We start from the raw sequence: 55,280 nt of genomic DNA on the forward strand, positions 1-55,280 counted from the left end.
ACCGCGATCACGCGTCCGCCGCGGTCCCGCACGTGCCCGACCAGCGCGGCCGTGGCCTCGGGCACCTCGTAGCGCTCGGGGTAGGGAGGCTCGTGCGCCTCGGGCGAGGCGACGCCGGTGTGCAGCGTGACGGGCGTGACCAGCACTCCCCGGGACACCAGCCGCGTGACCAGCTCGGGCGTGAACGGCCGTCCCGCGCTCGGCATCTCGGCGCCGCCGGTGGACCGGTCGGACGCGAACACCGTCTGGTACGCCGCGGTCGGCCAGTCCCGCCGCACGTACCCGTACCGGATGGGAACGCCGTGCCGCCGCAGGTACGGGACGACGTCGGTGCTCAGCCGCGCCCGCCACAGCCGTCCGGTGTGCCGGGCGGCCAGCGTCAGCGTCGCCCCGCCCGGCATCGGGATCCACTCGCCGGGGGAACCGCCCCGGTAGGGCTCGCTGCCCTTGCCGGCCCGCCGCCGCAGCTCCACCAGCCAGGTCCGGTCGTCGCCGCCGGGCAGCGGGGTGGAGAAGTGGACGGCGATCCGGTCGAGGCGGACCGCGGCGGGCAGCGTCGCGGAGGTGTTCACCACGAGCAGGTCACCGGGCGACAGCAGGTCCGGCAGGTCACCGAACCCGTGGTGGCTCACCTGCCCGTCCGCCCGGCGGCCGACCAGCAGCCGCACGCCGTCGCGGGCGCGGCCCCGGGCCTCGGGAGGCTCGCGGGCCTCCAGGGAGGCGGGCAGTTCGAAGTCGAGGAGCACGTTCATGACATCGGGTCTCCTGTCAGGGGCGGGTCTCCAGGCGGAGGGCCGCGACGATTCCGAGTGCGGCGATGGCCGCGAACAGGGCTCCGGCGACGACCAGGCCGAGTTCCAGCCGGTCGGTGCCCAGCCCGGTGACCAGGGCTCCGGCGACGCCGACGACCAGGGACGAGCCGAGGGTGTCGCTGATCTGCAGGGCGGAGGAGTTGGCGCCCTGCTCCTCCTCGGCGGACTGGCCGAGCGTCAGCACCGAGAGGCTGGAGATGGCGAAGCCCATGCCCGCGCCGCCGAGGGTCCAGGCGGGCGCGGCGGCCCAGCCGTTCACCTGGAGCGCGAGCGTCACGCCGACGATCCCGGCGGTGACCAGCACCGCGCCGAGCCGCACGAAGAACGCGCGGGAGCGCCGGGACCGGCCCTGGATCTGCGAGGCGACCGACCAGCCGAGCGCGCCGACGGTCAGCGTGACCCCCGCCTGGGTGGGGGAGAAGTGGTGCAGCTTGGTCAGGGCGAGCGGGATGAACACGTCCATGCCGAAGAACGCGCCCGACAGCATCCCGCGCGTCGCGACGATGCTGGGCAGGCCGCGGCCCAGCCGCGCCGTTCCGGCGGGCAGCAGCCGGGTCAGCCCGAACGCCAGGCCCGCCACGGCGACGGCCGCGACCGGGACCAGCACCCAGGTGGGGTGGTCCAGCACGTACAGCAGCGCGCCCGCGCCGGCGGCCAGCATGACGGCCGCCAGGTAGCGCACCGGGCTCGTCGGGGCGGCCCGTCCGGCGGGCCGCAGGTCGCGCATGGCCGGGACCAGCAGCGCCGCCGCCGGGACGACCAGCGGGATCAGCCCGAGGAACACCCAGCGCCAGCCCGCGTGCTCGGCGATGGCGCCGCCGACCGCCGGGCCGATCAGCGACGGCAGCACCCACGCCGCCGACAGCGCCGCGAACACGCGGGGCCGCAGCGTCTCGGGGTACACCCGCGCGATCACCACGTAGAGCGCGACCATCGACAGGCCGCTGCCGACGCCCTGCACGGCCCGGCCCGCCACGAACAGCCACATCGTCGGGGCCAGGCCCGAGGCCAGCAGTCCCGCCACGAACGTCACCAGGCCCGCCAGCAGGGGCCGGGCCGGTCCGGAACGGTCCACCCAGCCGCCCGACAGCACGATGGCGAGCAGGCTGGCGATTAGCGTCGCGGAGAAGCCCCAGGCGTACAGCGCCAGGCCGTTCAGGTCGCGGGCGACGACCGGCATGGCGGTGCCGACCGCCATGGCCTCGAACGCCAGCAGCGTCACCAGCATCACGATGCCGATCGTGGGCGCGCGGAACCTTCCCGCCAGCACTCCGCCCCGGGGAGGCTCGGGGGCGGCCGCGGCGGAGTCGGGGGGTCCGAGGGTGGTGGTCATCGCGCACCTGCCAGGTCGGCGGCCCGGTAGCGGCCGCTGGGGGGACGGTCGGTGATCAGGCGGCGCAGGGCCGCGGCCGATTCCTCGGGGGGCGGCGCGGCGTCGGCGTCCTCCCCGGCGGCCCGCAGCATGTCGGTGCGCATCTCGCCGGGGTCGACCCACCAGACCCGCAGGCCGGGTTCCTCGGCGGCCAGCACGTTCGACAGCTGCTCCAGCGCCGCCTTGGTCATCCCGTAGCCGCCCCAGGTCCGGTAGCCCTCCACGGCGGCGTCGGAGGAGATGTTGAGGATCGCGCCGCGGCGTTCCCGCAGGTCGGGCAGGAGCGCCTGGACCAGCGCGAGCGGGGCGAGCACGTTGACGCCGAACGCGGCCGCGAGGTCGTCCAGCGGCTGGTCGGCGAGCCGGGGCAGCGGCGTGGTGCCGAGCGTCCCGGCATTGTTGACCAGCAGGTCCGGTCCGCCCCGCTCCCGGACGGCCCGGACGAGCGCGGCCCGGTGGCCGGGGTCGGTGACGTCCCCGGCCACCGGGGTCGCGTGGCCGAGCTCTCCGGCGACGGCGGCCAGGGCGTCCGGGTCGCGCGCGTTGATGATCAGGTTCCAGCCGTCCCGGGCCAGCTCGCGGGCCAACGCCCGGCCGAGCCCCCGGGAGGCTCCGGTGATGAGTGCCGTCCTTCGCTCCGCCATGCCTCGAACCTAGGGAACGCGGCGTTCGCGGGGATCGGCCGCGCGGGTCCGCCGGGGTCGTCCGATGGACCTAGGCCCTCCGGCCCCCGGGAGCCGCCCTGACATAGCGTCACGGGATTGCCAGAAAATGTGGCGCATCGACCGGAAAAGAGAGATCCTGGTCGCGCAAGCGATCGATGGTCCGCGCCGATGAGCTGCGTGTCCTCCGAAGTCGATCTTTGGGCAGGGTGGTCACGCGCCGTGTCGGTCGAGGGAGGGCGCGCCGGTGTCAGAAGCCGGAAAATCGCTCACCTACCCCACTGGATCTCATGACCGTTCCAAAGCCCCCATCCAGGCGGTAACACCCCAGGGCGAGATGGCCGGATACGGCCCCCGGCCCCACGGGTGACGCCGCGCCGGGAAAGCTAAACGGGCGGGCTGATTCGTGCGGGGACGGCCAGAGAGTACGGTCTTCACAGGTGAGTGCCGGATGCGCTCGCCGGTGGGACGAAAGGCCGGATGGACCGGGATGGGCACGGAGCGAGTGACCTGCGGGGATCCGCCCAGGGTGGCGGAGCCCGTGGTGGCCGACGGCGCGAACGCGGCGCTGCACGCCGTCTCCTCCGCCGTGCTCGCGGTGACGCGGCACCTGTCGGTGCACGAGGTCCTCCAGGTGATCGTCCGCGCCGCCGCCCGGCTGCTCGACGCGCGGTACGCGGCGCTCGGGGTCCCCGACGAGCAGGGCTCGTTCGCCGAGTTCGTCGTGGAGGGCGTCTCGGACGCCGAGTGGGAGGCGATCGGGCCGATGCCGCGCCAGCACGGGATGCTCGCGGCGATGCTGCGCGACGGGCGGCCCATGCGCCTGGCCGACATCCGCCGCGAGCCCGAGTTCGAGGGCTGGCCGCAGGCGCACCCGGTGCTGAAGGACTTCCTCGGCGTCCCGATCCGCGACGGGGAGAACGTCCTCGGCATCCTGTTCCTCGCCAACCGGAACCCCCGCGGCTTCACCGAGGCCGACCAGGAACTGCTGACCCTGTTCGCCGCGCACGCCGCCATCGCCATCACCAACGCCCGCCTCTACGAGCGCAACCGCGAGCTCACCGTCGTCGCCGAACGCGGCCGCCTCGCCCGCGAGCTCCACGACGCCGTCGCCCAGAAGCTGTTCTCCCTGCGCCTCACCGCCCAGGCCGCCGCCGCCCTGGCCCCCCGCGACCCCGCGCGCACCGTCGCCGAGCTGGCCCAGGTGGAACGGCTCGCCGCCGAGGCCCTCGCCGAGCTGCGCGCCGTCATCTTCGAGCTGCGCCCCGCCGACCTGGCCGACGGCCTGACCGCATCGCTGCGCAAGCACGTGGAGGTGCTGGACCGCGCCTACGACACCCGTGTCCGCTTCGTCTGCGCCGAGCCGGTCGACCTGGCGGAGGACGCGGAGGCGGTGGCGTTCCGCGTCGCGCAGGAGGCGCTGTTCAACGCGCTGCGACACGCCGGGGCGCGGACCGTCGACGTCCATCTGGGCGTCGTGGACGGCAGGGCCGTGCTGGAGGTCTCCGACGACGGCACCGGCTTCTCCCGGGGCGACCAGCAGAACGGGCTCGGCCTGGCCTCGATGCGCGAGCGCGCGCGTTCCGTCGGCGGCGTCCTCACCATCGACTCCGCCCCGGCGGCGGGCACGACCGTCCGGCTGGAGGTGCCCCGATGAGCGAGCCGATCAGGGTGCTGATCGCCGACGACCATCCGGTGGTGCGGCAGGGGCTGCGGACGTTCCTCGGCGTGCAGGACGACATCGAGGTGGTCGGCGAGGCGGAGGACGGCGTGTCGGCCGTGACGCTGGCCGAGTCGCTGCGGCCCGATATCGTGCTGATGGATCTCAAGATGCCGGGCGCCGACGGTGTCGCCGCGCTGGCGGAGCTGCGGGCACGCGGGGTCCCGGCACGGGTGCTGGTCCTGACGAGCGTCACGGAACGGCGGCACGTGCTGCCTGCTGTACGGGCGGGTGCCGCTGGGTATCTCTACAAGGATGTCGATCCGCGGGCGCTCGTTCAGGCGATCAAGGCGGTCCATGACGGGCACGTCCTGTTCGCACCCGACGCCGCCGAGGCGATGATGCGTGCCGGGACGGCCGGCGCGGCGGCCGACGCGCGCGAACGGGACGACGACCGCGGCCCGGCCGCGCTGACCGAACGGGAACGGGAGGTGCTCGTGCACATCGCACGGGGCAGGTCCAACCGGGAGATCGCCCGGACGCTCGTGGTCTCCGAGAAGACGGTCAAGACGCACGTCAGTAATCTGCTCATGAAACTCGGAGTACAGGATCGGACGCAGGCGGCGCTGTACGCCGTCCGCCACGGACTCGCCGGCGACTGAGACATCAACTCCTCTGACAGGATCGTCATCGAAATCGGTATGAACGTAGCAATCAGGTACGCAGCAGGCAGCGACATCGGATGCAGCCGAGAGAACAACGAGGACTCGGGCTACGCCGGTGCACGGTTGATCGCGGTCGCCGACGGGATGGGCGGGTACGCGGGCGGCGAGGTCGCCTCCTCCACCGTCATCGGCTCGCTGCGCTCGCTGGACACCGACGCCCCCATTGACGATCTTGTCGGGGCGCTCGGCCGCGCGGTGGCCGAGGCCAACGAGAAGTTGCGCATCGTCCGGGAGGAGCGGCCCGACCTCAGCCGGATGGGCACCACCCTGACCGCGATGCTGTGGGACGGGCGTTCGGTGGCGCTGGCGCACATCGGCGACTCGCGCGGCTACCTGCTGCGCGACGGCGAGCTGTTCCAGATCACCCAGGACCACACGATGGACGAGCTGCTGAAGGCCGAGGCCGAGCAGCAGGGCGGCACCACCGATCCGGCCGAGACCTCGCGGCTGTCGCACGTGCTGTACCGGGTGCTGGACGGCCGCGAGGACCGCGAGCCGGACCTGCGGCTGCGCGAGGCGCGGCTCGGCGACCGGTATCTGCTGTGCTCCGACGGGCTGAGCGGCCCGGTGGACCCGCAGACCATCTACGAGACGCTGACGGCGGAGGCGGACCCGGCCCGCGCGGCGCAGCGGCTGATCCAGCTCGCCCGCGACAAGGGCGGCCCGGACAACATCACCGCCGTCATCGCCGACGTCGTCGAGGCCGAGCACCTCACCGAGCCCGAGGTCCCGCTGGTCGTGGGCGCCGCCGCGCAGCAGTCCTGACGCCGCGCGGCGGCCGGCCCCGCCGGCCGGGCGTTCCGTTCCCGCGCCTCCCGGTCCGGTCCCGATCGCTACGTTCTCCCGGGACGGCAAGGGGCGAATATCACAGTCCGGCGAACTCTGGGCAAAACGACATGCCCCAGTGGTCGGTATGTCCTACCGTGGCCCATGAGGTGGGCCAGGTCATACGGTGGGTAACGGTCGCGTTGCGGCTTGTTGGTCGGACTTGACCCGCCTTGGAGTGCACCCGGTATACGGGTCACTCGGACGCAAGTCAGGAGGCGGAGGATTCTTTTGGGGGGCACACCTGCGACCACGGTCGCCGGTGCACCGAAGGGTGCGATCGGCGTCGCGGCCGACAGGGTTCTCACCCTCATGCGGCACGGCCCCATGGGGGTGGTGCTGCGTGTCACGACGATGGCCGTCGCGGCCGTCGGCGTGGCCTGGATCCACCGTGCGCACGACCCCGGCGTGCTCTGCCCCCTCCGGGCGGTCACCGGGATCCCCTGCCCCCTCTGCGGAGGTACCACCGTGTTCATCGAGCTGGGCTCGGGCCGTCCGGTCCACGCCCTGCTGGCGAACCCGGTGGCCCTCGTCGGCGCGGTCGGCATCGCCGTGGCGCCGCTGGCGAGGGACCGGTGGTGGGCGCTGTCGCCGAGGACCCGCGCCTGGGTGCTCGGCCTCGCCCTCGTGGGGTCGGAGCTGTGGCAGCTCGCCCGGCTGGGCCTCCTGCGCATCTGAGCCGCCGTCCGTCGTCGGCCAGACTTTCGCGGAGCCTTCCGGGTCCGGCGGGCGTCACAGGAACCAAAGGGTCAACACCAATAAGGAGCAAGTGTGGGTAACCCCTACGACCCCTACGGCCAGCAGCCGGGCTACGGACAGCAGCCCGCGCAGCCGGGCTACGGTCAGCCCCCGGCCCAGCCGGGCTACGGCCAGCCCCCGGCGCAGCCGGGTTACGGTCAGCCGCCCGCCCAGCCCGGGTACGGCGCGCAGCCCGGTTACGGCCAGCCTCCGGCGCAGCCCGGCTACAACCAGACCCCTCCGCCGCCCCCGGCGCAGCCGGGTTACGGTCAGCCGCCCGCCCAGCCCGGGTACGGCGCGCAGCCCGGTTACGGCCAGCCCGCCGTCGAGGTGCACCACCACCACTACGGCTCGGGCGGCCAGCTCGCCGAGTGGGGCTCGCGCGCCGGCGGCTACATCATCGACTACCTGATCTTCGCGGGTCCGGTCTTCCTGCTCTACATCCTGTCCCTGATGCTGATCGGCACCGGCGACGGCGGCGGCGCCGGCCTCGGCCTGCTGCTCATCATGGTCGGCGGCCTGATCTCCACCGCGGGCGGTCTGTGGATCTGCTACCAGGAGGGCACCACCGGCCAGTCCATCGGCAAGCGCCAGATGGGCATCCGCCTGGTCAGCGCCCAGACCGGTCAGCCGATCGGGTTCGGCATGGCGTTCCTGCGCAAGCTCGCGCACTTCGCCGACGGCGCCGTCTGCTACATCGGCTACTTCTGGCCGCTGTGGGACGAGCGCAAGCAGACCTTCGCCGACAAGATCTGCAACACCATCGTCGTCCGCGCCTGAGGCACGACGCCGTCCAGGGCGCTCCCGCATCGCGCGGGGGCGCCCTGCGCCTTTTCCGGGGCCCTGCTAGGGGACGGGGTCGAACGCGCTGTTGCAGGCCGCCACCAGCGCCCGGCGCACCGCCGCGTCCAGCGACCGCAACGCCTCGTCGCGCCGCCGCACCTGCCCGGCGTCCAGCCCGCGCGCGTCCATCCGCCGCGCCAGGTCCACCACCACCGCCAGCCGCCCGGCCAGCGCCGCCACGCGGTGCGCGCGCTGGGGGTAGCCGGGCGCGAGCGGGTGGTCGTCCCGGTTCGGGTCGCGCAGGTCGATCAGCTCGTCGGCGATCTCCGGCGGGATGCCCGCCACGTCGTCGACCGCCAGCAGCGCCTCGGTCGCGTCGCGCATGGCGAGCGCCAGCGACCGGTCGGCCTCGGCCAGCGTCGGGACGTCCGGCTGGGCCGCCGAGGCGTCGTGCATCACCCACCGCACGCCCGTGTAGGACGAGCCGCGCCGGTCCTCCACCGGCACCAGCCCGATCGCGCGGGTCGGCAGCGCCAGCACCACCGCCGCGCCCGCCTCCAGCGCCGCCCGGTTGAACTCCGGAGGCCCGGTCAGCCCGAGCGGGTCGCCCGGCACCGGCAGCGCCAGCCGGAACGCCGACAGCCCGCCGATCCGCAGGTCGCCGAGGCCCCGCCGGAGGGTCACCTCGGCCGGGTCACCGCCCAGCACCTGCGGCCCGGACCCCTCCTCCAGGAAGTCCACCGCCGCGTCGAGTCCGGCGTTGCCGGTGAGCCAGGCGTTGCCCCAGGCGACCAGCGCGGTCGCCGCGTCGCGCGCGTCGTCCATGCAGACCACCATAAGTCTTCGGAATCGCATAGGTTCTTATCCGGAGACGGATCACCCGGGAAACGTTGGATAAGGGGACAAAGGCGCGCGATGGCCGGCGAGGTACTGCAGCTCCGCGGGGTAGGGGTCAAGCGCGAGGGGGCCACCCTGCTGCGCGACGTCACGTGGACGGTGAACGAGGGCGAACGTTGGGTGATCGTCGGCCCGAACGGCGCGGGGAAGACGACGCTGCTGCAGGTCGCCGCGGCGATGCTGCACCCCAGCTCCGGCAGTGTCGAGATCCTGGAGGAGGAGCTCGGCCGCACCGACGTGTTCGAGCTGCGGCCCCGCATCGGGTTCGCCAGCTCCGCCGTCGCCGAGAAGGTCCCGGCCGGTGAGACGGTCATCGACCTGGTGCTGACCGGCTCGTACGCGATCCTCGGCCGCTGGCAGGAGGAGTACGACACCACCGACGTGTCCCGCGCGGTCGCGCTGCTGGAGGCCCTGGGCTGCTCCGACCTGATCCGCCGCTCGTTCTCCACCCTGTCGGAGGGCGAGCGCAAGCGCGTCCAGATCGCCCGCGCCCTGATGCCCGACCCCGAGCTGCTGCTGCTCGACGAGCCCGCCGCCGGGCTCGACCTCGGCGCCCGCGAGGACCTGGTGGACCGGCTGGGCCGGCTGGCGGCCGACCCGGCCGCGCCGACGATCGTCATGGTGACCCACCATGTCGAGGAGGTCCCCGAGGGCTTCACCCACGCGCTGCTGCTGCGCCGGGGCGAGCTGGTCGCGCAGGGCAAGGTGGACGAGGTCTTCACCACCGAGCACCTGACGGCCGCGTTCGGGGTGCCGCTGGGCGTGGACCGGCAGAACGGCCGCTGGTACGCCCGCACCGTCCGGTAGGGGCCGCCGGGGGAAGGGACCCTGTTCGGGAGGGGAAGGGCGACTTACCATCCAGGGGTGACCTCCCCCCTGGTCGTGTCGCTCCTGCTGGTCGCGGTGGCCGGGTTCGCGCTCTACCGGTCGGTGCGCATCGTCCCGCAGGCCACCGCCGACATCGTCGAGCGCCTGGGGCGCTACCACCGCACCCTGAACGCCGGGCTGGCGGTCACGGTGCCGTTCGTCGACCGCGTCCGCAGCCGCGTGGACCTGCGCGAGCAGGTGGTGCCGTTCCCGCCGCAGCCGGTCATCACCGCCGAGAACCTGGTGGTCGGCATCGACACGGTGATCTACTACCAGGTCACCGACCCGAAGGCCGCCACCTACGAGGTCGCCGACTTCCTCACCGCGATCGAGCAGCTCACGGTGACGACGCTGCGCAACATCATCGGCGGCATGGACTTGGAGCGCACCCTCACCTCCCGCGAGGAGATCAACACCGAGCTGCGGGGCGTGCTGGACAACGAGACCGGCCGCTGGGGCGTGCGCGTCAACCGGGTGGAGCTGAAGGCGGTGGACCCGCCGGACTCCATCAAGGAGGCGATGGAGAAGCAGATGCGCGCCGACCGCGACAAGCGCGCGTCGATCCTGGCGGCCGAGGGCCAGAAGCAGTCGGCGATCCTCACCGCCGAGGGCGAGCGCACCTCGGCGGTCCTGAAGGCGCGCGGCCAGGCCGAGGCGGCGGTGCTGGCGGCCGAGGCCGACGCGAAGGCGCAGGCGTCCCGGGCCCGGGGCCAGGCGCAGGCGATCGCGACGGTCTTCAAGGCCATCCACGAGGGCAGGCCCGACCAGCGGCTGCTGGCCTACCAGTACCTCCAGACCCTCCCGGAGCTGGCGCGGGGCGAGTCCAACACGGTCTGGGTGGTGCCCAGCGAGATGAGCAGGGCGCTGGAGAGCCTGGGCGGCCTGTTCTCCGCGCCCGACCCGGTCCCGGCCGACCGTCCGGAACGCAGGCCGCCGCCCCGCCCGGCCGACGACGGCGGGTTCCCCCGCGAGGACGACGACTTCCGCCCCTACAACCCCTGACCGCCCACCCGGTTCCGGCCGCGCCCGGCCATCTCACGATTCGGGCAATTCGGACCCGCCTGTCGTGATGTTCCGGGACTTCCCTAACATCGGGGGGTCGCAGGGAACCTCAGGACTCTTGGGTGGGCGGGAACGTGGACTTGCTGGAAACGGCCGCGATCTTCGCGGCCGGGATCGCCGCGGGCGGCATCAACACCATCGTGGGCTCCGGCTCGCTGATCACGTTCCCGACGATGGTGGCACTCGGGTTCCCGCCGGTCGTCGCCAACGTCTCCAACAACATCGGGCTCGTCCCCGGCTCGGTGACCGGCGCGTACGGCTACCGCGCCGAGCTGAAGGGGCAGCGCGACCGGCTGCTGCGGCTCGGCACCGCCTCGCTGACCGGCGCGCTGGCCGGCGCGGCGCTGCTGCTGGGGCTGCCCGACCGGGCGTTCCAGTTCATCGTCCCGGCGCTGATCGTGATCGCGCTGGTCCTGGTCGTGGTGCAGCCGCGCGTGCAGAAGTGGGTGCTGGATCGCCGCGAGCACCACCGCCCGCACGGCGGGCCGTGGCTGTGGGCGGGCGTGCTCGCGGCGGGCGTGTACGGCGGGTACTTCGGCGCGGCGCAGGGGATCGTGCTGATCGCGCTGCTGGGCATCGCGCTGGACGACGACCTCCAGCGGATCAACGCCGCCAAGAACGTGCTGTCGGCGGTCGTCAACGGCTCGGCCGCCGTGCTGTTCATCGGCATGCAGATCTTCGCGGGCACCCGCATCGACTGGACGGCGGTGCTGCTGATCGCGGTCGGCTCCACCATCGGCGGGCTGCTGGGCGCGAAGGTCGGCCGCCGCATCCCGCCGCTGGCGCTGCGCGGCGTGATCGTGGTGGTGGGGCTGGTCGCGCTGGTCACGATGCTGACGTGAGCGCGGGCTCGCGCAGCCGCCGGGCCAGCAGCCAGGCCAGCGCGGGGAAGGCGGCCAGCGTGGCGACCGCCGCGTGCAGCGACGTCGCGTCGGCCAGCGCGCCCAGCGCGGGGGTGAAGACCCCGCCGACGCTCACCGCCAGCCCGAGCGTCACCCCGCCGGCGGTGCCGACCCGCCTCGGCAGGTAGTCCTGCCCGAGCGTGATGTGCAGCGAGAACGGAACGTACAGCGCGACCGCCGCCACGGCCACCACCCCGTACAGCGCCGGTCCCGGCACCAGCGCCACGCCGCCGAGCGCGGGCACCGCGACCGCGTAGGCCCGCCGCACCGTCGTGACCCGCCCCCAGCGCCGGGCCAGCCGCCCGCCGAGCACCGTGCCGACCGCGCCCCCGGCGAACAGCGCGAACAGCGCGACGCCCCCGGCCGTCTCGCCGGGCTGGACGCGTTGCTGCACGAACAGCCCGAGGAACGAGCCGAGCCCCACGTACGCGATCGACCGCAGCACGACGACCGCCGACAGCGTCCCGAACGCGGGCCAGTCGTCCCGCCCCCGGGCCTCGCCGCGCGCCGCGCCGCCCGCGCGCCGTCCCAGCAGCGGCACCGTGACCAGCGCGCCGACCAGCGCCGGGACGGCCAGCAGCGGCGCCGCCGCCAGCCCGCCCACCGCCAGCACCGGGGTCACCAGGAGCGGCGCGAGCGCGAACCCCACGTTCCCGCCCAGCGAGAACCAGCTCATCCCCACCGGATCGCCGCCGGTCACCACGCGCGCCAGCCGCGCCGCCTCCGGGTGGTAGGCCGCCACCCCGAACCCGGTCAGCGCGACCGCCGCCAGCGTCATCGGGTACGACCCGGCCACCCCGACCAGCGCGACGCCGCTCCCGGCCGCCAGCGTGCTCACCGGCACCAGCCACCGCATCGCCCACCGGTCGGTCAGCACCCCGAACAACGGCTGCACCACCGACGACAGCAGCGAGGCGGCCAGCACGACCCCGGACACGCCCAGATAGCCGTAGTGCCGCTCGGCGACCAGGAACGGCACCAGCACCGGCACGATCCCCTGGTACAGGTCGACGCACGCGTGCCCGGCGGAGAGCGCCCACCGCTCGTTCGTTCGCATGCACGCCAGCGTCGGTCTCCGGGCGGGCTGGCGGCTTCCGATAATCTGCCAATCGATGAAGGTTTCCCGCCACATGCCGCACGCGCCCACCGGCCTGCGCCTCCTGCCGCCCGGCGGGGAGATCGACGCCCACCACCACGACGACCACCAGATCGTCTACGCGGCGCGCGGCGTGGTCTCGGTGGCCACCGGGGAGGGGCGGTGGATCGCCCCGGCCACGCAGGCGATCTGGATCCCGGCGGGGACCGTGCACGAGCACCGCGCCTACGGCCGCACCGACCTGCGCCTGGTGGGCCTCCCGGTCACCGCCAACCCCCTGGGCCTGGACGCCCCGGCCGTGCTCGCTGTCGAGCCGCTGCTCCGCGAGCTGATCGTCGAGTACACGCGGGAGCGCGGCACCGGGGCCGAACGCGCCCGCCTGCTGGCCGTGCTGCTGGACCGCCTGCGCCGCTCGCCCCGGCGGCCGGTCCACCTGCCGGCCCCGCGCGACCCGAGGCTCGCCGCCGTCTGCGCCGCGCTGCACGAGAACCCCGCCGACCCCCGCGGCCTCGCGCGGCTGGGGGCGGAGGCCGGGGCGAGCGAGCGCACCCTGTCCCGGCTGTTCCGCGCCGAGCTGCACATGACGTTCCCGCAGTGGCGCACCCAGCTCCGGCTGCACCACGCCCTGATCCTGCTCGCCGAGGACGTCCCGGTCACCGCCGTCGCGCACCGGTGCGGGTGGGCGTCGGCGAGCGCGTTCATCGACGCGTTCCGCCGGGCGTTCGGGGACACACCCGGCCGCGCCAAACACGGTTGAGCAGGTCTTTTACTGGGTATAAGTCGAATATATGTTCGACTGTGGGGGTTGTGCCGATGAAGGGTGACAGGGTCGAGATCATGATCGACGCCGGGGGTGAGGGGACCCGGACGTACCAGGTCGCGGCCACCCGCGCCGGACGCCGGGTCGAGATCGCCAACCGCCGGGGCGTCGTGGAGGTGAGCGAGGTGACCCGCACCGGAACGCCGGTGCGGACCGCCCGCTTCATGTCCAGCAGGGTCCTCGCCCTGGTCGAGTACCCGTCGGCGGACCCGCGCTCCGCCGACGAGGACGAGGAGTAGCGCGGGCCGGGAGCGGGGCCGGACCTAGGGGACGGGACGGACCTGGACCGTTCCGCTCTCCAGGACCCGGGTCTCGAACGAGGGCTGCCGCCCCGTGGCGGGGCCGTGCACCACCGAGCCGTCCGCCACCCGGAACGTGCTGCCGTGCCACGGGCACACCACGCACAGCTCGGCCTCGTCGTCGGTGACGATCCGGCCCTGGTGCAGCGGCCCGGCCAGGTGGCTGCACCGGTCGGCGAGCACGTGGACGTCGTCGCCGCTGCGCAGCACGAACAGGCTGATGTAGCCGAGCCGCCGGTGGACCGGCCAGCCGTCGGGCAGCTCGTCGAACTGGCACAGGTCGTGCCAGCCGAGCGGCACCAGGTGCGCCACCTGGTCGGCGTGGCTGGCCCCTGCCGCCTGCCGGAACGCCAGGTGCCCGCCCAGGTAGCCGCCGGTCAGCAACGCCGACAGGCCCGCGAACCCCAATCCGCGCCCGAGACCGTCGCGGCCGCGCAGCCGCGCCACCAGCGACGCCCCGTACAGCAGCGTCGCGCTCACGGTGCCCATCGCGTGCACCAGGCCGACGCGCTGCTGCTCGCGGTGGAGCGCCGACCAGTCCGCCAGCCCCGTCAGCGCCGTCGGGACGGCCCCGGCGAGCCCGACGCCGATCAGCACCTGCGACGCGCGCCGCGTGCCGGGCAGCAGGTCGAGCACGGCCGCCGACATCCAGGCGCCCATCGGCAGGTCGGTCAGCGGCGGATGCGCGGGATGCCCGGTCGGCACGCCGTGCAGCGCGTCCTTGACCGGCCCCTTGGGCAGCGCGGCCCGGACGGCCCCGCTGATCGCGCGGGTCGCGCGGTCCAGCCCGTCGGCGTGCTCCAGCCCCTCGACCAGGTCGACCAGGCGCGACCCGGCCTGCGGCCGCCCGTTCCGCCGGAAGATCTTGCTCGCCCGTCGGTTCATGTCCCTCCTCAGGTGCGTGCCTCCGGTGCCCATGGACACTGCCGGTCGTTGCCTGACACCGTCTGCGACCCTAGTCCCCGCGATCAACCGACGGCCACCCGCGTGCGGAGTCCTACCGAACGGTAAGGCACCGTAAACCCGAAGGTTCCGACCAGCGGACAACGCCTTCTCCGGAGCCGCCCCGTCGCTTACAGTGAGGACGACCGTACGCGAGCAGGACGAGCCGAGGCTCATGGACGTTCCACCGCCGACCCGCGACCACCTGATCTCCGAGATCCAGGAACGATTCCCCGGCTGGGGCGTCTGGCACAGCGACGCCCACCGCTGGTGGGCGTTCCGCACCGCCTTCGCCCCGCTCACCATCGGCCAGCTGCGCGCGGGCTGCCGCCTGATCGTGCAGGCCGACACCCACACCGAGCTGTGCGCGGCGATCCGCGCCGAGATCGAGTACGCCCGCCGCGCGGCCTGACCACGCGGTCATCCCACTGGGGCCCCGGCGCGCGCGGCGACGTGCGGCGGCGTTCCCGAGCGGAGCTTCACCGACGCCTCCGCCAGGGAGAGCGCCAGCAGCGACGTGGCGGCCGGCTCCCCGCGGCTCGGCCGCCGCGCGCGGTCCCACTGCCCCGGCGCGCACTGCTCGCTCAGCAGCCGCAGCCCCGCCAGCTTCTCCCCGGGGTCGGTGACGGGCCGGGCCGTCCCGTAGATCATCGCGCTGCGGTGGTCGACGCCGTGCCCGGACACCGGCCGGGCGAGGACCGGGCCGTCCAGGTGCGTGACGGTGACGCGGACCTCCGCGCCGGACGCGGCGACCAGGCCGCGGCCGGCCGCCGACCCGTGCAGGTACAGGTGCCGCCCGTCGCTCCCGTAGACGGTCGGGACGACCGTCGGGCACCCGTCCACGACCACGCCGAGATGGCAGATGAACCCCGCCGCCAGGATCGCGTCGAGTTCGGCCCGCTCGGTGGCCGGGAGCCGGGGCGGCAGGCTGTCGTTCACGTCGGGTCTCCCACTGTTGACAGCAGTGCGACCCAGGCGAAACTACCGATTAAGTTGTTTAATTGCTAGATCGCCACTGAATCCATTGCCGAGAGGGTGACGGGGACGCCGTTGAAGACCGCGTTGCCCGACAGCGGGTCGACGCGCTGCTCGTCGGTGACGAGGTTGACGTTCACCCCGGCGTGCGCGTCCGCCACCCGCGTGCGCGTGCCGGGACGGCCGTGGCCCCAGCCGTGCGGGATGCTGACGACGCCGGGCATGATCGCGTCGGTGGGTTCGGCGACGGCCGTCAGGGCGCCCGCCCGCGACGCGACCCGCACCGGGTCGCCCGCGCCGACGCCCAGCCGCTCGGCGTCGGCGGGGTGGAGCTGGAGGGTGCAGGTGTTGGAGCCGCGCACCAGCTCGGGCACGTTGTGCAGCCAGCTGTTGTTGGACCGCAGATGGCGGCGGCCGATCAGCACGAAGCCGTCCGGGGCGGGCGCGTCCAGCCCGGCGCGCAGCCGCTCCACGTCCCGCGCGAACGCCGGCGGGCACAGCTCGATCCGCCCGGAGGCCGTGCACAGCACCTCGTCGAGCCGGGGCTTGAGCGGACCGAGATCGATGCCGTGCGGGTGCTCGTCGCGCAGCCGGGCCAGGGTGAGCCCGTCCGGGTCGGCCCCGAAGCCGTCGCCGTAGGGACCGAGGCGGATCATCATGTCGAGCCGCCGCTCCGTCGGGGTGGAGCCCTCGACGAGCTGGTGCAGCTCGTCCGGGTCGCGCCCGGCCACCGGCGACCCCTCCATCGCGACGGCCTTCTTCAGGGTGCCCGCGATGAGCATCTCGTCCAGCGCCGCCGGGTCGGCGTCCAGCCCGGAGGCGATCACCGCGAGCCGCGCCAGGATCTCCGCCTCGTTCGGCCGCCCCTCCGGCAGCGGCACGACCGGCGGCGAGTACCGCGCGTAGTCGCGCACCGCGAACCCGAGCAGCGCGACGTCGTAGTGCGGGGTCTGCGCGGGCCGGGGCGGCGGCAGGACCACGTCGGCGTGCCGGGTGGTCTCGTTCAGGTAGGGGTCCACGCTGACCATGAACTCCAGCCCCGCGAGCGCGGCGTCGAGCCGCCCGCCGTTCGGGGCCGACAGCACGGGGTTGCCGCCGATCGTGACCAGCGCCCGGATCCGCCCGTCGCCGGGCGTCTCGATCTCGTCGGCGAGGGTGGCGACGGGGAACTCGCCGTTGACCTCGGGCAGCCCGCGCACGCGGCTCTGCCAGCGCCCGGTCGTGAACGGGCGACGTTTGCGGTAGACCGGCACGTGCGCGGCGCGGGGGAACATCGCGCCGCCCGCGCGGTCCAGGTTGCCGGTGAGGACGTTCAGGACGTCGACCAGCCAGTTGCTGAGGGTGCCGAACTCCTGGGTGCAGGTGCCGATGCGGCCGTAGACGGCGGCGCGTCCGGCGGCGGCCAGCTCGCGGGCCGTGCGGCGGATGACCGGGGCGTCGATCCCGGTGACGGCCGCGACGCGTTCGGGGGTGAGGCCCGCGGCCAGGGAACGCACCTCGTCCAGGCCGTTGGTCCGCTCGGCCAGCTCCTGCGGGACGGCGGTCAGCCCCTCCTCGAACAGCACGTTCACCAGCGCGAACAGCAGGTACGCGTCGGTGCCCGGCCGGATGAAGACATGCTCGTCGGCCAGCTCCGCGGTGCGCGTCCGCCGCGGGTCGACCACCACGACCTTCCCGCCGCGCGCCCGGATCGCCTTGAGCCGCCCGGGGAAGTCGGGGGCGGAGGCGAGGCTGCCGTTGGACTCCAGCGGGTTGGCGCCGAGCATCAGCAGATGGTCGGTGCGGTCCAGGTCGGGCACCGGGACGGCCAGCGGATCGCCGAACAGGTGGCCGCTGCTGACGTGCTTGGGCATCTGGTCGGCGGTGCTGGCGGTGTAGACGTTCCGCGTGCCGAGCGCCTTGATGATCGCCCCGCCGTAGAGCGGACCGGCGACCGAGTGGGCGGTCGGGTTGCCGATGTAGACGGCGACGGCGTCCTCGCCGTACCGCTCCCGGACCTTCCCGAGCTCCCGGCGCACGGTCGCGAACGCGGTCTCCCAGTCGGTCTCGGCATGCCGGTCGCCGTCGCGCAGCAGCGGCCCGGCGAGCCGGTCGGGGTCCCCGTCGAGCCGGCCGAGCGTGGCCCCCTTGGGGCAGACGAACCCCTTGCTGAACGGGTCCCGCCGGTCCCCGCGCACCCCGGTGATCGCCCCGCCGTCGTCCAGGGTCAGTTCGAGCCCGCACAGCGCCTCGCAGAGCGGACAGGTGCGATAGGCGGTACGACTCCCCATCGGAACGCTCCTCAGGTCGGGATCGCCCCATCATGACGTGATCGTCCTCACGGCGCCATGACCCCACCCGTTATCGCGCCTCCGGCCCCCCGGATCCTGGCGCCCGATCGCCGGCCCTTCCTCGCCGTTCACGAGGTCACTCGCAGCCTCCCGACCGTGACGCTCCCCGGCCCAGACCAGGCGGCGCCATGACCCTGCTGATCGCCGCGCCTCCGCGCAGCGGGCCCTGGCGCTGGGACGCCAGGACCGGGGGAGTTGTGTAGCGAACGATAAAAAATACTGTTACGGTCTTTTTTGTAGTGTTCGTTAAAGAAAGAGGGCGTGTCATGGGAGAGCTGACGGGGAAGACCGCGCTGGTGACGGGGGCGAGCCGGGGCATCGGGCGGGCGGTGGCCGAACGCCTCGCCGCCGACGGCGCGCTGGTCGCGGTGAACTACGCCCGCGACGAGACGGCCGCGAAGGAGACGGTCGCGGCGATCGAGGCGGCGGGCGGGCGGGCCTTCGCCGTCCGCGCCGAACTGGGCGCGGACGGCGCGATCGGCGACCTCCTCGCCGGCCTCGACGCCCACGGCGTCACCACCCTGGACGTCCTCGTCAACAACGCGGGCATCGGCGCGCCCGTCCCGATCGAGGACGTGACCCCCGACCTGTACGACCGGGTGTTCGCCGTCAACACGCGCGCGCTGTTCTTCCTCACCCGGAGCCTGCTGCCGCGCATCCCCGACCACGGGCGGATCGTCAACATCACCACCGGCGCGACGCGCATCGCCTTCCCCGAGGGCATCGCCTACGCGATGAGCAAGGGCGCGGTGGACACCTTCACCCTGGCGCTGGCCAAGCACCTCGGCCCGCGCGGCATCACCGTCAACAACGTCGCCCCCGGCATCGTGGACACCGACGTGAACGCCGACTGGCTGCGCGGGAACGCCGAGGCCGAGGCGTACGCCGCGAGCCGTGCCGCGCTGGGCCGGGTGGGACGCCCCGACGACATCGCCGCCGCCGTCGCGTTCCTCGCCTCCGGCGACGGCCGCTGGGTCACCGGGACCACGGTCGACGCGACCGGCGGATCGGAGCTCTGAACACCGCCGGATCACGGGCATGGCCGGACGGCCCATGCGGGGTTACCTTGGGGAAAAGGACTCCGGCCGCCTCTGGGGGAAGTGATGGAGGCGTGGGTCGTCTGGCTGTTCGTGGCCGCGCTGCTCGGCGTGGCCGAGCTGCTCACCCTGACGCTGGTGCTCGGCCTGCTGGCCGTCGCCGCGCTGCTGGCCGGGCTGACCGGGGCCGTGGGGCTGCCGCTGGCGGCGCAGGCCGCCGTGTTCGCCATCGGATCGGTCGCGGGCCTGGCCGTGGTCCGCCCCGTCGCCCGCCGCCACATCACCCAGCCGCCCCTCCTGCGCTCGGGCGCGGACGCGCTGGTCGGCCGGGAGGCGGTCACCCTCACCCAGGTCACCCGCGACGGAGGCCGGGCCCGCATCGGCGGCGAGGAGTGGACCGTCCGCCCCTACGACCCGGACGCCGTCATCCCCGCCGGAACCGTCACCGACGTCCTGGCCATCGAGGGCGCCACCGCCCTGCTGTACGCGGCGCCCCACCACCGGGAGGCGCCATGACGCCCTCATCGCCGCGCCCCCGGCAAGCCGGATCCCCCCTCGTCGCTTGCAAGATCGCTCGCAGGCTCCCGATCTTCACGCTCCTCAGTCCAGACCAGGCGGCGCCATGACCGAACTCGCCCTCGCCCTGTTGATCGCACTGCTCGCCGGGCTCGCGGTCCTCGTGACCGCCGTGGCCCGCACCGTGTGGATCATCCCGCAGGCCCGCGCCCGCAACGTCGAGCGCCTCGGCCGCTACCACCGCACGCTCCAGCCCGGCATCAGCTTCGTGGTGCCGTTCGTGGACCGCGTGAAACCGCTGATCGACCTGCGCGAGCAGGTGGTGTCGTTCAAGGCGCAGCCGGTGATCACCGAGGACAACGTCGTCGTCCATATCGACACCGTGCTGTTCTTCCAGGTCACCGACCCGCGCGCCGCCGACTACGAGATCGTCGACTACATCAAGGCGATCGAGCAGCTCACCGCCACCACCCTGCGCAACGTGATCGGCACCCTGGACCTGGAGGCCACCCTCACCTCCCGCGACCGCATCAACACCGCGCTGCGCGGCGTCCTCGACGACGCCTCCGGCAAGTGGGGCATCCGCGTCACCCGCGTGGAGATCAAGGCGATCGAGCCGCCGCCGTCCATCAAGGACGCGATGGAGAAGCAGATGCGCGCCGAACGCGAGAAGCGCGCCGCGATCCTGCGCGCCGAGGGCGACCGGCAGTCGGCGATCCTCACCGCCGAGGGCGAGAAGCAGGCGGCGATCCTGCGCGCCGAGGGCGCCCGCCAGGCCACGATCCTGGAGGCCCAGGGCCAGGCCACCGCGATCGACCAGGTCTTCACCGCCGTCCACGAGGCCGACCCCGACCCCAAGCTCCTCGCCTACCAGTACCTCCAGACCCTCCCGAAGCTGGCGCAGGGCGAGGGCAACACGTTCTGGGTGATCCCGAGCGAGGTGACCTCGGCCCTGGAGTCGGTGACGAAGGCGTTCACGCGGGGCCTGGAGAAGACCACCGCGGTTCCGCGCCCCCGCCCCGGGTCGGCCGAGGCCGGAGAACGGGAGACCCCGCCCTACGAACTGGCCCCCGGGCAGCAGTGGCCCGCCGCCCTGGAGCGGGCCCGCACCCGCGCCGAGTGACGCCTCACGCCCCCGGAAGGGGGCGGTGGGCGATCTCGCGGGCGGACGCGTGGCTCAGGCCGAACATCCGCAGGACGTGTTCGGCGAGCTCGTCGCAGGCGGCCTCGTCGATGAGGTCGGGGCGCACCAGCCACAGGTGCAGCAGCCCCAGCAGCGCACCGGCCGCGCCCGCCAGGGCGACGTGGGGGTTGTCGATCCGGAAGCGCCCGGCGTCGACGGCGCGGCGGATGTCGCGCAGCGCGCGCGGCGCGAGGCCCTGGTCGGAGTCCAGGTAGGACAGCCCCAGGCGGGCGAGGACGCGGGCCACCTGCGGGTGGGTGTGGACGAGCCGCCCGGTCAGCCGCCATGACGCGGCGAACACCTCGGCGGGGTCGTCGAGGCCGGCGGTGAGCTCGTCCAGCAGCCGGCCGTGCTCCTCCAGCACGTCGGCGACCGCGGCCTGGAACAGCTCGTCCTTGCCGCCGAAGTGGTTGTAGAAGGAGCCGAAGCCGACGTCGGCGGCGTCGGTGATCTGCTGGATGCTGACCTCGGCCGTGCCGCGTTCGGCGAGGACGGCGCGGGCGGCGTCGATCAGGGCCTGCCGGGTGCGCGCCTTGCGGCGGTCCGTCCGGGACGGCCGTCCGGTGGACGGTTCGGGGTCTGTCGAGGTCATGGCCGGATCCTAGGCGACCCCGGCGCTGACGCCCCCTCACTTCCGGAGCCGGGACGGGTACCGGCCGCTCTTTATTTGTAGCGATTCCTCAAAACTGATGATCTAATCAGTTCTGATGGCGCGCGAGATCGCTCGCGCGGTCGTGTCCCCCGTTCCGACACCCGCCGCCCCGACTCCGAAGGGCCGTCCATGAACCAGAACTCCGCCGAACCCCCCGAATCCCCGCCGAACGCCGACCGGAAGCCCCGCCTCGGGCGCCGGCGGCTGCTGCGCACCGCCATGGGCGCGGCCGTCGCGGCGCCGCTCGTCGGCATGGCGGCGTCCTCCCGGGCCGCCGAGGATCTCGTCCCCGCCGGAGCGCCCCTGATCGGCCGGAACCGCGCCGAACTGGTCCTGATCGGCACCGCCGCCGGGCCGGTGCCGATGGCCGGGCGCGCCGGGATCTCCTCGGCGCTCGTCGTCAACGGGCGCGTCTACGTGGTCGATCTGGGGCACGGGGCGTTCGACGGGTTCGAGCGCGCCGGGTTGCGGATCGCCGACCTGGACGCCGTCTTCATCACCCACCTGCACTCGGACCACATCGCCGACCTGTACACGCTGCCGTTCCTGCGGTTCGGCGGGATCAAGCCGATGACCCACCCGCTCCACATCTACGGCCCCGGCCGCGCCGGGACCCTGCCGCGGACGGACCGGCCGCGCCCGGTGGTCAACCCGGCGAACCCCACCCCGGGCCTGACCGACCTGGTCAACGCGCAGATGGCCGGCACCGCCTACGACCTCAACCTGCGCATGCGCGACGAGGGCTGGCCCGACATCCGCGGCCTGGTCCGCACCCACGACATCGCCGTGCCGCCGGTCGGGGCGGGCCCCCACGGGCCGATGGCCCCGCCGATGCGGCCGTTCCCCGTGATGTCGGACGACAACGTGAAGGTCAGCGCGATCCTCGTCGAGCACCCGCCGGTGTTCCCGTCGTTCGCGTTCCGCTTCGACACCGAGCACGGGTCGGTGGTGTTCAGCGGCGACACCACCATCACCCCGAACGTCGTGACGCTGGCGCGGGGCGCCGACGTCCTGGTCCACGAGGTCATCGCGATGCGGCTGGTCCGGATCGCCGGGAACCTGAGCCCCGACCAGGTCAAGCACCACGAGAACAGCCATTCCGACGTCGCCCGGGTGGGCCGGGAGGTCGCGCAGAAGGCCGGGGTCGAGCGGCTGGTGCTGAGCCATCTGGCCCCGGGCGACCGGCGGATGGTCCCCGACGCCGTCTGGAAGGTCCAGGCGGGCCGGGGCTACGACGGCCGGGTGATCGTCGGCGACGACGGCATGCGCGTCCCGCTGTGACCGGTCCCCGTCCCGCGGCGGGTCAGCCGCGGAACGGCGGGGCGGCCTTGAAGTCGGGGTGGATCTCGATGGTCGGGGCCACCGCGTGCATGATGCGGCGGGCCCGGGACAGCGGATGGTCCGGGAAGTGGGGGTCCCAGCCCGGCTCCTCCGACCAGTTGCGGGGGAGACCGCCCTGGATCGTCGGGTCGTAGGGGTGCTGCGCCCACATCCGCATGACCTCCTCCAGCGGGCGGCCCTGGCCGTGCTCGGCCATGAAGCGGTTCATGACCACGCTGTCGCGCATGCCCGTGACCCCGCGTTCCATGCACTGCACCTTCAGCACGAGGCTGCGGTCGGCGCGGGGGACCGTGAACGAGCCCAGGTAGACCACGCCCGTCGGCTGGTCCGGGATCCGCATCTTGACGATCTGCGCGACGGCCGCCAGCCCGTCCAGCCCGATCACGTCCAGCTCGACCAGGCCGCCGCCGGACGCCGCGACGTGCGCGGCGATGGCACGGCGCAGCCGGTCCTGGTCCTCCAGCGGGGCGGGCAGGTCCGGCGGAAGGTCGAACCCGTACAGGCCGAGGCCGTCCCCGTCGTCGTTGTGGAACGTGCCGGGCGCCACCTCGCGCCAGCCCGCCGTGTCGAATCGCAACATGACGCCGCACCGTAACGACCGGACGGGGCGCTCCGCCAGATGCGGAACGCCCCGTCCGGACGGGTTCAGGCGTCGGTGACGCCGAGGCCCTGGGCGACGCGGTCGCCGAGGTCCTTGTGGATGTTGCGCCAGTACCCGACGACGCGCTTCTTCATGTCGTCGGTCACCTCGGGTGCGCTCGCGTGGCCGACGACGTTGTCGACCAGGTGGGCGCGGTCGGTGTCGGACAGGACCCGCTCCCACAGCGCGCGCGGCTGGGAGAAGTCGTCGTCCTCGCGGTGCGGGTGGTAGGCGCTGCGGACGATCTCGCCCGCGAGCTCGTACTCCTCGCCCCTCCACACGTCCGGGCCGGCCGCGACCGGGCCGCCGACCGTGTTCGGCGCGTACACCGGGCCGGCCGGGTTCCGGTAGGTCATCGGGCCGTCGAAGTTGTAGGAGTGGACCGGCGCCTTCGGCTGGTTGACCGGGAGCTGGAGGTAGTTCGGGCCGATCCGGTAGCGGTGGGCGTCGGGGTAGGAGAACAGCCGGCCCTGGAGCATCTTGTCGGGGGACGGGCCGATGCCCGGCACGAAGCTGGACGGCTCGAACGACGCCTGCTCGATCTCGGCGAAGTAGTTCTCCGGGTTGCGGTTGAGGGTCCACCGCCCGATCGTGATCTCGGGGTAGTCGGCGTGCGGCCACACCTTGGTCAGGTCGAAGGGGTTGAACCGGTAGTCCGCGGCCTCCTCGAACGGCATGATCTGCACGTTCACCGTCCAGGACGGGTCGTCCCCCCGCCGGATGGCCTCGTACAGGTCGCGGATGTGCAGGTCCGGGTCGGCGACCTGGGCCGCCGCGGCCTCGGCGGCGGTGAAGTTGCGGATGCCCTGGTCGGTCTTGAAGTGGTACTTCACCCAGAACCTCTCGCCGGCGGCGTTGTACCAGAGGAACGTGTGCGAGCCGAAGCCGTGCATGTGCCGCCACGAGGCGGGGGTGCCGCGGTCGGTCATCAGGAACGTCACCTGGTGCGCCGACTCCGGCGACAGGGTCCAGAAGTCCCACTGCATGTTGTGGTCGCGCAGGTGGTTGTCGGGACGGCGCTTCTGGGAGTGGATGAAGTCGGAGAACTTCTGCGGGTCCCGGATGAAGAAGATCGGCGTGTTGTTGCCGACGATGTCGTAGTTGCCGTCCTCGGTGTAGAACTTCACCGCGAACCCGCGGGGGTCGCGCGCGGTGTCGGCGCTGCCGAGCTCGCCCGCGACGGTGGAGAAGCGCACCAGCGACTCGGTGCGCGCGCCCTTCTGGAACAGCTTGGCCTTGGTGAACTGGCTGACGTCCTCGGTGATCTCCAGGACGCCGTAGGCGCCGCCGCCCTTGGCGTGCACGACCCGTTCGGGCACGCGCTCGCGGTTGAAGTGCGCCATCTTCTGGATGAGGTAGTGGTCCTGGAGCAGCAGCGGGCCGTTGGGGCCCACCGACTGCGAGTGCTCCAGGCTGGGGGCCGGGCTGCCGGCGTCGGTGGTGGCGATGGGGCGTTCGGACATGGTCGCGGTCTCTCCTTTGGTGGGCGGGGAGCGGGTCACCCGGATGCGGACGTGTCCGCGCGGCACGCGGGGCACAGGCCCCAGAAGGTGACGTCGGCCTCGTCGACCCGGAACCCGGCGTCGTCGGCGGGGTCCAGGCAGGGGGCCCGGCCCCGGACGCAGTCGACGTCCTCGATGGCTCCGCACCGGCGGCACACCAGGTGGTGGTGGTTGTCGCCGACGCGGCCCTCGAACCGGGCGGGGCCGCCCGCGGGCTCGACGCGGCGGACCAGCCCGGCGGCGGTCAGCGCGTGCAGGGCCTCGTAGACGGCCTGGGTCGAGACGTGGCCGACGCGTCCGCGCGTTCCCTCGGTGATCGCCTCGACGCCGAGGTGGTCTCCGGCGCGGACGGTCTCCAGGATCGCGACCCGGGCCGCCGTCACCCGCAGGCCGGCCCCGCGCAGGGCGTCGGCGGGGGCGGTCGGGTTCGGGGTCATGGGACCACCGTATCCCGCTAAACCTGAATGATTCAAGTTAGCGAGTGGCTCAAGTATGAGAGGAGGGTCACGGCGGCCCGAACCTCCTTCCGTCCGGCGGCATCCAAGCGGTCGGGACATACAAACCAGGAGGTAGCGGTGGGGTTCGGACGGCACACGGGGCGGTTCACCGCACTGGGAGCGGGGATGGCGCTGGTCGCGGCCTCACTGGTCGGCTGCGGCGAGGGCGTCGGCCCGAAGGCGGAGGGGAAGCCGTTCACGGTCGCGTTCGGCGGGGACGTCCACTTCGCCGGTTCCCTGGCCAACCGCCTGGCGGCCTCGCCCGACACGGCCCTCGGCCCGATCGCCGAGCACCTGAAGCCCGCCGACCTGGCGATGGTGAACCTGGAGACGGCGGTCACCGACGGCGGCACGCCCGCGCCGAAGCAGTACGTCTTCCGCGCGCCGTCCGCCGCGTTCCGGGCGCTGCGGTCGGCCGGGGTGGACGTCGCCACCATGGCCAACAACCACGGCATGGACTACGGCGAGACCGGCCTGCGCGACTCCCTCGACGCCGCGCGGCGGTCCGGCTTCCCCGTGGTGGGGATCGGCGGCAACGCCGCCGAGGCGTACCGGCCGCACGTCGTCACGGTGAAGGGCAACAAGGTCGCGATCATCGGCGCGACCCAGGTCCTGGACGACCACCTGATCACCCAGTGGACCGCCACCGACGCCAAGGCCGGGCTCGCCTCCGCCAAGGACGCCCCGCGCCTGGTCCAGGAGGTGCGCGCCGCCCGGCAGAAGGCCGACTTCGTGATCGTCAACCTGCACTGGGGGCAGGAGCTGAACCAGTGCCCCACCCCCGTGCAGCGCCAGCTCGCGGCGCAGCTCGCCGACGCCGGGGCCGACGCGGTGGTCGGCAGCCACGCCCACGTGCTCCAGGCGGGCGGCTGGCTCAAGGGCCGGTACGTCCACTACGGCCTGGGCAACTTCGTCTTCTACAACTCCGGCCCGCGCACCGGCCGCACCGGGGTGCTGACGCTGACGTTCGACCCGAAGGGCAGGCCCTCGCGGGTCAGCCGGGCCGACTGGACGCCCGCCCACATCAACGGTGGCGTCCCGCAGCCGCTTTCGGCTGCGGAGGCCCAGCAGGCGCGGGCACAATGGGAGGGTTTGCGGAGCTGCGCCGACGTCACGGCCGCTCCGGCGTGACCGGCCGTTCCCCGGAAGGCCCGGCCAGGCGGTTCCCAAGGAACACCCCGCTCCGGGCCGATCGACGGCGGTTCCGGACGAGACCGTCGGCGACGCGTGCCATGCTGTCGCCGAGCCGATCAAGGAGGGGCGCCATGCACCGGAACGTGATCGCCGCGACGGCCCTGGCCGGGATGTTCGCTCTGGTCGCCACGGCCTGCGACGGCACCGAGGACCCCGCGGACGGGAAAACGCCGCAGGCGACGTCGTCCCAGCGGCCCGCCGGCCAGCCGAAGGCCGCCGCGCAGCCGAAGCAGCCGTTCACGATCGCGTTCGGCGGCGACGTCCACTTCGAGGGCCAGCTGCGGGCGCGGCTGGCCAGCCCGGCGACCGCGCTCGGCCCGATCGCCCGGACCCTGAAGTCCGCCGACCTGGCGATGGTGAACCTGGAGACGGCGATCACGACCGGCGGCACGCCCGCGCCCGGCAAGGAGTTCAAGTTCCGCGCCCCGGCGTCGGCGTTCACCGCGCTCAAGGTCGGCGGGGTGGACATCACCTCCATGGCCAACAACCACGGCATGGACTTCATGGACTCCGGCCTGCGCGACTCGCTGAAGGCCATCCGGAGGACCGGCTTCCCGACCGTGGGCATCGGCCGGAACGCCGCCGAGGCGTACCGCGCGCACCGCTTCACCGTGAAGGGCAACAAGGTCGCGATCGTCGGCGCGACCCAGGTCCTGGACGACCACCTGATCTCGGCGTGGACCGCGACCGACACCAAGGGCGGCCTGGCCTCGGCCAAGGACGTCCCCCGGATGGTGCGGGCGGTCCGCGAGGCCCGCAAGGGCTCCGACGTGGTGATCGTGCACCTGCACTGGGGCCAGGAGATGAGCCCCTGCCCCCTGCCGCGCCAGAAGGACCTGGCCCGCCAGCTGACCGAGGCGGGCGCGGACGTCGTCGTCGGCGGCCACGCCCACATCCCGCTGGGCGGCGGCTACCTCGGCGACAAGTACGTCCACTACGGCCTGGGCAACTTCGTCTTCTACTCCGCCAACGGCGCGACGGCGAACTCCGGCGTCCTCGTCCTGAAGATCGACGACGGGAAGGTCGTCGCCGACCGCTGGAAGCCCGCCCGCATCGCCGGCGGCCTGCCGCGCCTGCTGACCGGCGCGCCGGCGGCGGCCGAGAGCAGGCGCTGGCACTCGCTCCGCCGCTGCACGGGCCTGACCGCCCGGCCCGCCTGACGCGTGGACGAGGAGCTGCTGCCGATCGGGCGGTTCGCCCGGCTGTGCCGGCTGAGCGTCAAGCGGCTGCGGCACTACGACGAGATCGGGCTGCTCCGCCCCGCCCGGGTGGACGCGGCGTCGGGCTATCGCTACTACCGGCGCGAGCAGGCACGGGACGCGTTCGTCATCGGGCTGCTGCGGTCGCTGGACGTGCCGCTGCCGGTGGTCGCGCGGGTGCTGGAGGGGGAGGCCGCGGACGCCCTCCGGCAGGCGCGGGACCGGATGGAGGCCGAACTCGCGCGGCGGCGCAGGGCGCTGGCGGCGCTGGACCGGGTGCTCGCCGAGGGGCTGCCCGCGCCGCGGGTCGAGCTGTGCGACGAGCCCGCGCGGCGGGTCCGGACCGTGCGCGACCTCGCCACGCCCGAGAGCGTCGCGGCCGTCACCTCGGCGTGCGTGGCGCGGGCGCTCGACGGGCCGCCGCCGGGGCTGATGGCCGGGCTGTTCCCGCTGGACATGCGGGACGAGTTCCCCGTCACGGTCGCGGTGGAGGACCCCGCGGGCACTGAGGTGCTGGACGGCGGACGCTTCGCGGCGGCCGTGCACCTGGGCCCGTACGAGCAGATCCCGCTGACGGTGCACGCGGTGCTGGCGTGGTGCGGCGAGCACGGGTTCACGCCGGTCGGGCCGGTGCGCGAGGTCTATCTCGACGATCCGGCGTCGGTGCCCGCCGAGGCGCTGGCCACGCGGATCATGGTCGAGGTGGCGGAACGGTGAGCGACCGGCGGGTCGCGTCCTGGCCGGGACCGGCCGCCGCCGCCGGATCCACCTGACCGGGCCCGGGGAGAAAGATCCCGCCAAGTTCCGCACCTTCCTGCGTCAGCCGGTGCGGGCGGCCTGGACAGGAACACGTGGGCGCGTAGTTTCGCAGGAAAGGAACATCCTCAAGCGGGCAGGTGAGCGTCGTGCGTGACCACCGGGTGAGGTCGGGGGAGATCGAGCTGGCCGTGCGGGAGCGCGGGGAGGGGCACCGGCCGACGGTCGTGCTCGTCCACGGGTACCCCGACACCGGCGCGATGTGGGACGAGGTCGCCGAGCGGCTGGCCACGCGGTACCGCGTCATCACCTACGACGTGCGCGGGGCCGGGCGGTCCTCCGCGCCCTCCGACCCCGGCGACTACGGCATGGACGCGCTGCTCGGCGATCTGGAGACCGTGCTCGACGCGGTCGGCGGGGACGCGCCCGTCCATCTCGTCGGGCACGACTTCGGGTCGTTGCAGGGCTGGGAGGCCGTCACCGGGGACCGGCTCCGGGGCCGGATCGCCTCGTTCACGTCCCTGTCGGGCCCCGCGCGGCAGCACGTGCTGCCGTGGGCGCGCGAGGCGCTGCGGTCCGGGCCGCACGGGGTCGCCGAGGTGCTGGGGCAGATGCGCCGCAGCTCCTACATCCCGCTGTTCGCCTCGCCGCGCTCCGGCGAGGCCATGGCCCGCGTCTTCGTGCGCCTGTACGAGCGCTCGCTGCTGCCCGCCGAGGGCGTCACGCCGCGCCCCGGCCACCCGGCCGACACCCTGGAACGCGACGCGCGCAACGGCCTCGGCCTCTACCGCGCCAACCTCCGCCGCCTCCAGGACGCGCCCGGCGACGGCCGCACCGACGTTCCGGTGCAGGTCATCGCGCCGATCAGGGATCCGGCCGCGACCGAGGGGCTGCTGCTGTCGGCGCGGGGCCGGGCCGAACGCCTGTACGCGCGCCGCATCGCCGCCGGGCACTGGTCGCCGCGCGCCCGTCCCGACCAGGTCGCGCGGTGGATCGTGGAGTTCGTCGACCATGTCGAGGGCGGTCCGGAGACCGCCGACCTGGCCCGCGCGCGGGCGGCGGGCGAGCCCGGCCGGGAGTTCGGCGGGCGGCTGGCCGTGGTGACCGGCGCGGGCAGCGGCATCGGGCGGGCGACGGCGAAGGCGTTCGCGGCCGAGGGCGCGCGGGTCGTGGTCGCCGACATCGACGAGGCCGCGGCCAAGCGGACCGTCGACGAGATCGGCGTGCGGGGCGGCGAGGCGTACGTGTACGGGGTGGACGTGGCCGACGCCGACGCGATGGAGCGGTTCGCCGAGTACGTCCGCGACACGTTCGGCGTCCCCGACGTGGTGGTCAACAACGCCGGGATCGGCGTCGCCGGCTCGCTGCTGGACATGCCCGAGGAGGACTGGCGGCGGATCGTCGGGGTCAACCTCGACGGCGTCTACCGGGGCTGCCGCCTGTTCGGCAGGCAGATGGCCGACCGGGGCGAGGGCGGCCACCTGGTCAACCTGTCCTCGATGGCCGCGTACCTGCCCACCGCCGCGCTGCCCGCCTACTCCGCCACCAAGGCCGCCGTGCTCCAGCTCAGCGAGTGCCTGCGGCTGGACCTGGCCGACCACGGCATCGGCGTCACCGCGGTCTGCCCCGGCGTGGTCGACACGCCGATCACCCGGAACGCCCGGTACCTGGGGGTGCCGCCGGAGGTCGAGCGGCGGATGCGGGAGGAGGCGGCGCAGGCGTTCGGCCGCCGCGGCTACCCGCCCGAACGCGTCGCCGCCGCGATCCTGCGGGCCGTCCGCGCCGACCGGCCGGTCCTGCCGGTCACGGCCGAGTCCCGCGTCGCCCGCCGGCTGGCGGGGATCGTGCCCGCCGCCGCCCGGGGCCTGGCCCGGCTCGGCCACCGCGCCGAGCGGCGCGCCCAGGCCCGGATCGCGGAGGACCAGGTCACGGAGGGCCGGGTGACGGGGGGAACGCCAGCCTGACGACCGTGCCGCCGCCGGGGGCCGCCTCCGCGGACACCTCGGCGGCGTGCTCGGCCGCCACCTGCGCGACGATCGCCAGCCCCAGGCCCGACCCGGGCAGGCCCCGCGCCGCCGACGACCGGTAGAACCGGTCGAACACGTGCGGCAGGTCCGCCGGGTCGATGCCGGGCCCGTGGTCGCGCACCGCCAGCCCGTCCCCGCGCAGGGCCACCTCCACCGGGCCGTGGGCGCCGCCGAACTTGGCCGCGTCGTCCAGCAGGTTCGTCACCGCGCGGGTGAGGCGGCGGGGCATCCCCGAGACCACCCGCGGCTCCAGGTCCGTGGTGAACGCGACGTCCGGCCACCGCGCCCGCGCCTCGCCGGCGCAGTGCGCGACCAGCGCGTCCAGCCGGACGTCCTCGACGGGGTCGTCCGGCGCGTCCCCGCGCGCCAGCTCGATGAGGTCGCCGACCAGGCCGGTCAGCCCGGCGAGCTGGCCGCGCAGCCGGGCCAGCACGCGTTCGCGGCGCTCGGGCGGCAGCCGGTCGAGCAGCTCGACGTCCGACCGCAGGCTGGTCAGCGGCGTGCGCAGCTCGTGCGAGGCGTCCGCGACCAGCCGCCGCTGGGCGGTGACCGACTCCTCCAGCGCGGCCAGCGCCGCGTTGAAGCTGGCCGCCAGCCGGGCCGGCTCGTCGCCGCCGGTGACCGCCATGCGGTGGCTCGGGTCGCCGGTCGCGGTGATGCGCTCGGCGGCGCGCGTCAGCCGGATCACCGGCCGCAGCGCGCCCCGCGCCACCAGGTAGCCCAGCAGCGCCGCCACCCCGACGCCGGCGAGCGCCGTGGCCAGCAGCGCCAGCCGGGCGGCGCGCAGGTTGCGCTCCACCCCGTCGGCGCGGACCCCGACCTCCAGCGCCCCGCCGGACGGCAGCGGCCTGGTGTAGATCCGCACGGGCAGCCCGCCGGTCACGGCGTCGGTGTAGAACGGCGGGCCGCTCCCGTTCGCGACCCGCGCCACCCGCGGCGTCACCGGCAGCCCGGCCTCGTCCGGCTCGACGGTGCCGTCCCGGCGCACGATCTGCGCGCACGGCGAGGTGATCCACTCGCAGGACCCCGTCCGCGCCCAGTCGTTCGCCCGGATCTCCCGGTCGAGCTGCGCGGCCTGCCGCGCCAGCGAGCGGTCCAGCTCGGCGCGCGTGCTGCGGTCCAGCACCGCGTAGGCGACGACCGTGGCCCCCGCGATCGACACGGCCACGGCGGCGGCCGTCAGCACCGCCAGCCGCGCCCGCAGCGGCAGCCTCCCCCAGACCGGTGGCGCCCCTCTCATTCGGCCCTCAGGACGTAGCCGACGCCCCGGACGGTGTGCAGCAGCCGGGGCTCGCCCCCGGCCTCCAGCTTGCGGCGCAGGTAGCCGACGTAGACGCCGAGGGAGTTGGAGCCGGGCCCGAAGTCGTAGCCCCAGATCCGATCCATGATCGTTTCGCGGGTGAGGACCTGCCCGGCGTTGCGGACCAGCAGCTCCAGCAGCGCGAACTCGGTCTCGGTGAACCGGACGCGCCGCCCGCCCCGCACGCCCTCGCGCGCGTCGGGGTCGAGCGTCAGGTCCGCGTGGCCGAGCGGACCGGCGGGCGGGGCGGCGTTCACCCGGCGCAGCAGCGCCCGCACCCGGGCCCGCAGCTCGTCGGGCGCGAACGGCTTGACCAGGTAGTCGTCGGCGCCCGCGTCCAGCCCGTCCACCCGGTCGGAGACGGCGTCGCGGGCGGTCAGCATCAGGATCGGCGTGCGGTCGCCGTCGGCGCGCAGCGTCCGGGCGACCTCCAGCCCGTCCGCGCCGGGCATCTGCACGTCCAGCACGATCGCGTCGGGCCGCAGCACCGCCACCGCCCGCAGGGTGGCCGCCCCGTCGGCGGCGGTGTGGATGTCGTACCCGTCCAGGCTCAGCGTGTCGCCGACCGTCTCCCGCACGGCCGGTTCGTCGTCGGCCACCAGGACCCGAACTTCCTCCGTCACCCCTCCGACGCTACCGGTGACCTGCGCGGGAACCGGCCGACGGCGCCGCCGTCCCCTCAGCCGCCGGGGAACCGCGCCCTCTTCGCCGCGTCCACCCGCCACGCCACCAGCAGCGCGACGGCGAGGACCAGGCCGGAGACGATCCACCAGGCCGGGGCGGGCATCCGCACGGGCAGCGCCAGGATCGGCGTCCAGCCGAACGCCTTGGCGGGGAACGGCACCAGTCCCTCCCAGAAGCCGACGAGCAGCGCCGCGCCCGAGATCATGTCGTAGCTCTTGGGGTCGTTCATGCCGGTCATCGTCGCGGACGCGGTCCCGGCCCCGGTAGCGACGAAAGTCGGTCCGGCCGCCACTTAGGAATCCTTCCGGTTCGTCCGCGACCGAAGGAACAGAAGCGGCGGGAGGATCGTTATCAAATCGGGCCGGGAAGGGACCTGCGGTCTGGATCGGCGCCTTGTGGGGGCAGGCGCGGGCCCGATCGCGACCGCCGTCGAGCACGTCGACCGGACGGACCCGGCCTACGCCGCAGCGGACGTGACCGTCTGCCGGGCGGGTTCGGCGACGACCGCCGAACTCGCCCATGTCGGTGTCACTGTCGCGGACATCCGCCTCGATTCATGACGATCTGGACTGTCTTTCTGTGCGGGGGTACGCGCGATGACCAGGTACCGGACCCGGCCGGAGCTGAGCCGGATCGAGACCGGACGGCTCCGGCGGCGACGGCGCAGGCGCGTCCGCCTGCTCGCCGTGGCCGTCGTCGTGCTGGGCCTGGTGCCCCTCGGGGTGTTCGCCGCCTACAGCGGGCTGGACGGCGGCATCGCGCACGTCCGGGCCGACGACCTCGGCCCGCGTCCGGACAAGCGCACGAAGGCGGAGAACGTCCTGGTCGTCGGCTCCGACAGCCGCGCGGGCGCGAACGCCCGCTACGGCCGGGACGAGGGCGCCCGCACCGACACCATGATCCTGTTCCACGTCCCGGCGGACGGGCGGCGGGTGACGGGCGTCAGCCTGCCCCGCGACTCGATGGTGCGGATCCCGGCCTGCACGACCGCGAACGGCGTCGTCCCGGCCCGCCTCGACATGATCAACTCGGCGTTCAACAACGCGGGCCTGCCGTGCGCGTGGAAGACCGTCGAGCACGTCACGGGCGTCCGAGTCGACCACGCCGTCCAGATCGACTTCACCGGCTTCAAGCGGATGGTCGACGCGCTCGGCGGCGTGGAGCTCGACGTCGCCCAGGACATCAGGGACGACAAGGCCAAGCTGTCGCTGAAGAAGGGCCGCCAGAGGCTGAACGGCGAGCAGGCCCTCGGCTACGCCCGCGCCCGCTACGGCGTCGGCGACGGCTCCGACCTGGGACGCATCCAGCGCCAGCAGGCCCTGATGAGGGCGATGGCCGCCACCGCCCGGCAGCGCCTCACCGAACCGGCGAAGGTGTGGGCGTTCCTCCGCGCCGCCACCGGGTCGGTCACCACGGACCAGGGCTTCGGGCTGAAGCAGATGTTCGACCTGGCGATGAGCGTCGGCGACGGCGGCGACGTGGACTTCCGGACCGTCCCGGTCCACGAGTACCCCGGCGACCGGAACCGCGTGCAGTGGACCCGCCCCGCCGCCGACCGGCTCTTCACCTCCCTGCGCTGAGACCTTCCGCCCGGCGCTGACGGGGCGGGCGTCGCCGTCAGCGGGGTTCCTGGCCGAGGCGGTCCACCACGGCGACCTTCAGCGTGACGTCCTCGTGGATGACGTATCCGTCCGGCTTCTTCGCGAAGGGGTCCTGGCCGCCGCTCCCGTCCGGCTCCGGGGTCGCGCCGCCGCGCGGCCGGAACGAGCCGTCGCGGTCGACCACGGTCCGTTCGCCGAGCAGCCGGTAGCCCCGCGCACTGAAGATCAGCTCGTGGCGGACGCCGCCCCAGGTCTGGCCGACCGCCACGCCCCGCCGCCCGGCGAAGTCCACCATGGTCCGCCGGACCGTCACGCCGGGGATCCTCGCGGCGGCCCGGAACATCGCGGCCATCGAGGCGGACGGCACGTAGGCCTCCTGGAGGGTGTCGCCCACGGTGATGAACGCCTGAACGTCCGGCGGGTTCGCGCCGTCGCTGTTGCGGTAGAGCCAGGAGCGCATGGCGGCGGGGTCGGTCGGCAGGTCGGTGCGGTGGGCGGAGCGGTTCCCGCAGCCGCCCGGCGGCCGGTCGAGGTCGATCTTCTCGTTCACCGCCCGTGCCCGGTCACCGCAGGCCCAGCTGCGCGAGGTCGCCCCGTTCTCCGTCGTGATCAGTAGCCCCGCCCTCCTGCCGTCGACGGGCCACCACGTCCTCCGGTGGGTGGACCGGGGCTCGACACCCTCGGGGAGGGAGGACCCGTTGGGGTGCCCGGCCCGGGACTCGAAGTAGAGGAACTGGTCGGGCCGCGGCTTCAGGGGCGGCTGCGCGGCGGCGGCGTCGGCGGCCCTGGTCAGCACGGACGTCGCGCTCATCGGGACCGTCTCGGGCTGCGGCGTCCCCCCGGGCGGGAGGGCGACCGCGGCGGCCCCGGCGACGAGGGCCGCGCCCGCCAGCCCGCCGAACAGCGCGCGGCGGGCCGGGAACGGGCGGCGCGCCGGGCTCTGGTCGATCTCGGTCAGCAGGTGCGCGCGGCGGGCCTGGTGGCGGCCGGGCGGCATGTCCCGGGTCTCGGGAAGGAGCGGCTCGGGCATCAGGAGATCTCCTCAGCGGCGAAGTATGTGGTGGTTCCTCCCTCTCGGTGCCTGCCGGGCGGAACGGGTTCCGCCGGGAGACCGAGGTCGGCGCGCAGCCGTTCGCGGGCCCGCGCCAGCCGGGACCGGACCGTGCCGACCCGGATGCCGAGCGCGGTGGCGATCTCCTGGTAGCTCAGCCCCTCCCACGCCGACAGCGTCAGGATCTCCCGGTCGCGGCGGGAGAGGCGGTCGATGGAGGCGAGGACGGCGCGCATCTGGCGTTCGGCGTCCAGCCGCGCGGCGGTGTCGTCGGCGTCGTCGGCGGTGGTCTCCGGGAGCGGCAGCCGGGCCAGCGCGTCGCGGTGGCGGCGCAGGCCGCGGCGGTGGTTGTGCAGGACGTTGGCCGCCACGCCGTACAGCCAGGGCAGCAGCGACGCCGACTCCATGCGCACCCGGTCGCGCCGCCGCCACGTCTCCAGGAACACCACCGAGGTCAGGTCCTCGGCGGCCGTCCAGTCGGCGGTGCGGCGGAAGCAGTAGTTGTAGACGGTGCGCGCGTGCCGGTCGAACAGCGTCCCGAAGGCGTGCCGGTCGCCGTCGCGCACCCGTTCCCACAACTCCGTGTCGGTGGGGGATTGCGGGCTCATGCCCTGTCTGTGTCCGTCGCGGGCGGCTGGTTCCCGGCGGTCTCCGGTCAGGGGTTCCGCGCGGCGGCGATGAGGTCGCGGTACCAGCCGAACGACCTGCGCGGCGTCCGCCTCTGCGTCTCGTAGTCCACGTGGACCAGCCCGAAGCGGGGGCCGTAGCCGCTGGCCCACTCGAAGTTGTCCAGCAGCGACCAGACGTAGTAGCCGCGCACGTCCACCCCGTCGTCGACGGCGGCCTTCATCGCCTCGATGTGGGCGTTCAGGAACTCGACGCGCGGGCCGTCGTCCACCTCGTGGGGGAACGAGCAGCCGTTCTCGGTGATGTGCAGCGGCGGCAGCGCCGCGCCGTAGGTCCGCTTCAGCCCGCGCAGCAGGTCGCCGAACGCCTCCGGCACGATCGGCCAGCCCATCCCCGTGGTCGGGTACCCGGTGACCTCTCCCAGGTCGAACGGCAGCGGGCCGTCCGCGTCCGGCGTGGTCACCAGGGTCGGGTTGTAGTAGTTGACGCCGAGGAAGTCGAGCGGCGCGGCGATGACCTTCAGGTCCTCCGCGCGGACCGCCGCCTCCAGCGGGGCGCCGTGCCCGCCGAGGTCGGGGTAGCGGCCGAGCAGCACCGGGTCGGTGAACAGCCGGTTGATGACCGCGTCGAACGCGCCCGCCGCCGCCTCGTCGCCGGGGGTGGCCGCCCACGCGGGCGTGTAGTGGTTGGCGAGCCCGACCGAACGGGCGTTCCGGCCGCGCAGCGCGTTCACCGCCAGGCCGTGCCCGAGGAGCTGGTGGTGCGCGGTGGGCAGGGCGTCCATCAGCAGCGTCCGGCCCGGCGCGTAGGTGCCGAACGCGTACCCGTACGCCATCACCACCATCGGCTCGTTCAGCGTGATCCACCGTTCGACCCGGTCCCCGAGGCGTTCGGCGACGAGGTGGGCGTACTCGGCGAACCGGTAGGCGGTGTCGCGGTTCATCCACCCGCCCGCGTCCTCCAGGGGCTGCGGCAGGTCCCAGTGGTAGAGCGTGACGGTGGGGGAGATGTGGCGCTCCAGCAAGGCGTCCACGAGCCGCTCGTAGAAGTCCAGGCCCCGGGCGTTGACGGCCCCGCTCCCGGACGGCTGCACGCGCGGCCAGGCGACCGAGAACCGGTAGGCGTCCACGCCCAGCTCGCCCATCAGCGCGACGTCCTCGGGCCAGCGGTGGTAGTGGTCGCAGGCGACGTCGCCGTTGTGGTCCCCGGCGACCCGGCCGGGAGTGTGACTGAAGGTGTCCCAGGTGGAGGGACCGCGCCCGTCCTCGTCCACCGCGCCCTCGATCTGGTAGGCGGCGGTGGCGACGCCCCACTGGAAACCGGCCGGCAGGCCCATGCGATCCCTCCCGAACGTGAAGCTTTCTCGGACTTTAGGGGAGGGAGGGGGTGTGACGGAAGACTCCCCACCCGGATGCCGACGGCGACGGTGGGAATCGGGCCAGAATGGGAGAGTGACCGAGACCCGGACCCCGCTCCGCCGCCGCCCCGCCCAGCGCCGCAGCGCCGAACGCGTCCAGCGCATGCTCGACGCCTGCGCGGCGATCCTCGACGAGGACGGCTACGACGGCCTGACGACCACCCGGATCGCCCAGCGCGCGGAGGTCGCGATCGGCTCGGTCTACCAGTTCTTCCCCGACAAGCGGGCCGTCGCGCAGGCCCTCGCGCTGCGCAACCTGGAGCGGTTCGGGCAGCGGGTGGCGCAGAAGCTGGAGACCGGGACCTTCGAGGACTGGTCCGACACCGTCGGCGTGATCATCGAGATCTACGTGGACATGCACCGCACCGTGCCGGGCTTCAAGGTGCTGCGCTTCGGCGACGTCGCCGACGTGCACCTGCTCGACGACGCCTCCGACAACAACGCCGTCGTGGCCGACCGCCTCCGCGAGATGATCGTCGAGATGTTCGGCGTGACCGACACCCCCGAGCTGGCCCGCGCCCTGGCCATCGCGGTCGAGGCCGCCGACGCGGTGCTGAAGATGGCGTTCCGCCACAACCCCGACGGCGACCCCGCGATCCTCGCCGAGACCGAACGCCTCATCCACGGCTACCTCTCCAGCCACATCTCGTCCGCCTAGCGGGGTAGAAAGGGCGTCACCCCTCCCGACAGAACAGGTGAGCCCGTGGACGACCAGACGCTCCAAGCGCAGAACCGATTCCTCGTCAGGCAGCGCGTCCGCCTGATGGTCAACCAGTACGAGGTGCACACCGAGGCCCCCGGCGGCGGCGAGGGCGAACTCGTCGCGTTCGCCCAGCAGAAGAGGCTGGCGTTCAAGGAGCAGGTCACCCTGTACGCCGACACGGACAAGAAGCGGCCGGTGTTCGGGTTCAAGGCGCGCAAGCGCATCGACCTGGGCGCGGCCTACGACGTCACCGACGCCGCCGGGCAGCCGATCGGCGTGTTCCGCAAGGACTTCAAGAAGTCGCTGCTGCGGTCGACGTGGCACCTGGAGCAGCCGGGCCTCGGCGTCGCGACCGGCAGCGAGCGCAACCCGACCGTGGCGGTCCTGCGGCGGGTGTGGGAGTTCATCCCGTTCCTGGAGAACCTGCCGTTCGCCTGGCCCTACCACTTCGACTTCCACGCCGGTGACCAGGTGGTGTTCTCGGTGGAGAAGAAGTTCGCGCTGCGCGACCGGTACGTGGTGGACATCCGGGACCCGAACCTGGACCGGCGGCTGGTGATCGCGCAGGCGGTGGCGCTGGACGCCCTCCAGTCCCGGTGACGCGGGCCCGCTAGCGCGTTCCGGCGAACGCGTCCAGCGCCAGCCGCGTGGCGTCGACGCGGGCGGTGGCCGCCCCGGCCCCGATGGAGAACGATCCCGGCCAGGAGTGACCGCCGCCCGCGACCGTGTGGAGCTCGACGCGCACCCCGTCCCGGCACCCGGCGTACCGCACGCGCCGGACCTCCCCGCCGACCGTGGAACGCTCGCCCGGCCCGCACCCGAACGTCCGCGCCCATTGCCCGGCCACCGCCGGGACCGGCGGCAGCGCGAACACCCCGTCCACCGGCCGCATCCACGCCGGGATCCGCGCCCGGTCCCCGCCGAACGGCTCCCCGCCCCCGTAGGGCACGACCGGGTCGCCGGTCCCGTGGAACGCCACGATCGTCGTCGGCCGCGCCCCCGCGCAGGGCCGCGCCAGGTTGAGGCCCGCGACCGGCGCGACCGCCGCCAGCCGCCCGCGCAGCCCGCAGACCAGCGCCGCCGACAGCCCGGCCCCGTTGGAGAACCCGGTGGCGAACACGCGTCGGCGGTCCACGCAGAGCGTGCCCTCCAGATGGTCCAGCAGCCTGCCCACGTAGGCGACGTCGGCGTCGCCGCCGGTCATGCCGGGCAGCTTCCAGCCGCCCCGGCCCCGGGCGGCCTCGGGCTGCACGACGGCGAACCCGCGCTGCGGGCCCGCGCTGGCCATCCGCCCGTAGAGGGCCTGCTGGAAGGCGTTGGAGTTCAGACCGTGCAGGTCCAGGACCAGCGGGACGGGCGTGCGGCCGTCGTAGGGCGGCAGCGTCAGCGCGTAGGGGCGGCCGCCGAACGCGTGCCGTCCCGTGCCCGGCGACCGCCGGCCGCACCCGTCGCTCGCGTCCGCCACCGGCGACGGCGACACCGGCGACGGCGACGCGCGGCGCGGCGGGTCGGGCGTTCCGGACGAACACCCGCCCAGCGCCACCCCGACGGCCAGAACCCCGAGAACCAGACGCATCGCCTGGATGCTATGCGCTCTACAGCCAGCCCTGCCGCTCGGCGGCGCGGGCGGCCTCGATGCGGTTCCGCACGCCGACCTTGCTGATCGCCGAGGACAGGTAGTTGCGGACGGTGCCCTCCGACAGGTGCAGCCGGGCCGCGATGTCGGCGATCGTGGAGCCGTCCGCGCCCGCGGCGAGCACGTCGCGTTCGCGGGGCGACAGCGGGTTCGGCCCGGCGCTCAGCGCGGCGGCGGCCAGCGCCGGATCGATGACGCGCTCCCCGGCCACGACCCGCCGGACCGCCGCCGCCAGCTCCGCCGCCGGACCGTCCTTGATCAGGAACGCGGACGCGCCCGCCTCCATCGCCCGCCGCAGGTACCCCGGCCGCCCGAACGTCGTCAGGATCACGACCCGGCACCCCGGCACGGCCGCCCGGATCCCGGCCGCGGCCGTCAGCCCGTCCCCGTCCGGCATCTCGATGTCCAGCAGCGCGACGTCCGGCCGGGTCCGGACCGCGACGGCCACGGCCTCGGCGCCGGTCCCCGCCTCCCCGACGACCGTCAGGTCCTCCTCCAGCCCGAGCAGCGCCGCCAGCGCGCCGCGCACCATCCCCTGGTCCTCCGCCAGCAGCACCCGGATCATGGGGCGGACCCCACGGGAACGCGCACCCGCACGCGGAAGCCGCCGCCCGGCAGCGGCCCGGACTCCAGGTCGCCGCCCGCCGCCGCGACGCGTTCGGCGAGGCCGCGCAGGCCGTTGCCGGGGGCGTGCCCGCCCGCCGCCCGCCCGTCGTCGCGGACCTCCAGCACGGCCGCCTCCCCGTCCCAGGCCACCTCGATCACGCACCGCGCGGCGCGCGCGTGCCGCACCACGTTGGTGACGGCCTCCCGCACCGCCCACCCGAACAGCCCGTCGGTCTCGCCGGGCGGCGGGGGCCCGGCCGTCCGCACGACCGACTCGACCCCGGCCGCCGCGAGCACGGTCCGCGCGCCGTCCAGCTCCTCGGCCAGGTCGCGCCGCCGGTACCCGGAGATCGCCGCCCGCACGTCGGCCAGCGAGGTGCGCGCGACCACCTCGATGTCGCCGATCTCGGCGACGGCCCGCGCCGGGTCGCGCTCGGCCAGCCGCCGCGCCAGCTCGCTCTTCAGCACGATCAGCGAGAGGCCGTGCCCGAGCAGGTCGTGCAGGTCGCGCGCGATCCGCAGCCGCTCGTCGGCGGCGGCCAGCCGGGCGACCTCGCCCCGCGCCTCCCGCAGCTGCGCGACCAGCGTCCGCGAGTGCCGGAACGCGACCATCATCATCCCGAACGACAGCAGCATCAGCGCGATCCCGCCGGTCGCCGCGGGCGTGGACCGCGACAGGAACCCGCCCGCCAGCGCCACCGCCAGCGCCCCCAGCACCCCGAACGGCGCCCACCGCAGCGGCAGCCCCATCGCCAGGACGAACGACAGGTAGATCGGCGTGCCCATCCACTCCGGCCCGAACGCCACCGGCAGCGCCGCCGCCAGCGCGGCGAACGCCCCCAGCACCGCCCACACCCGCCAGGTGAACGGATCGGCCCAGCTGCGCCGCACGAACGCCGCCGCGTAGTACAGCGCCACGAACGCCGCCAGCGCCGCGAACCCCAGCACCCGCCGGACGCCGTCGTACCGCGCGACCGCGAACCCGACCGGGATCAGGAACAGCAGCCCGAACGACACCCAGAAGGCCCGTTGCCGAAGCTCGGGGCCCTCCGCGTCGCCCTGGAACAGAAGCCTCATCAGCGGGCCACGCTAGCGCGCCGGTACGCGGCGACCGCGAGCGCGCCGAGCAGCAGCGTCCAGCCCGCCAGCACCAGCCCGGCGGCGGGCGACGGCGCGTGCCCCGCGGCGACGGCCCGGCCCAGCTCGGCGAACCGGGTGGACGGCAGCCATCCCGCGACGTCCCGGATCGCCTCCGGCAGCACCGACAGCGGCAGCCACAGCCCGCCGCCGATCGCCAGCGCGAAGTAGCAGCCGATGGTGACCGGCTGCGCCGCGTCCGGCCCGACCAGCGACCCGATCAGCGTGCCGAGCGCCGCGAACGGCAGCGTCCCGACCCATAGCAGCACCACGATCGCGGCCCACTGTCCGGGGCTCAGCCGCACCCCCTGGTAGACCACCGACGCGAACCCGACCAGCACCACCGCGGGCAGTCCCAGCGACATCGCGGCGAGCGTCTTCACCGCGACCACCGTCCGCGCCCTCAGCGGCGTGACCCGTAGCTGCCGCAGCCATCCGCTGCGGCGCTCCGCCGCGAGCCGCACCCCCGTGGTCATCAGCGTCGCGCCGAGCGCCCCGTAGGAGGCCATCGACACCATGATGTCCACCGGCAGCGCCAGCCCGGTCGTCGGATCGGGGCGCTCGGCGGTGAAGACGCTCGACCACAGCAGGTAGAAGCCGACCGGGACGGCCAGCGTGAAGAACAGGTAGTGCCGGTCGCGCAGCACCGTCAGCAGCTCCAGCCGCAGGTAGCCCCACATCACCGCTCCTTCGAGGTCAACGAGAGGAAGGCGTCCTCCAGCGCGGGCGTGACGATCTCCAGGTCCCGGACCCGCAGCCCGGTCCGGTACAGCTCGGCGACCACCCCGTCCGGATCGCCGGTGCGCAGCGTGGCGACGCCGCCCCGGACCTCCAGCCCGGTCACCCCCGGCAGCCGGTCCAGCCCGGCGGCGGGCTGGTCGCCCAGCGCGAACCGCACCGCCCGGCCCCCGACGCGGGCCTTGATCTCGGCGGGCGTCCCGTCGGCGACGACCCGGCCGCGCGCGACGACCACGACGCGGTCGGCGTTCTCGTCGGCCTCCTCCAGGCGGTGCGTGGCGAACAGGACGGTCCGCCCCTCGCCCGCGTAGGCGTGGATCCCGGCCCAGAACGCCCGCCGGGCCGCCACGTCCAGGGCGGCGGTCGGCTCGTCCAGCACCAGCACTCCCGGCGCGCCCGCGATCGCCGTCGCGAACCGCACCCGCTGCGCCTGCCCGCCCGACAGCGCCCCGGTCCGCCGCCCGGCCAGCGCGGTCAGCCCGGCGATCTCCAGCACCCCGTCCAGCGGCATCGGCGCGGGGTACAGCCCGCGCACGAACCCGACGACCTCCCGGACGGTCAGGTTCGGCACGAGCGCGCCGTCCTGGAGCATCGCCCCGACCCGCCCCCGCGCGGCGGCCTCGGCGGGCGGGGCCCCGAACAGCGACACCCGCCCCGCGTCGGGCCGCACCAGCCCGAGCGTGATCCCGACCGCGGTGCTCTTGCCGGCCCCGTTCGGCCCGAGCAGCGCCACGACCTGTCCGGCGGGCACCTCCAGGCTCAACGCGTCGACGGCCCGCACGTCCCCGTAGTTCTTGGAGACGTTCTCCATGCTGATGGCTTCCATGTCCCCAACGCTAGGAAAGCGCAGGTCGGCGCGTTAGTGAACGTTGTCCGGCCTTCGCGATGACAAAAGTCATGGGGCGGGGGGCGCGACTTCGTGAATTAGTGCCCTGGGGCCTGTCCCCTTCCGGGGAGCGGCGATCAGAATGACCGCTCATGAGGAGAATCGCCGTAATCGCTCTGGTGACGCCGCTCTTCGCGGCGCCGGCCGTGGCCCCGGCCCACGCGGCCGCCCCCGCCGCCCCCGCTTCCGCGCCGGTCGAGCAGGTCGTGTCCGTACCCCTGGAGACCGGTCCGGGCGAGGTGCACGCCGCCGCCACCAAGAAGGTCTCCATCAAGACCCAGAAGCAGCAGAAGTCCTACTGGTGCGCTCCCGCCGCCGGACGCGCCCTGCTGTCCGCCTACATCAGCCGGGGCCTGCCCAGCCAGAGCAAGCTGGCCGGATGGATGGGCACCAAGCCGCCCGACGGGACCTGGGAGTCGGGCATGCGCAACGGTCTGCGCAAGGCCCTCCAGACCTACGCCGGGCGTCCCTACGAGGTCGTCGTCCTGAACCCGAAGTCCCAGAGCGCCTTCCTGACCAACGTCAAGGCCGCCGTGGGCAGCAAGAAGAAGCCGCTGATCTACCGCGTCCTCGTCGGCCACAAGCCGTGGGGCCGGACGACCGGGAACAGGGCGGGCCACTTCATGGTCGTGTACGGCTACACCACCGGCTCCAACCCCAAGATCCTGTGGTGGGACCCCGCCGACAACACTCGGCGCACCGCCTCGCTGAGCAAGTCGTGGGCCTCCGTCAAGAAGGCGGGGCACCGGGGCACCACCGCGGTCGCCTCCTGACGGTCCGCCGGACCCGCGCGGTCGTGCCCCGCGCGGGTCTGGTCACGGCGCGGTTGACATGTTACGAACACATGTAAAGCAGTGGGCGGCACCCGCGCTGAGGAGGGCCCATGAGCTCGTTCGACTTCTACACCGCCCCCGTCCCCACCGAGACCTGGAACGTCCCCATGGCGGGCGCGGCCCGCTTCACCTGGGAGTACGACGACGGCCGCGACCGCCTGCTGAGCCTGTACCAGAAGGGCAAGGACAAGCAGTGGGACGCGGCCAAGCGCATCGACTGGGACCTGGAGGTCGATCCGAACAACGTCGCCGCGCTGCCCGAGCAGTTCAACCCGCTGTACGGTTCCGACATCTGGGACCGCATGCCCCAGAAGGCCCGGGACGAGTTCGGGCGCCACCAGGGCGCGTGGCTGTTCAGCCAGTTCCTGCACGGCGAGCAGGGCGCGCTGAACGTCTCGGCGCGCATCGTGCAGTCCGTGCCCGACCTGGACTCCAAGTTCTACGCCGCCACGCAGACCATGGACGAGGCGCGGCACGTGGAGCTGTACGCCCGGTTCGTGCACGAGAAGATCGGCATGTACTACCCGATCAACCAGGACCTCGCCCGGCTGCTGGCCGAGTCGCTGGAGGACTCCCGCTGGGACCTGCCCTACCTGGGCATGCAGGTGCTGATCGAGGGGCTGGCGCTCGCCGCGTTCGGGCTGTACCGCGACATGTCCGGCAACCCCCTGGTCAAGCAGATCCTCGCCTACGTCATGCAGGACGAGGCGCGGCACGTGGCGTTCGGCCGGCTGGCGCTCAGGGACTACTACGCCGAGCTCACCGACCGGGAGCGCGCCGAACGCGAGGAGTTCGTCGTCGAGGGCTGCCACCTCATGCGCGACCGCTTCAAGGGCCGCGAGATCTTCGAGAACCTCGGCATGCCCGTCGGGCGCTGCATGGAGTACGTCGAGCACTCCGAGATGTTCACGCTGTACCAGTCGCTGCTGTTCAGCCGCATCGTCCCGTGCGTGCGCGACGTCGGCCTGTGGGGCGAGCGCGTCCAGGACGCCTACCGGGCCATGGGCGTGCTCGACAACGCCAAGGCCGACCTGGAGGCGCTCATGCGCCAGGACGAGGAGATCGCCGACCGCGCCGACGCCGAACGCCACGAACGCGAGCTGGCCGCGCGCCAGGCCGAGGTCGCCGCGGCGATCTCCCTCGGGAACGGCGGGCCGGTCACCCCATGAAACCGTCGGCTCGGTAAAAAGTCGGGACGTCCCGGAGGCTCGCGGGGGCGTCCCGATTTTCATCGGAGTTCCATTCGTTTTCCAAGTCGGGGCCATTGTCGTGGTTGTTTCGGGGGAGAACGCCCCGGTATGACGGCCGGTCAGGGCGGCTTTCGTAAACCGGCATTACTTCCTCCGACGGGTTTTCCCATCATCCTGTGCGACGCGTCGGCGCGTACTAACGTCGCGGCTCGACGGTGCGGCTGAATACCGATTCCGGGAGGGGTTCCTCGGAACCGCAGTGCGCGCACGTGCAGGGTCAATCGAAACCCCGGAGGGGAAAAGCAATGAACCGAACCACGAGGAGCCTGTTGAAGGCCGCCGTGCTGGCTCCGGCGGCCGTTCTGCTGGCGGTCGGCGCGGCGCCCGCCCACGCCGAGGTGGCGGACGGGCTGAGCCAGCGGGCTCTGGCGCCGGTCCAGGCCCACCAGGCCGCCGCCGCGGACTGCGTTTCCGGGCTGATGAGCCGCGCGATGGACGGGACCGGGCTGCGCACCCGCGGCGGCGCGGCCCGCTGCCCCGTCGAGGAGATCACCTCGCTCGCGGGCCTCGACCGCGTCACCGGCCTCACCGGGACCGTCGAGCCGCCGCTGCGCGCGGGCGGCAACCACCGCAGGGCCGGGACCGACGGCGTGGACCGGCTGGTGAACGACCTGGAGGGCACCGTCCGCGCCCCGCTGCCGCGGGAGGCGTCCGACGTGCTGACCGAGACCAAGGCGATGCTGCCGGAGGCCAAGGCGATGCTCCCCGAGGCCCGGGGAGTGCTGTCGGAGGCGCGCGGCGCGCTGTCGGAGAACGAGCAGGGCATGCGCCGGGCCAACCCGCCGGTGCCGGGCGGTGACGCCCTGGGCAGCGTCGCCGACACGGTCAACCCGGCCGTCACCGACCTGGTCAACCCGGTCCTCCACGACCTGGGTCCGGGCCGGAGCGCCCCGGCCAACGGCCGCGTCGCCGGGCCGGAGCCGCTGCGGCAGCTGCTGGGCGGCCTGCTCGGCGAGCCCCCTCACTCGGTGTCGATCGACAGCCGGCGCCGGCTGGCCAACGACCCGATCAACGACATCACCGGCTCGCTGACCGCCCCGGTGACCAGCCAGATCAACAACGCGGTCGGCGGCGGGAACCCCGCGCTGCCCGCGCTGCCCGTGCCCGGCCTGCCCGGCCTGCCCGGCCTGCCCGGACAGGGCTGACCGAGCTTCGAGAACACCGGCGGCCCCACGCGGCCGCGCACGCCCGACGGGGCGCGAACGAGGACCGGAACGTCCTCGTCCGCGCCCCGTCGGCGTTCCCGGGAACCCGGCGTGATCTCCCCGAGATAATCGATCATGAAATGGTAAAGACGATCTACGAAATTGGTGACCCTGTGTAGTAAACCGACTCCGCAGGGAAGGAGCGGGGGTGACAAACCCCACAAACAACGGGGTTCCGGTTGCTTCTCGCGAATACCAACGTACGGTCAAGAACTTGTGTGCGACGCCTGAGATCGGCCCGGCCGGACGAGCCGTGACCGACCGAGTCACCGACAAGTGAACACGCGCCGGTGTCGCACCACCGGACGCCGGATCCGCGCACGCGGAGAACGCCCTTCACAGGGCCGGGATCGGACGCCCGCCACGCCTGACGGCAGCGGGAGCGTTCCGCGCGGCACGAACACGAACCACGCCGCTGAACGACCGGAATTCCGGCTGTCCGAGGACCTGTCCCCGATCGAAGGACTTTCTCTGTGGGCATCTTTGGTACGTCTCGCCCTGCCAAGCGCCTTCCCCTCATCCTCGTCGCCTCCGGCGTCGCCGTCGCGGTCATCGCGGCGGGCGCGATCGCCCTGCTGACCAGCGCCTCCGGCTCGACCCGCCCGGCGGCGGCCGCCCAGAACGTGCCGGCCCCGACCGCCGCGCCGACCTCGCCGGCCGCACCGCTCGCGGACGCGCCCCGGCCCACGCCGACCCGCGCCTCCCGCGGCGAGGAGCGCGCCCCCCGGCTGAAGGAGATCCGCCCGCGCCCGTCGAGCGCGGCGAAGAAGAAGCCCGCCAAGCCCCGGACGCGGGTGGTCGGCGGCGGCTCCTGCGAGGCCTCCTACTACTGGGAGGGCCAGATGACCGCCAGCGGCGAGCGCTTCGACCCCAGCGAGCTGACCGCGGCGCACAAGACGCTGCCCATGGGCTCCAAGGTCCGCGTGACCAACAAGAACAACGGCCGCTCGGTGACCGTCCGGATCAACGACCGGGGCCCGTTCGTGTCCGGCCGCTGCCTGGACCTGTCCAAGGCCGCGATGGCCAAGGTCGGCGGCACCGGATCCGGCGTGATCCCGGTCCGCTACCAGGTGCTCGCCCGCGCCTGACGCGGGTCGCGTTCCCGCGCCGCGGGCTCAGCCCGGCGGGAGCGCCGTCCCCTCCAACCGCACCGCCACCGGCACCTGCCGTTCGTGACGCCCGCCCTCCCGCCGCTCGCCCTCCCGTGGCGCGGCCGGAGCGGCGGGCGCCGGGCGCGCCCCCGCGGCGGGCGACCCGTCCGCGCCCTCCGGGACGACCTCGGCGAGACGCTCCCGGAACCAGTCGTTCAGCACGCCGTCCACCCGCACCGCCTCGGTGATCGGGGGCCGCGGCTCGACGCCGGGCTCGGCGGCCAGGGCGTGCCCCATCCGGAACGTCGCCGACTCGACGGTGCCCTCGCCGAGCCGGCGCAGCAGGTCCCGCAGCGCGGTGATCTCGGCGGGCGGCACCACCCGGTCCCGGGCCCCGCCGATCAGCAGCAGCGCCGCGCCCCGCGCGGCGATGTCGGCGGCGCGGGCGCCGAGGTCGAGCCGTTCGGCGAGCCCGCGCGCCCGGTCCGACCAGGCGCGCTCGCGGCCCGCGCGCTTCTCCAGCGCCCGCGCGGCCCGGCCGGGGGCGACGACCGGCGCGACCAGCGCGGCCGTGCTGACCGGGACCACGCCCCGCGCCAGCGCCAGCAGCGCCGCCGACCCGCCGACCGAGAACCCGGCGAGGGCCACCGGGCCCTCCGCGATCCCGAACGTCCGCCAGAGCTCCGCCAGCGCGGCGGGCAGCCGCTCCACAGCCTGCTCCACGGCCGCGCCGTAGCACTCCATCCCGCGCGTCTCCAGGAACGCCCCCGAGCCCAGCCCGGTGGGCGCGCGCCCACCGGGCGCCGGAAGGTCCAGGTAGAAGCGCCAGGCCGGAACGCCCGTCAGCGGCACGGCGGCGGCCATCGCGGCGGCGGTGCGCGGCGGCTCGAACCCCGGCCAGACCACGACCAGCCGGGTGTCCCCGGCGGGCCGGGCGTCCACGGCGCTCGGCGGCAGCGCGACGTAGCCGACCCCGGCCGCGCTGCCGTGCACCGGCCGGTCGAGGCCGGACGGGCTGGAACGGTCGGCGCTCATGACCTCGTCAGCTCCCCCGGGGGGCCTCCCCGTTCGCACGGGGCCAACGAACCTCATGTTTCCAGCGGACGCCGGGAAATGCGCCGGAATCCCCGCAGCCGGTGCATGTGGGTAATGAAAACATGACCCGGGGTAACTCCTTCTCATCCCGGATGCCAGGAATCGCCACCTGCCGCGCCGGGCACGGCCGCGCGCCCGGCGATCGAGGGGAACAACCCGGCGGCCCGGCGCGTCCTAGTAGAGCGTGGGCGCCACGGGGGCGCGCCCACAACCCGCGCCCGAGGAGTTCCATGAGCAAGAAGCGCAACGCGGCCGCCGCCGGCGCCGCCTGGGAGATCTACAACGAGACCCTCAAGCCCGGCGCGCCCGGCCTGGGCGAGCGCGTCCGCGCCGTGCCCCGCATGGTCAGGGGGGTGCTGCGCGGCGACTACAAGGGCATGTCGTACGGCACGCTCGGGCTGCTGGCCCTCGCGCTGGTCTACATCGTCTCGCCGATCGACGCGGTCCCCGAGGTGCTGCCGGTCGTCGGCGTCCTGGACGACACCGGCGTGGCGCTGTGGGTCCTGACGATGCTGGTGAGGTCGGCGGGCGACTTCGTGGTGTGGGAGCGCGGCGGCCACCCCGGCGCCGTCCCCGGCGAGGTGGTCGACTGACGCGGGCGCTTCCGGCGCGCCCTCACGGGGCCGCCGGATCCAGCTCCCGGGCGAACCGCGCCGCCACCTCCCGCATGATCGGAACGACCTCGGCGACCGTCTCGTGCGTCATCCGCGCCGACGGCCCCGACACCGACAGCGCCGTCAGCGTGGGCGCGCCCGGCAGCGGGACGGCCACGCACCGCACGCCGATCTCCTGCTCCTCGTCGTCCACCGCGTAGCCGCGCTCGCGGATCCGTGCCAGCTCGGCCACCAGCGCGTCGGGGTCGGTGAAGGTGTGCGGGGTGTGCGCGGGCATCCCGGTCCGGCCGAGGATCTCCCGCGCCCGCTGCTCGGGGAGCTGCGCCAGCAGCGCCTTGCCGACGCCCGTGCAGTGCGGCAGCACCCGCCGCCCGACCTCGGTGAACATCCGCATCGAGTGCCGGGAGGGCACCTGCGCGACGTACACCGCCTCGTCGCCCTCCAGCACGGCCATGTTCGCGGTCTCGCCGACCTCGTCGACCAGCCGGGTCAGCGCCGGGCGGGCCCACGAGCCCAGCAGCCGCGACGCGCCCTCGCCCAGCCGGATCAGCCGGGGGCCCAGCGCGTACCGCTTGGACGGCTCCTGCCGGACGTACCCGCGGTTCACCAGGGTGCGCATCAGCCGGTAGATCGTCGGCATGGGCAGCCCGGAGACCTCCGTCAGCTCCGACAGCGCCATCTCCCCGCCGGCGTCGGCCAGATGTTCCAGCAGCTCGAAGGTGCGCTCCAGTGACCGTACGGCCTCCGCCACCGACGTCTCCTCTCTCGCGGTCCGCCCGATTCTACGGAAAGATTATTTCGCTGTGTGAAATGCCGCTCGACATCCATACCTCCCGCGCGGGACGTTACGGAGCGTCGCGGACCGGCAATACTTGTTAACGCCCCCCAGGCGACCGGCCAGTGCGACGGAGGGGGATCGGGTGCCGACCGGAGGGCGTACGGGACGCGGCGGAGCGGCGCGCATGCGCCGCTGGGGCGTCGCGGTGCTGAGCGGGGCGGTGGTGCTGCCCCCGGCGCTGCTCGCCGGACCGCACTCCGGGGCCACCGACCACGGGGCCGCCGAGCCCTCCGACCCCGTTCTCCCCGTGGTCGAACGGGACCCGGCCGTCCCCACGCCCATCGGGCCCGCCGTCCGGCCCCCGTCCCGGCCGCCCGCCCCGCCCTCGCCCCCGACGCCCACCAGGAAAGCGCCGGCCGCGGACGTCCCCCCGGTCGTCCCGACGGCCACCGCCACCCGGCCGCCGAAGCGGCGCGACCGGGTCCGCCTCGCCGTCGCGATCAGCCCGGCCGGACGCTCGCCGCTCGACGGCCAGCAGGTCGCCCGCTACCGCGTCACGGTGCGGCCGATCGGCGGCGCCGCCCACGACACCGCCCTGCTGGTGCTCGCCCAGCGCCCGCTGACCTGGGCGGAGAACCCGCCCGAGTGCGCCTCGCGCGGGAAGGGCGCGCCGCTGCGCTGCGACCTGGGCGACCTGGTCCACGTCCGGTACGTCGAGGTCGCCGTGCGGATCCCGGAGCGGGCGCGGGTGGCCTCGGCGCCGCGCGTCGTCGCGATCGCGGGCGCCAGCAACGTCCGGCGCGAGTCGGTCGCCGCCGCCACCCCGCCGGCCCCGGTCCGCGGCCCGCGCCCGGAGCCCGCGCCGACCCGTTCGGCGAAGCCCGCCCCGGGCCCGGCCCGGCCGTCCGCCACCAAACCCTCGGCGGCCAGGCCGTCGGTCGCCAGGCCCCCCGCCGCCAAGCCGTCCGCCGTCGACCCGCCCACGGTCAGGCCGCGTGCGGTCACGCCGCGCCGGAACCCTCCCGGGCAGGCCCCGCCGGTCCGGCCGCCGTCGGCCGCCCCCGCGCCGCCGCCCGCTCCCGGCCCGGTCGGGTCGCCGCCCCCGCTGACGGAGGTTCCGCCGCTGCCGGCGCCGCCCGCGTCGGACGCGCCCGCCCCCGGGCTCGGCGACGTGCCGAGCCCGTCGGTGCTGCCGCCGGCCGGCTCCCCGCCCGCGCTCTCGCTGCCCGGCGCCGCCCCCCGGACCCCCGACGCCCAGATGACGCTGGTCTCGCCGACCGGGCTGGACGGCGGGGGCGACGGCACCGACTGGGCCGTGGTGCTCGGCGTCGCGCTGATCGCGGAGATCGCGCTGCTGTGGGTGGCGGCCTGCCTGAGCCTGTGGCGCCGCCGGGTGGGCGGCGCGCGCCCGGCCCGCGCGGCGGCGGTCGCGTCGCGCCGCCCGCCCCGCCGGCGCCGCTGAGCCCGCTTCCGAACCCGCCCGCGCGGGGATGACACCGCGCCGCGACGCACCGTGAAGGCATGTGTCGCGGGAGGGGACACCGGTCACGGGCTTGTCACTTCCGTGACAAAGGCCGAGGTGGCTAATGTGCGCGTGGGGCGGTTCCGCCGCCTGGCTACCTTCCGGTAGCTTCACGCTGCACGATCATCGCCGGTAGCCGGCGGCCTCCGCGGGAGCCGTCCGGTCGGCAGCGCTCCGCCCTCGACGGCGCGGTCCCCGCGCGACCCCCGCACGGTGCCGCCCGCCCGATCCCCCGGGAGACAGAGATGGCTCTGGGCTCGTTGCTTCCCGAACTCCAGCCCGGCGGTGCCGGCCGCGTTCCGCTGATCGAGCGCGTCGCGCGGTGGGCGGCGGAGAAGCCGGACGCGCCGGCGTGGACGTTCGTGGACTACTCGCTGGACCCGGGCGGCGTGAAGATCACGTTGACCTGGGCCGAGGCCGCGCGCCGCGCCCGCGCCATGGCGGCCCGGCTCCGCCAGGTCGCCGAGCCCGGCGACCGCGCCGCGCTGCTGCTGCCGCAGACGCTCGACTACATGATGACGATGCTCGGCGCGATGCACGCGCACGTGGTGGCGGTGCCGCTGTTCTCGCCGGACCTGCCGGGCCACGCCGACCGGCTGATCGGGGCCTACGCCGACTCCGAGCCGGCCGTCGTCGTCACCTGCCGGAGCTCGCTGCCGCACGTGGAGAAGTTCCTGGCCGACCACGACGTGCCGCGGCCCAGGGAGATCGTGTTCGCCGAGGAGGTGGACCCGGCGCTGGCCGACGCCTGGACGGACGAGCCGATCGGCTTCGACGACCTGGCGTACCTCCAGTACACCTCCGGCTCCACCCGCCGCCCCGCCGGGGTCGAGATCACCCACGGGAACGTCACCGCCAACGCCGCGCAGCTGTGGGCGGGCTGGGCCCCCGACGGGCCGACCCCCGAGCTGGTGAGCTGGCTGCCGCTGTTCCACGACATGGGGCTGATCGCGGCGATGGCGCTGCCGCTGTACGGCGGGGACCACGCCATCTACACCGACCCGGTGTCGTTCGTGATGAACCCGCTGCGCTGGCTGGAGCTGATCGCCGAGCGGCCGGGCCGGAACGTCTACACCGCCGGGCCGAACTTCTCCTACGAGTACGCCGCGTCGGTGGTGACGCCGGAGAAGCTCGCCGAGCTGGACCTGTCGGGCCTGGTGACCTGCCTGAACGGGGCCGAGCCGATCCGTCCCTCCACGCTGGAGACGTTCGCCGCGGCGTTCGCGCCCGCCGGGCTGCGGCCGGGCGCGCAGGCCCCCGGCTACGGGCTGGCCGAGGCGACGGTGTTCGTGTCGGCCGCCGCCGACGACACCCCGCCCAAGGTCATCGAGGTGGACCGCGACGCCCTCACCCAGGGGCGGGTCGCGCTCGCCGGCCCCGCGGCGGACGGCGAGCGGGTCAGCGCGCTCGTCTCGTGCGGCCGCCCCGTCGGGCAGATCGTCGCGATCGTCGACCCCGAGACGCGGACCGAGCGGCCGGACGGCGAGGTCGGCGAGATCTGGGTGCACGGCCCCAACACCGCCCCCGGCTACTGGCGCAACTCCGAGCGCAGCCAGGACACCTTCGGCGGCGAGCTGGCCGAGCCCGGCGGCCTGCCCGCCGGGCCCTGGATGAGAACCGGCGACTACGGCGCCGTCCACGAGGGCGAGCTGTACGTCACCGGCCGCATCAAGGACCTGATCATCGTGGACGGCCGCAACCACTACCCGCAGGACATCGAGGTCACCGCGCAGGAGGCGCACCCGGCGATCCGGCCCGACCACGTCGCGGCGTTCGCGGTGCAGGGGGAGGAGACCGAGCTGCTGGTCGTGGTCGCCGAGCGCAACCGGCGCGTCCCCCTCGCCCGGCTGGACCCGGCCGAGGTCGAGACGGCGGTGCGCGGCGCGATCAACGTCGAGCACGAGATGAGCGTGCACGACTTCGTGCTGATCGAGCCGGGCGGGGTGTCGCGCACCTCCAGCGGCAAGATCGCCCGTGCCGCGACCCGGCAGCGCTACCTGGACGGCGCGCTGCCGACCACCCGGGCGCGGCTCGACGCGCGGGGGTGACGCCGCGCAGGTGACACCGGACGCTCGTTCGGCGGCCGGAACGGACGCGTTCCGGCCGCCCGGCACACAGGAGGATCATGCTCGCGGGGCTGGGCCGCCTCATCCACCGACGGCGCTGGACCTGTCTCGTCCTGATCCTGCTGTGCACGGTCCTGGCGGGCGGCTGGGGCCTCGGCGTGTTCGGCAAGTTCAAGCAGGGCGGCTTCGAGGACCCCGACGCGTCCTCCACCACGGTCGCCAAGCTCGGCGCGACCTACTTCGGCAGCACCAACCCCGACGTGCTGGTGCTGTACCGCAGCCCCACGATGACCGTGGACGACCCGCGCTACCAGGCGGCGGTGGTCACCACGGTGGCGCGGCTGCCGAAGGGGCAGGTCGCCGAGCTGTTCTCGTACTGGTCGCTCGACGCCCGGGACGCCGCGCCGTTCACCTCGCACGACCGGCGCTCGACGTTCGTGTCGCTGAAGCTGGCGGGCAAGGACGACGTCGCCAAGACCGCCAACTACCACCTCATCAAGGACCGGCTGGCCGCGCCCGGCCTGGAGACCCGGCTCGGCGGGGCCTACCCGCTGGGCATCGAGTTCGGCGAGCAGGTCGTCGCCGACATCGTCCGCGCCGAGCTGATCACCGCGGTGCCGCTGCTGGTGCTGCTGGTGGCGCTGTTCGGCGCGCTGACGGCGTCGGTGCTGCCGATGGTGGTCGCGCTGTTCTCCATCGTCGGCGGCCTCGCGGTGCTGCACCTGGTCACCTACGTGACCGACGTGACGGCGTTCGCGCTGGAGGTCGTCACCATGATGGGCGTCGGCCTGGCGATCGACTACTCGCTGTTCGTCGTGAGCCGCTTCCGCGAGGAGCTGCGGCGCGGGATGGCCGCGCGCGGTATCGACCCTGGAAAACCCTGGAAGGCCGAGCGGGGCCGGGCGGCGCGCCGGGCGGCCCGGCGCGCCCACCGGGAGGCGTTGCAGCCGGCCCAGCGGGACGCGGTCGTCACCACGATGCTCACCGCCGGACGCACGATCATGGTGTCGGGCGTGACGGTGTCGGCGGCGCTGGGCGGGCTGCTGCTGTTCCCGCAGATGTTCCTGCGCACGATCGGCCTGGCCGGGATCGCGACCGTCATGGTGGCGGTGTTCGGCGCGACGGTGCTGCTGCCGACGATGCTGGTGCTGCTCGGCCCGCGCGTGGAGTTCGGGCGGATGCCGTGGCGGCGGCCCACGTCCCGGCGCGCGCGGCGCGACCCCGACAGCGGGTTCTGGTTCCGGCTCGGGCAGAGCGTGATGAGGCACCCGCTGCCGTACTTCGCGGTGGTGCTGGTGATCCTGGGCGTGATGTTCGGGCCGTTCCTGAACGTGCAGTTCGGCAGCGTCGACGCCCGCGTCCTGCCCGAGGGGAGCCCGACGCGGCAGGTCGTGGAGACGGTCAAGCGCGAGTTCCCCAACGGCTCGGCCGAACCGATCGACATCGTGCTCACCGGGCAGCTCGTCCCGCGCGACTGGCGGCCCGCCCGCAGGGGCGACAACATCCCGCCCCACCTGGAGGACTACCGCGGGGACCTGGCGCGGCTGCCCGGCGTCGTCGAGGCGAAGTTCACCGGCTACTCCGCCTCCTACGGGGGCGTGCGCGTCTCGGTCACGCACCGGTACGAGCCGATGTCCCGGCAGGCGCAGGACCTCGTCCAGACCATCCGCGGCAAACCGGTGGACGAGAGCGGCATCCCCATGCGGATCGACGTCGGCGGCAGCACCGCGGCGCAGATGGACCTGATGGACAGCCTGCTGCGCACGCTGCCGAAGATGGCCCTGTTCGTGGGCGTGACGACGTTCGTGCTGCTGTTCATGTTCTTCGGCTCGGTCGTGCTGCCGCTCAAGGCGATCGTGATGAACGTGCTGTCGATCGGGGCGTCGTTCGGCGCGATCGTGTGGGGCTTCCAGTACGGCCACCTGGCGGGCCTGCTCGACTTCACGCCGACCGGCGGCGTCGAGGCCACCTCGATGATCCTGATCCTGGCGGTGGTGTTCGGCCTGTCGATGGACTACGAGGTCTTCCTGCTGTCGCGGATCCGCGAGGAGTGGGACCGCAGCCACGACAACCGGCTGGCCGTCGCCCGCGGCATGCAGCACACCGGCGGGATCATCACCAGCGCGGCG

At 74.1% G+C, this 55,280-nt stretch carries 56 protein-coding genes (2 of these 56 running past the window's edge); 31 read left to right on the top strand and 25 right to left on the bottom strand.

The window, feature by feature from the left end; translation table 11 throughout:
- The 3 genes in view from HNR61_RS11300 to HNR61_RS11310 are tightly spaced (at most 16 nt apart) and all read right to left on the bottom strand, a layout consistent with a single transcriptional unit that may run on beyond the window.
- On the bottom strand, positions 1-752 hold the 5' portion of the coding sequence (locus HNR61_RS11300; protein WP_182843030.1) for an S-adenosylmethionine:tRNA ribosyltransferase-isomerase. The gene continues 271 nt to the left of window position 1, outside the view; only the first 752 of its 1,023 coding nucleotides appear in the window; its start codon is at positions 750-752; its stop codon lies beyond the left edge, outside the window.
- A gap of 16 nt (positions 753-768) precedes the next feature.
- On the bottom strand, positions 769-2,145 hold the full coding sequence (locus HNR61_RS11305; protein ID WP_182843031.1) for an MFS transporter: 1,377 nt from the start codon (positions 2,143-2,145) through the stop codon (positions 769-771).
- Positions 2,142-2,828 carry an SDR family NAD(P)-dependent oxidoreductase gene (locus tag HNR61_RS11310; RefSeq protein ID WP_182843032.1) on the bottom strand — a complete coding sequence of 229 codons (687 nt, stop codon included), beginning with the start codon at positions 2,826-2,828 and terminating at the stop codon, positions 2,142-2,144. Before HNR61_RS11310 ends, HNR61_RS11305 begins: the two co-directional genes overlap by 4 nt.
- Before the next feature lie 547 nt (positions 2,829-3,375).
- On the opposite strand from HNR61_RS11310, the gene HNR61_RS11315 reads away from it, so the two are divergent.
- The 5 genes from HNR61_RS11315 (at position 3,376) to HNR61_RS49885 (ending at position 7,574) form a co-directional block, all read left to right on the top strand.
- On the top strand, positions 3,376-4,503 hold the full coding sequence (locus tag HNR61_RS11315; RefSeq protein WP_312897847.1) for a GAF domain-containing sensor histidine kinase: 1,128 nt from the start codon (positions 3,376-3,378) through the stop codon (positions 4,501-4,503).
- Positions 4,500-5,168 carry a response regulator gene (locus HNR61_RS11320; protein WP_182843034.1) on the top strand — a complete coding sequence of 223 codons (669 nt, stop codon included), beginning with the start codon at positions 4,500-4,502 and terminating at the stop codon, positions 5,166-5,168. Before HNR61_RS11315 ends, HNR61_RS11320 begins: the two co-directional genes overlap by 4 nt.
- A 39-nt stretch (positions 5,169-5,207) precedes the next feature.
- Positions 5,208-5,996 carry a PP2C family protein-serine/threonine phosphatase gene (locus HNR61_RS11325; RefSeq protein ID WP_083999236.1) on the top strand — a complete coding sequence of 263 codons (789 nt, stop codon included), beginning with the start codon at positions 5,208-5,210 and terminating at the stop codon, positions 5,994-5,996.
- A gap of 372 nt (positions 5,997-6,368) precedes the next feature.
- Entirely contained in the window at positions 6,369-6,734 is a 366-nt protein-coding gene (locus tag HNR61_RS11330; RefSeq protein ID WP_157419743.1) for a DUF2752 domain-containing protein, read from the top strand.
- Positions 6,735-6,827: 93 nt separating this feature from the next.
- The gene (locus HNR61_RS49885; RefSeq protein WP_182843035.1) at positions 6,828-7,574 is read left to right on the top strand and encodes an RDD family protein; all 747 of its coding nucleotides are present in this window, start codon (positions 6,828-6,830) and stop codon (positions 7,572-7,574) included.
- Between the two features lie 66 nt (positions 7,575-7,640).
- Here the strand turns inward: HNR61_RS49885 and HNR61_RS11340 are convergent, their stop codons facing one another.
- Entirely contained in the window at positions 7,641-8,402 is a 762-nt protein-coding gene (locus HNR61_RS11340) for an Rv1486c family protein (RefSeq protein ID WP_182843036.1), read from the bottom strand.
- A gap of 90 nt (positions 8,403-8,492) precedes the next feature.
- Between HNR61_RS11340 and HNR61_RS11345 the strand changes: the two genes are divergently transcribed.
- The 3 genes from HNR61_RS11345 to HNR61_RS11355 all read left to right on the top strand — a co-directional run bounded on the left by HNR61_RS11345 (position 8,493) and on the right by HNR61_RS11355 (position 11,245).
- Positions 8,493-9,281: an ABC transporter ATP-binding protein gene (locus HNR61_RS11345; RefSeq protein WP_067814044.1), complete on the top strand. Its 789-nt coding sequence runs from the start codon at positions 8,493-8,495 to the stop codon at positions 9,279-9,281.
- A 57-nt stretch (positions 9,282-9,338) separates the two neighbouring features.
- Entirely contained in the window at positions 9,339-10,343 is a 1,005-nt protein-coding gene (locus tag HNR61_RS11350; RefSeq protein ID WP_182843037.1) for an SPFH domain-containing protein, read from the top strand.
- A 134-nt stretch (positions 10,344-10,477) separates the two neighbouring features.
- Positions 10,478-11,245, top strand: a complete 768-nt coding sequence (locus HNR61_RS11355) for a sulfite exporter TauE/SafE family protein (protein ID WP_182843038.1) — start codon at positions 10,478-10,480, stop codon at positions 11,243-11,245.
- On the opposite strand, the gene HNR61_RS11360 is transcribed toward HNR61_RS11355, so the two are convergent.
- On the bottom strand, positions 11,229-12,362 hold the full coding sequence (locus tag HNR61_RS11360; RefSeq protein ID WP_182843039.1) for an MFS transporter: 1,134 nt from the start codon (positions 12,360-12,362) through the stop codon (positions 11,229-11,231). The two genes, HNR61_RS11355 and HNR61_RS11360, sit on opposite strands and share 17 nt — an antisense overlap.
- Before the next feature lie 55 nt (positions 12,363-12,417).
- On the opposite strand from HNR61_RS11360, the gene HNR61_RS11365 reads away from it, so the two are divergent.
- Together HNR61_RS11365 and HNR61_RS11370 are read left to right on the top strand one after the other, a co-directional pair.
- Positions 12,418-13,158, top strand: a complete 741-nt coding sequence (locus HNR61_RS11365) for an AraC family transcriptional regulator (RefSeq protein WP_182843040.1) — start codon at positions 12,418-12,420, stop codon at positions 13,156-13,158.
- A 56-nt stretch (positions 13,159-13,214) separates the two neighbouring features.
- Positions 13,215-13,460, top strand: a complete 246-nt coding sequence (locus HNR61_RS11370; RefSeq protein ID WP_182843041.1) for a DUF8836 family protein — start codon at positions 13,215-13,217, stop codon at positions 13,458-13,460.
- Positions 13,461-13,484: 24 nt separating this feature from the next.
- Here HNR61_RS11370 and HNR61_RS11375 read toward each other — a convergent pair whose 3' ends face one another.
- Positions 13,485-14,405, bottom strand: a complete 921-nt coding sequence (locus HNR61_RS11375; protein ID WP_067814035.1) for a Rieske (2Fe-2S) protein — start codon at positions 14,403-14,405, stop codon at positions 13,485-13,487.
- A gap of 193 nt (positions 14,406-14,598) precedes the next feature.
- Here HNR61_RS11375 and HNR61_RS11380 point away from each other — a divergent pair, with 193 nt between their 5' ends.
- Positions 14,599-14,874 carry a hypothetical protein gene (locus tag HNR61_RS11380; protein ID WP_182843042.1) on the top strand — a complete coding sequence of 92 codons (276 nt, stop codon included), beginning with the start codon at positions 14,599-14,601 and terminating at the stop codon, positions 14,872-14,874.
- Between the two features lie 8 nt (positions 14,875-14,882).
- Here HNR61_RS11380 and HNR61_RS11385 read toward each other — a convergent pair whose 3' ends face one another.
- Together HNR61_RS11385 and HNR61_RS11390 are read right to left on the bottom strand one after the other, a co-directional pair.
- The gene (locus tag HNR61_RS11385) at positions 14,883-15,401 is read right to left on the bottom strand and encodes a pyridoxamine 5'-phosphate oxidase family protein (RefSeq protein WP_312897848.1); all 519 of its coding nucleotides are present in this window, start codon (positions 15,399-15,401) and stop codon (positions 14,883-14,885) included.
- 65 nt (positions 15,402-15,466) lie between these two features.
- Positions 15,467-17,707, bottom strand: a complete 2,241-nt coding sequence (locus tag HNR61_RS11390) for a molybdopterin oxidoreductase family protein (RefSeq protein WP_182843043.1) — start codon at positions 17,705-17,707, stop codon at positions 15,467-15,469.
- Positions 17,708-18,033: 326 nt separating this feature from the next.
- Between HNR61_RS11390 and HNR61_RS11395 the strand changes: the two genes are divergently transcribed.
- From HNR61_RS11395 to HNR61_RS11405, 3 genes are all read left to right on the top strand, one after another.
- A complete protein-coding gene (locus HNR61_RS11395) occupies positions 18,034-18,786 on the top strand; it encodes an SDR family NAD(P)-dependent oxidoreductase (protein ID WP_182843044.1) in 753 nt (250 codons plus the stop codon).
- Between the two features lie 84 nt (positions 18,787-18,870).
- On the top strand, positions 18,871-19,320 hold the full coding sequence (locus HNR61_RS11400; protein WP_182843045.1) for an NfeD family protein: 450 nt from the start codon (positions 18,871-18,873) through the stop codon (positions 19,318-19,320).
- A 106-nt stretch (positions 19,321-19,426) separates the two neighbouring features.
- Positions 19,427-20,443 carry an SPFH domain-containing protein gene (locus HNR61_RS11405; protein ID WP_182843046.1) on the top strand — a complete coding sequence of 339 codons (1,017 nt, stop codon included), beginning with the start codon at positions 19,427-19,429 and terminating at the stop codon, positions 20,441-20,443.
- A gap of 4 nt (positions 20,444-20,447) precedes the next feature.
- Here HNR61_RS11405 and HNR61_RS11410 read toward each other — a convergent pair whose 3' ends face one another.
- Positions 20,448-21,095 carry a TetR/AcrR family transcriptional regulator gene (locus HNR61_RS11410; protein ID WP_182843047.1) on the bottom strand — a complete coding sequence of 216 codons (648 nt, stop codon included), beginning with the start codon at positions 21,093-21,095 and terminating at the stop codon, positions 20,448-20,450.
- A 189-nt stretch (positions 21,096-21,284) separates the two neighbouring features.
- Between HNR61_RS11410 and HNR61_RS11415 the strand changes: the two genes are divergently transcribed.
- A complete protein-coding gene (locus HNR61_RS11415; protein ID WP_182843048.1) occupies positions 21,285-22,436 on the top strand; it encodes an MBL fold metallo-hydrolase in 1,152 nt (383 codons plus the stop codon).
- A 22-nt stretch (positions 22,437-22,458) separates the two neighbouring features.
- On the opposite strand, the gene HNR61_RS11420 is transcribed toward HNR61_RS11415, so the two are convergent.
- The 3 genes from HNR61_RS11420 to HNR61_RS11430 all read right to left on the bottom strand — a co-directional run bounded on the left by HNR61_RS11420 (position 22,459) and on the right by HNR61_RS11430 (position 25,075).
- Entirely contained in the window at positions 22,459-23,076 is a 618-nt protein-coding gene (locus HNR61_RS11420) for a hypothetical protein (protein WP_182843049.1), read from the bottom strand.
- Between the two features lie 65 nt (positions 23,077-23,141).
- A complete protein-coding gene (locus HNR61_RS11425) occupies positions 23,142-24,599 on the bottom strand; it encodes a catalase (RefSeq protein WP_182843050.1) in 1,458 nt (485 codons plus the stop codon).
- 35 nt (positions 24,600-24,634) lie between these two features.
- Entirely contained in the window at positions 24,635-25,075 is a 441-nt protein-coding gene (locus tag HNR61_RS11430; protein WP_182843051.1) for a Fur family transcriptional regulator, read from the bottom strand.
- 138 nt (positions 25,076-25,213) lie between these two features.
- On the opposite strand from HNR61_RS11430, the gene HNR61_RS11435 reads away from it, so the two are divergent.
- The 4 genes from HNR61_RS11435 (at position 25,214) to HNR61_RS11450 (ending at position 30,248) form a co-directional block, all read left to right on the top strand.
- Positions 25,214-26,266: a CapA family protein gene (locus tag HNR61_RS11435; RefSeq protein WP_312897849.1), complete on the top strand. Its 1,053-nt coding sequence runs from the start codon at positions 25,214-25,216 to the stop codon at positions 26,264-26,266.
- 134 nt (positions 26,267-26,400) lie between these two features.
- Complete coding sequence (locus tag HNR61_RS11440; RefSeq protein ID WP_182843052.1) at positions 26,401-27,489, top strand: CapA family protein; 1,089 nt, start codon at positions 26,401-26,403, stop codon at positions 27,487-27,489.
- Positions 27,490-27,492: 3 nt separating this feature from the next.
- Positions 27,493-28,245: a MerR family transcriptional regulator gene (locus tag HNR61_RS11445; RefSeq protein WP_182843053.1), complete on the top strand. Its 753-nt coding sequence runs from the start codon at positions 27,493-27,495 to the stop codon at positions 28,243-28,245.
- Positions 28,246-28,424: 179 nt separating this feature from the next.
- Positions 28,425-30,248 carry an SDR family oxidoreductase gene (locus HNR61_RS11450; protein WP_182843054.1) on the top strand — a complete coding sequence of 608 codons (1,824 nt, stop codon included), beginning with the start codon at positions 28,425-28,427 and terminating at the stop codon, positions 30,246-30,248.
- Here the strand turns inward: HNR61_RS11450 and HNR61_RS11455 are convergent.
- The 3 genes from HNR61_RS11455 to HNR61_RS11465 are packed head-to-tail and all read right to left on the bottom strand — an operon-like array spanning position 30,211 to position 32,524.
- Positions 30,211-31,551, bottom strand: a complete 1,341-nt coding sequence (locus HNR61_RS11455) for a sensor histidine kinase (RefSeq protein ID WP_182843055.1) — start codon at positions 31,549-31,551, stop codon at positions 30,211-30,213. The two genes, HNR61_RS11450 and HNR61_RS11455, sit on opposite strands and share 38 nt — an antisense overlap.
- Complete coding sequence (locus HNR61_RS11460) at positions 31,548-32,234, bottom strand: response regulator transcription factor (protein ID WP_182843056.1); 687 nt, start codon at positions 32,232-32,234, stop codon at positions 31,548-31,550. The genes HNR61_RS11455 and HNR61_RS11460 overlap by 4 nt, the downstream gene beginning before the upstream one ends.
- 56 nt (positions 32,235-32,290) lie before the next feature.
- Complete coding sequence (locus HNR61_RS11465) at positions 32,291-32,524, bottom strand: hypothetical protein (RefSeq protein ID WP_220509282.1); 234 nt, start codon at positions 32,522-32,524, stop codon at positions 32,291-32,293.
- Positions 32,525-32,690: 166 nt separating this feature from the next.
- On the opposite strand from HNR61_RS11465, the gene HNR61_RS11470 reads away from it, so the two are divergent.
- Together HNR61_RS11470 and HNR61_RS11475 are read left to right on the top strand one after the other, a co-directional pair.
- Positions 32,691-32,855, top strand: coding sequence for a glycosyltransferase (locus HNR61_RS11470; RefSeq protein WP_312897850.1), 165 nt, complete (start codon positions 32,691-32,693; stop codon positions 32,853-32,855).
- 36 nt (positions 32,856-32,891) lie between these two features.
- Positions 32,892-33,875, top strand: a complete 984-nt coding sequence (locus HNR61_RS11475; protein WP_182843057.1) for an LCP family protein — start codon at positions 32,892-32,894, stop codon at positions 33,873-33,875.
- A gap of 37 nt (positions 33,876-33,912) precedes the next feature.
- Here the strand turns inward: HNR61_RS11475 and HNR61_RS11480 are convergent, their stop codons facing one another.
- The 3 genes from HNR61_RS11480 to HNR61_RS11490 are packed head-to-tail and all read right to left on the bottom strand — an operon-like array spanning position 33,913 to position 36,910.
- On the bottom strand, positions 33,913-34,926 hold the full coding sequence (locus HNR61_RS11480; protein ID WP_182843058.1) for a CU044_5270 family protein: 1,014 nt from the start codon (positions 34,924-34,926) through the stop codon (positions 33,913-33,915).
- On the bottom strand, positions 34,926-35,555 hold the full coding sequence (locus HNR61_RS11485) for an RNA polymerase sigma factor (RefSeq protein ID WP_182843059.1): 630 nt from the start codon (positions 35,553-35,555) through the stop codon (positions 34,926-34,928). Before HNR61_RS11485 ends, HNR61_RS11480 begins: the two co-directional genes overlap by 1 nt.
- Before the next feature lie 47 nt (positions 35,556-35,602).
- Positions 35,603-36,910 (bottom strand): GH1 family beta-glucosidase, encoded by a 1,308-nt coding sequence (locus HNR61_RS11490; protein WP_182843060.1) that lies wholly within the window; start codon positions 36,908-36,910, stop codon positions 35,603-35,605.
- 115 nt (positions 36,911-37,025) lie between these two features.
- Here HNR61_RS11490 and HNR61_RS11495 point away from each other — a divergent pair, with 115 nt between their 5' ends.
- A complete protein-coding gene (locus HNR61_RS11495; protein ID WP_067813992.1) occupies positions 37,026-37,649 on the top strand; it encodes a TetR/AcrR family transcriptional regulator in 624 nt (207 codons plus the stop codon).
- A gap of 45 nt (positions 37,650-37,694) precedes the next feature.
- Positions 37,695-38,294: an LURP-one-related family protein gene (locus tag HNR61_RS11500; protein ID WP_312897851.1), complete on the top strand. Its 600-nt coding sequence runs from the start codon at positions 37,695-37,697 to the stop codon at positions 38,292-38,294.
- Positions 38,295-38,304: 10 nt separating this feature from the next.
- Here the strand turns inward: HNR61_RS11500 and HNR61_RS11505 are convergent, their stop codons facing one another.
- Genes HNR61_RS11505 through HNR61_RS11525 form a run of 5 tightly spaced genes read right to left on the bottom strand, consistent with a single transcriptional unit; the run spans position 38,305 to position 42,637 of the window.
- Entirely contained in the window at positions 38,305-39,270 is a 966-nt protein-coding gene (locus HNR61_RS11505; RefSeq protein WP_182843061.1) for a CE1 family esterase, read from the bottom strand.
- A 19-nt stretch (positions 39,271-39,289) separates the two neighbouring features.
- Positions 39,290-39,895 (bottom strand): response regulator transcription factor, encoded by a 606-nt coding sequence (locus HNR61_RS11510; RefSeq protein ID WP_182843062.1) that lies wholly within the window; start codon positions 39,893-39,895, stop codon positions 39,290-39,292.
- Entirely contained in the window at positions 39,892-41,013 is a 1,122-nt protein-coding gene (locus HNR61_RS11515; protein ID WP_220509163.1) for a sensor histidine kinase, read from the bottom strand. Before HNR61_RS11515 ends, HNR61_RS11510 begins: the two co-directional genes overlap by 4 nt.
- Positions 41,013-41,753, bottom strand: a complete 741-nt coding sequence (locus HNR61_RS11520; RefSeq protein ID WP_182843063.1) for an ABC transporter permease — start codon at positions 41,751-41,753, stop codon at positions 41,013-41,015. Before HNR61_RS11520 ends, HNR61_RS11515 begins: the two co-directional genes overlap by 1 nt.
- Positions 41,753-42,637 (bottom strand): ABC transporter ATP-binding protein, encoded by an 885-nt coding sequence (locus HNR61_RS11525; RefSeq protein ID WP_182843064.1) that lies wholly within the window; start codon positions 42,635-42,637, stop codon positions 41,753-41,755. Before HNR61_RS11525 ends, HNR61_RS11520 begins: the two co-directional genes overlap by 1 nt.
- Before the next feature lie 179 nt (positions 42,638-42,816).
- On the opposite strand from HNR61_RS11525, the gene HNR61_RS11530 reads away from it, so the two are divergent.
- The 4 genes from HNR61_RS11530 to HNR61_RS49125 all read left to right on the top strand — a co-directional run bounded on the left by HNR61_RS11530 (position 42,817) and on the right by HNR61_RS49125 (position 47,073).
- The gene (locus HNR61_RS11530; RefSeq protein ID WP_182843065.1) at positions 42,817-43,470 is read left to right on the top strand and encodes a C39 family peptidase; all 654 of its coding nucleotides are present in this window, start codon (positions 42,817-42,819) and stop codon (positions 43,468-43,470) included.
- A 110-nt stretch (positions 43,471-43,580) separates the two neighbouring features.
- Positions 43,581-44,699 (top strand): ferritin-like domain-containing protein, encoded by a 1,119-nt coding sequence (locus tag HNR61_RS11535; protein WP_182843066.1) that lies wholly within the window; start codon positions 43,581-43,583, stop codon positions 44,697-44,699.
- Between the two features lie 326 nt (positions 44,700-45,025).
- Positions 45,026-45,925 (top strand): hypothetical protein, encoded by a 900-nt coding sequence (locus HNR61_RS11540; protein WP_182843067.1) that lies wholly within the window; start codon positions 45,026-45,028, stop codon positions 45,923-45,925.
- Positions 45,926-46,458: 533 nt separating this feature from the next.
- Positions 46,459-47,073, top strand: coding sequence for a septal ring lytic transglycosylase RlpA family protein (locus HNR61_RS49125; protein WP_312897852.1), 615 nt, complete (start codon positions 46,459-46,461; stop codon positions 47,071-47,073).
- Between the two features lie 27 nt (positions 47,074-47,100).
- Here the strand turns inward: HNR61_RS49125 and HNR61_RS11550 are convergent, their stop codons facing one another.
- Complete coding sequence (locus HNR61_RS11550; protein ID WP_182843068.1) at positions 47,101-48,111, bottom strand: alpha/beta hydrolase; 1,011 nt, start codon at positions 48,109-48,111, stop codon at positions 47,101-47,103.
- 290 nt (positions 48,112-48,401) lie between these two features.
- Here HNR61_RS11550 and HNR61_RS11555 point away from each other — a divergent pair, with 290 nt between their 5' ends.
- Positions 48,402-48,764: a YkvA family protein gene (locus tag HNR61_RS11555; RefSeq protein ID WP_182843069.1), complete on the top strand. Its 363-nt coding sequence runs from the start codon at positions 48,402-48,404 to the stop codon at positions 48,762-48,764.
- 22 nt (positions 48,765-48,786) lie between these two features.
- Here HNR61_RS11555 and HNR61_RS11560 read toward each other — a convergent pair whose 3' ends face one another.
- On the bottom strand, positions 48,787-49,536 hold the full coding sequence (locus HNR61_RS11560) for an IclR family transcriptional regulator (protein ID WP_083999221.1): 750 nt from the start codon (positions 49,534-49,536) through the stop codon (positions 48,787-48,789).
- Between the two features lie 211 nt (positions 49,537-49,747).
- On the opposite strand from HNR61_RS11560, the gene HNR61_RS11565 reads away from it, so the two are divergent.
- The 3 genes from HNR61_RS11565 to HNR61_RS11575 form a co-directional block, all read left to right on the top strand.
- Complete coding sequence (locus tag HNR61_RS11565; RefSeq protein ID WP_182843070.1) at positions 49,748-51,025, top strand: hypothetical protein; 1,278 nt, start codon at positions 49,748-49,750, stop codon at positions 51,023-51,025.
- A 305-nt stretch (positions 51,026-51,330) separates the two neighbouring features.
- On the top strand, positions 51,331-53,133 hold the full coding sequence (locus tag HNR61_RS11570) for a fatty acyl-AMP ligase (RefSeq protein ID WP_182843071.1): 1,803 nt from the start codon (positions 51,331-51,333) through the stop codon (positions 53,131-53,133).
- A 77-nt stretch (positions 53,134-53,210) separates the two neighbouring features.
- A protein-coding gene (locus tag HNR61_RS11575; RefSeq protein ID WP_182843072.1) for an MMPL family transporter crosses the window boundary here: on the top strand, positions 53,211-55,280 show its 5' portion. 591 nt of this gene lie beyond the right edge of the window; the window shows 2,070 of its 2,661 coding nt (coding positions 1-2,070); the start codon lies at positions 53,211-53,213; the stop codon falls past the right edge of the window.

The organism is Actinomadura kijaniata (genome assembly GCF_014138665.1).
In the GTDB taxonomy this organism is placed as follows: Bacteria; Actinomycetota; Actinomycetes; order Streptosporangiales; family Streptosporangiaceae; genus Spirillospora; species Spirillospora kijaniata.

Bases quoted from the DNA above. Each gene is read 5' to 3' on its own strand.
- HNR61_RS11410 (WP_182843047.1), bottom strand. From the start codon at position 21,095: ATGACCTCGACAGACCCCGAACCGTCCACCGGACGGCCGTCCCGGACG.
- HNR61_RS11480 (WP_182843058.1), bottom strand. From the start codon at position 34,926: ATGCCCGAGCCGCTCCTTCCCGAGACCCGGGACATGCCGCCCGGCCGC.
- HNR61_RS11505 (WP_182843061.1), bottom strand. From the start codon at position 39,270: ATGCGTCTGGTTCTCGGGGTTCTGGCCGTCGGGGTGGCGCTGGGCGGG.
- HNR61_RS11525 (WP_182843064.1), bottom strand. From the start codon at position 42,637: ATGGAAGCCATCAGCATGGAGAACGTCTCCAAGAACTACGGGGACGTG.
- HNR61_RS11520 (WP_182843063.1), bottom strand. From the start codon at position 41,753: ATGTGGGGCTACCTGCGGCTGGAGCTGCTGACGGTGCTGCGCGACCGG.
- HNR61_RS11565 (WP_182843070.1), top strand. From the start codon at position 49,748: ATGCGCCGCTGGGGCGTCGCGGTGCTGAGCGGGGCGGTGGTGCTGCCC.
- HNR61_RS11555 (WP_182843069.1), top strand. From the start codon at position 48,402: ATGAGCAAGAAGCGCAACGCGGCCGCCGCCGGCGCCGCCTGGGAGATC.
- HNR61_RS11365 (WP_182843040.1), top strand. From the start codon at position 12,418: ATGAAGGTTTCCCGCCACATGCCGCACGCGCCCACCGGCCTGCGCCTC.
- HNR61_RS11425 (WP_182843050.1), bottom strand. From the start codon at position 24,599: ATGTCCGAACGCCCCATCGCCACCACCGACGCCGGCAGCCCGGCCCCC.
- HNR61_RS11535 (WP_182843066.1), top strand. From the start codon at position 43,581: ATGAGCTCGTTCGACTTCTACACCGCCCCCGTCCCCACCGAGACCTGG.
- HNR61_RS11420 (WP_182843049.1), bottom strand. From the start codon at position 23,076: ATGTTGCGATTCGACACGGCGGGCTGGCGCGAGGTGGCGCCCGGCACG.
- HNR61_RS11310 (WP_182843032.1), bottom strand. From the start codon at position 2,828: ATGGCGGAGCGAAGGACGGCACTCATCACCGGAGCCTCCCGGGGGCTC.
- HNR61_RS11440 (WP_182843052.1), top strand. From the start codon at position 26,401: ATGCACCGGAACGTGATCGCCGCGACGGCCCTGGCCGGGATGTTCGCT.
- HNR61_RS11375 (WP_067814035.1), bottom strand. From the start codon at position 14,405: ATGAACCGACGGGCGAGCAAGATCTTCCGGCGGAACGGGCGGCCGCAG.
- HNR61_RS11325 (WP_083999236.1), top strand. From the start codon at position 5,208: ATGAACGTAGCAATCAGGTACGCAGCAGGCAGCGACATCGGATGCAGC.
- HNR61_RS11370 (WP_182843041.1), top strand. From the start codon at position 13,215: ATGAAGGGTGACAGGGTCGAGATCATGATCGACGCCGGGGGTGAGGGG.
- HNR61_RS11485 (WP_182843059.1), bottom strand. From the start codon at position 35,555: ATGAGCCCGCAATCCCCCACCGACACGGAGTTGTGGGAACGGGTGCGC.
- HNR61_RS11465 (WP_220509282.1), bottom strand. From the start codon at position 32,524: ATGAACGACCCCAAGAGCTACGACATGATCTCGGGCGCGGCGCTGCTC.
- HNR61_RS11360 (WP_182843039.1), bottom strand. From the start codon at position 12,362: ATGCGAACGAACGAGCGGTGGGCGCTCTCCGCCGGGCACGCGTGCGTC.
- HNR61_RS11515 (WP_220509163.1), bottom strand. From the start codon at position 41,013: ATGAGGCTTCTGTTCCAGGGCGACGCGGAGGGCCCCGAGCTTCGGCAA.
- HNR61_RS11405 (WP_182843046.1), top strand. From the start codon at position 19,427: ATGACCGAACTCGCCCTCGCCCTGTTGATCGCACTGCTCGCCGGGCTC.
- HNR61_RS11550 (WP_182843068.1), bottom strand. From the start codon at position 48,111: ATGAGCGCCGACCGTTCCAGCCCGTCCGGCCTCGACCGGCCGGTGCAC.
- HNR61_RS11305 (WP_182843031.1), bottom strand. From the start codon at position 2,145: ATGACCACCACCCTCGGACCCCCCGACTCCGCCGCGGCCGCCCCCGAG.
- HNR61_RS11400 (WP_182843045.1), top strand. From the start codon at position 18,871: ATGGAGGCGTGGGTCGTCTGGCTGTTCGTGGCCGCGCTGCTCGGCGTG.
- HNR61_RS11475 (WP_182843057.1), top strand. From the start codon at position 32,892: ATGACCAGGTACCGGACCCGGCCGGAGCTGAGCCGGATCGAGACCGGA.
- HNR61_RS11455 (WP_182843055.1), bottom strand. From the start codon at position 31,551: ATGAGAGGGGCGCCACCGGTCTGGGGGAGGCTGCCGCTGCGGGCGCGG.
- HNR61_RS11330 (WP_157419743.1), top strand. From the start codon at position 6,369: ATGCGGCACGGCCCCATGGGGGTGGTGCTGCGTGTCACGACGATGGCC.
- HNR61_RS11430 (WP_182843051.1), bottom strand. From the start codon at position 25,075: ATGACCCCGAACCCGACCGCCCCCGCCGACGCCCTGCGCGGGGCCGGC.
- HNR61_RS11540 (WP_182843067.1), top strand. From the start codon at position 45,026: ATGAACCGAACCACGAGGAGCCTGTTGAAGGCCGCCGTGCTGGCTCCG.
- HNR61_RS11395 (WP_182843044.1), top strand. From the start codon at position 18,034: ATGGGAGAGCTGACGGGGAAGACCGCGCTGGTGACGGGGGCGAGCCGG.
- HNR61_RS11340 (WP_182843036.1), bottom strand. From the start codon at position 8,402: ATGGACGACGCGCGCGACGCGGCGACCGCGCTGGTCGCCTGGGGCAAC.
- HNR61_RS11570 (WP_182843071.1), top strand. From the start codon at position 51,331: ATGGCTCTGGGCTCGTTGCTTCCCGAACTCCAGCCCGGCGGTGCCGGC.
- HNR61_RS11390 (WP_182843043.1), bottom strand. From the start codon at position 17,707: ATGGGGAGTCGTACCGCCTATCGCACCTGTCCGCTCTGCGAGGCGCTG.
- HNR61_RS11320 (WP_182843034.1), top strand. From the start codon at position 4,500: ATGAGCGAGCCGATCAGGGTGCTGATCGCCGACGACCATCCGGTGGTG.
- HNR61_RS11345 (WP_067814044.1), top strand. From the start codon at position 8,493: ATGGCCGGCGAGGTACTGCAGCTCCGCGGGGTAGGGGTCAAGCGCGAG.
- HNR61_RS11415 (WP_182843048.1), top strand. From the start codon at position 21,285: ATGAACCAGAACTCCGCCGAACCCCCCGAATCCCCGCCGAACGCCGAC.
- HNR61_RS11490 (WP_182843060.1), bottom strand. From the start codon at position 36,910: ATGGGCCTGCCGGCCGGTTTCCAGTGGGGCGTCGCCACCGCCGCCTAC.
- HNR61_RS11510 (WP_182843062.1), bottom strand. From the start codon at position 39,895: ATGATCCGGGTGCTGCTGGCGGAGGACCAGGGGATGGTGCGCGGCGCG.